Annotated in this window: 49 protein-coding genes and 2 tRNA genes; 18 read left to right on the top strand and 33 right to left on the bottom strand. The window is 71.0% G+C overall.

Annotation, left to right across the window (positions count from 1 at the left end; translation table 11 throughout):
- Positions 1-328 precede the first annotated feature (328 nt).
- The 8 genes from def to ABZ906_RS25885 form a co-directional block, all read right to left on the bottom strand.
- Positions 329-979, bottom strand: coding sequence for a peptide deformylase (gene def / locus ABZ906_RS25920; RefSeq protein WP_361181597.1), 651 nt, complete (start codon positions 977-979; stop codon positions 329-331).
- Positions 980-1042: 63 nt separating this feature from the next.
- Complete coding sequence (locus ABZ906_RS25915; protein WP_361181599.1) at positions 1043-2023, bottom strand: hypothetical protein; 981 nt, start codon at positions 2021-2023, stop codon at positions 1043-1045.
- A gap of 103 nt (positions 2024-2126) precedes the next feature.
- Positions 2127-3476 (bottom strand): HD domain-containing protein, encoded by a 1350-nt coding sequence (locus tag ABZ906_RS25910; RefSeq protein WP_361386379.1) that lies wholly within the window; start codon positions 3474-3476, stop codon positions 2127-2129.
- Entirely contained in the window at positions 3473-4816 is a 1344-nt protein-coding gene (locus ABZ906_RS25905) for an HD-GYP domain-containing protein (protein ID WP_361386376.1), read from the bottom strand. Before ABZ906_RS25905 ends, ABZ906_RS25910 begins: the two co-directional genes overlap by 4 nt.
- Before the next feature lie 161 nt (positions 4817-4977).
- Positions 4978-5322 carry a mycothiol system anti-sigma-R factor gene (gene rsrA / locus ABZ906_RS25900; RefSeq protein ID WP_361181603.1) on the bottom strand — a complete coding sequence of 115 codons (345 nt, stop codon included), beginning with the start codon at positions 5320-5322 and terminating at the stop codon, positions 4978-4980.
- Positions 5319-5999 carry a sigma-70 family RNA polymerase sigma factor gene (locus ABZ906_RS25895; RefSeq protein WP_361181605.1) on the bottom strand — a complete coding sequence of 227 codons (681 nt, stop codon included), beginning with the start codon at positions 5997-5999 and terminating at the stop codon, positions 5319-5321. The genes rsrA and ABZ906_RS25895 overlap by 4 nt, the downstream gene beginning before the upstream one ends.
- 221 nt (positions 6000-6220) lie before the next feature.
- Positions 6221-6898: an alpha/beta family hydrolase gene (locus ABZ906_RS25890; RefSeq protein WP_361386373.1), complete on the bottom strand. Its 678-nt coding sequence runs from the start codon at positions 6896-6898 to the stop codon at positions 6221-6223.
- Position 6899: 1 nt separating this feature from the next.
- Positions 6900-7715: an SOS response-associated peptidase gene (locus ABZ906_RS25885; RefSeq protein ID WP_361386370.1), complete on the bottom strand. Its 816-nt coding sequence runs from the start codon at positions 7713-7715 to the stop codon at positions 6900-6902.
- Between the two features lie 61 nt (positions 7716-7776).
- Between ABZ906_RS25885 and ABZ906_RS25880 the strand changes: the two genes are divergently transcribed.
- From ABZ906_RS25880 to ABZ906_RS25865, 4 genes are all read left to right on the top strand, one after another.
- Positions 7777-8499 carry a M50 family metallopeptidase gene (locus ABZ906_RS25880; RefSeq protein ID WP_361182458.1) on the top strand — a complete coding sequence of 241 codons (723 nt, stop codon included), beginning with the start codon at positions 7777-7779 and terminating at the stop codon, positions 8497-8499.
- Positions 8500-8555: 56 nt separating this feature from the next.
- Positions 8556-9872 (top strand): 3-phosphoshikimate 1-carboxyvinyltransferase, encoded by a 1317-nt coding sequence (gene aroA / locus ABZ906_RS25875; protein ID WP_361386367.1) that lies wholly within the window; start codon positions 8556-8558, stop codon positions 9870-9872.
- A 16-nt stretch (positions 9873-9888) separates the two neighbouring features.
- Positions 9889-10902 (top strand): ribosome small subunit-dependent GTPase A, encoded by a 1014-nt coding sequence (gene rsgA, locus ABZ906_RS25870; protein ID WP_361386364.1) that lies wholly within the window; start codon positions 9889-9891, stop codon positions 10900-10902.
- A 119-nt stretch (positions 10903-11021) separates the two neighbouring features.
- Positions 11022-11345: a multidrug efflux SMR transporter gene (locus ABZ906_RS25865; RefSeq protein ID WP_190082031.1), complete on the top strand. Its 324-nt coding sequence runs from the start codon at positions 11022-11024 to the stop codon at positions 11343-11345.
- A 22-nt stretch (positions 11346-11367) separates the two neighbouring features.
- Here ABZ906_RS25865 and ABZ906_RS25860 read toward each other — a convergent pair whose 3' ends face one another.
- On the bottom strand, positions 11368-11973 hold the full coding sequence (locus ABZ906_RS25860; RefSeq protein ID WP_361181615.1) for a TetR/AcrR family transcriptional regulator: 606 nt from the start codon (positions 11971-11973) through the stop codon (positions 11368-11370).
- Positions 11974-12135: 162 nt separating this feature from the next.
- Between ABZ906_RS25860 and hisN the strand changes: the two genes are divergently transcribed.
- Together hisN and ABZ906_RS25850 are read left to right on the top strand one after the other, a co-directional pair.
- On the top strand, positions 12136-12936 hold the full coding sequence (hisN, locus tag ABZ906_RS25855) for a histidinol-phosphatase (protein WP_361181617.1): 801 nt from the start codon (positions 12136-12138) through the stop codon (positions 12934-12936).
- Positions 12937-13093: 157 nt separating this feature from the next.
- Positions 13094-13492 carry a CBS domain-containing protein gene (locus ABZ906_RS25850; RefSeq protein WP_361181619.1) on the top strand — a complete coding sequence of 133 codons (399 nt, stop codon included), beginning with the start codon at positions 13094-13096 and terminating at the stop codon, positions 13490-13492.
- Positions 13493-13564: 72 nt separating this feature from the next.
- Here ABZ906_RS25850 and ABZ906_RS25845 read toward each other — a convergent pair whose 3' ends face one another.
- Positions 13565-15034, bottom strand: coding sequence for a catalase (locus ABZ906_RS25845; protein ID WP_361181621.1), 1470 nt, complete (start codon positions 15032-15034; stop codon positions 13565-13567).
- A 164-nt stretch (positions 15035-15198) separates the two neighbouring features.
- On the opposite strand from ABZ906_RS25845, the gene ABZ906_RS25840 reads away from it, so the two are divergent.
- The 4 genes from ABZ906_RS25840 to ABZ906_RS25825 all read left to right on the top strand — a co-directional run bounded on the left by ABZ906_RS25840 (position 15199) and on the right by ABZ906_RS25825 (position 18643).
- Positions 15199-15615: a Fur family transcriptional regulator gene (locus tag ABZ906_RS25840; RefSeq protein WP_361181623.1), complete on the top strand. Its 417-nt coding sequence runs from the start codon at positions 15199-15201 to the stop codon at positions 15613-15615.
- Between the two features lie 177 nt (positions 15616-15792).
- A complete protein-coding gene (locus tag ABZ906_RS25835) occupies positions 15793-16599 on the top strand; it encodes an ABC transporter ATP-binding protein (RefSeq protein ID WP_361386362.1) in 807 nt (268 codons plus the stop codon).
- A complete protein-coding gene (locus ABZ906_RS25830; protein ID WP_361386359.1) occupies positions 16596-17471 on the top strand; it encodes an ABC transporter permease in 876 nt (291 codons plus the stop codon). The genes ABZ906_RS25835 and ABZ906_RS25830 overlap by 4 nt, the downstream gene beginning before the upstream one ends.
- A gap of 26 nt (positions 17472-17497) precedes the next feature.
- Positions 17498-18643 carry an ABC transporter substrate-binding protein gene (locus ABZ906_RS25825; RefSeq protein WP_361386802.1) on the top strand — a complete coding sequence of 382 codons (1146 nt, stop codon included), beginning with the start codon at positions 17498-17500 and terminating at the stop codon, positions 18641-18643.
- Between the two features lie 58 nt (positions 18644-18701).
- Here the strand turns inward: ABZ906_RS25825 and ABZ906_RS25820 are convergent.
- The 4 genes from ABZ906_RS25820 to ABZ906_RS25805 all read right to left on the bottom strand — a co-directional run bounded on the left by ABZ906_RS25820 (position 18702) and on the right by ABZ906_RS25805 (position 24103).
- Positions 18702-18775: transfer RNA gene (locus ABZ906_RS25820), tRNA-Met, on the bottom strand.
- A gap of 182 nt (positions 18776-18957) precedes the next feature.
- Entirely contained in the window at positions 18958-20838 is a 1881-nt protein-coding gene (locus ABZ906_RS25815; protein WP_361386356.1) for a sel1 repeat family protein, read from the bottom strand.
- A gap of 219 nt (positions 20839-21057) precedes the next feature.
- Positions 21058-21131, bottom strand: a tRNA-Met gene (locus tag ABZ906_RS25810).
- Between the two features lie 50 nt (positions 21132-21181).
- On the bottom strand, positions 21182-24103 hold the full coding sequence (locus tag ABZ906_RS25805) for a UPF0182 family protein (protein ID WP_361182461.1): 2922 nt from the start codon (positions 24101-24103) through the stop codon (positions 21182-21184).
- A 146-nt stretch (positions 24104-24249) separates the two neighbouring features.
- Between ABZ906_RS25805 and ABZ906_RS25800 the strand changes: the two genes are divergently transcribed.
- Positions 24250-24792: a PPA1309 family protein gene (locus ABZ906_RS25800; protein WP_361386353.1), complete on the top strand. Its 543-nt coding sequence runs from the start codon at positions 24250-24252 to the stop codon at positions 24790-24792.
- A 61-nt stretch (positions 24793-24853) separates the two neighbouring features.
- Here the strand turns inward: ABZ906_RS25800 and ABZ906_RS25795 are convergent, their stop codons facing one another.
- The 4 genes from ABZ906_RS25795 to ABZ906_RS25780 form a co-directional block, all read right to left on the bottom strand.
- Positions 24854-25942, bottom strand: coding sequence for a PDZ domain-containing protein (locus tag ABZ906_RS25795; protein WP_361181633.1), 1089 nt, complete (start codon positions 25940-25942; stop codon positions 24854-24856).
- A 93-nt stretch (positions 25943-26035) separates the two neighbouring features.
- Positions 26036-26206: a hypothetical protein gene (locus ABZ906_RS25790; protein WP_361181635.1), complete on the bottom strand. Its 171-nt coding sequence runs from the start codon at positions 26204-26206 to the stop codon at positions 26036-26038.
- Positions 26207-26346: 140 nt separating this feature from the next.
- Complete coding sequence (locus tag ABZ906_RS25785) at positions 26347-26811, bottom strand: molybdenum cofactor biosynthesis protein MoaE (protein WP_361181637.1); 465 nt, start codon at positions 26809-26811, stop codon at positions 26347-26349.
- Between the two features lie 119 nt (positions 26812-26930).
- Positions 26931-28043 carry an SDR family oxidoreductase gene (locus ABZ906_RS25780; protein ID WP_361181639.1) on the bottom strand — a complete coding sequence of 371 codons (1113 nt, stop codon included), beginning with the start codon at positions 28041-28043 and terminating at the stop codon, positions 26931-26933.
- 191 nt (positions 28044-28234) lie between these two features.
- Here ABZ906_RS25780 and ABZ906_RS25775 point away from each other — a divergent pair, with 191 nt between their 5' ends.
- Positions 28235-29686 carry a zinc-dependent metalloprotease gene (locus ABZ906_RS25775; RefSeq protein ID WP_361386350.1) on the top strand — a complete coding sequence of 484 codons (1452 nt, stop codon included), beginning with the start codon at positions 28235-28237 and terminating at the stop codon, positions 29684-29686.
- Entirely contained in the window at positions 29683-30207 is a 525-nt protein-coding gene (locus ABZ906_RS25770; protein ID WP_361386347.1) for an NUDIX hydrolase, read from the top strand. The genes ABZ906_RS25775 and ABZ906_RS25770 overlap by 4 nt, the downstream gene beginning before the upstream one ends.
- Positions 30208-30305: 98 nt before the next feature.
- Here the strand turns inward: ABZ906_RS25770 and ABZ906_RS25765 are convergent, their stop codons facing one another.
- The 4 genes from ABZ906_RS25765 to ABZ906_RS25750 all read right to left on the bottom strand — a co-directional run bounded on the left by ABZ906_RS25765 (position 30306) and on the right by ABZ906_RS25750 (position 34160).
- Entirely contained in the window at positions 30306-31061 is a 756-nt protein-coding gene (locus ABZ906_RS25765) for an AIM24 family protein (protein ID WP_361386345.1), read from the bottom strand.
- A 16-nt stretch (positions 31062-31077) separates the two neighbouring features.
- Positions 31078-31758 (bottom strand): AIM24 family protein, encoded by a 681-nt coding sequence (locus tag ABZ906_RS25760; RefSeq protein WP_361181647.1) that lies wholly within the window; start codon positions 31756-31758, stop codon positions 31078-31080.
- A gap of 11 nt (positions 31759-31769) precedes the next feature.
- Positions 31770-33446 carry a TerD family protein gene (locus tag ABZ906_RS25755; protein WP_361386342.1) on the bottom strand — a complete coding sequence of 559 codons (1677 nt, stop codon included), beginning with the start codon at positions 33444-33446 and terminating at the stop codon, positions 31770-31772.
- Between the two features lie 117 nt (positions 33447-33563).
- The gene (locus tag ABZ906_RS25750; protein WP_361181651.1) at positions 33564-34160 is read right to left on the bottom strand and encodes a M48 family metallopeptidase; all 597 of its coding nucleotides are present in this window, start codon (positions 34158-34160) and stop codon (positions 33564-33566) included.
- A gap of 207 nt (positions 34161-34367) precedes the next feature.
- Between ABZ906_RS25750 and ABZ906_RS25745 the strand changes: the two genes are divergently transcribed.
- The gene (locus ABZ906_RS25745) at positions 34368-35570 is read left to right on the top strand and encodes a ThiF family adenylyltransferase (protein WP_361386339.1); all 1203 of its coding nucleotides are present in this window, start codon (positions 34368-34370) and stop codon (positions 35568-35570) included.
- A 41-nt stretch (positions 35571-35611) separates the two neighbouring features.
- Complete coding sequence (locus ABZ906_RS25740; RefSeq protein ID WP_361386336.1) at positions 35612-36988, top strand: AarF/ABC1/UbiB kinase family protein; 1377 nt, start codon at positions 35612-35614, stop codon at positions 36986-36988.
- Positions 36989-37004: 16 nt separating this feature from the next.
- Here ABZ906_RS25740 and ABZ906_RS25735 read toward each other — a convergent pair whose 3' ends face one another.
- From ABZ906_RS25735 to ABZ906_RS25715, 5 genes are all read right to left on the bottom strand, one after another.
- On the bottom strand, positions 37005-37196 hold the full coding sequence (locus ABZ906_RS25735) for a hypothetical protein (RefSeq protein WP_361181657.1): 192 nt from the start codon (positions 37194-37196) through the stop codon (positions 37005-37007).
- 117 nt (positions 37197-37313) lie between these two features.
- On the bottom strand, positions 37314-37637 hold the full coding sequence (locus ABZ906_RS25730) for a hypothetical protein (protein ID WP_361181659.1): 324 nt from the start codon (positions 37635-37637) through the stop codon (positions 37314-37316).
- Positions 37634-38005: a WhiB family transcriptional regulator gene (locus ABZ906_RS25725; protein WP_361181661.1), complete on the bottom strand. Its 372-nt coding sequence runs from the start codon at positions 38003-38005 to the stop codon at positions 37634-37636. The genes ABZ906_RS25730 and ABZ906_RS25725 overlap by 4 nt, the downstream gene beginning before the upstream one ends.
- 167 nt (positions 38006-38172) lie before the next feature.
- The gene (locus tag ABZ906_RS25720) at positions 38173-38565 is read right to left on the bottom strand and encodes a hypothetical protein (protein WP_361181663.1); all 393 of its coding nucleotides are present in this window, start codon (positions 38563-38565) and stop codon (positions 38173-38175) included.
- A gap of 167 nt (positions 38566-38732) precedes the next feature.
- Positions 38733-41009 (bottom strand): ATP-dependent DNA helicase UvrD2, encoded by a 2277-nt coding sequence (locus ABZ906_RS25715; protein ID WP_361386800.1) that lies wholly within the window; start codon positions 41007-41009, stop codon positions 38733-38735.
- A gap of 87 nt (positions 41010-41096) precedes the next feature.
- Between ABZ906_RS25715 and ABZ906_RS25710 the strand changes: the two genes are divergently transcribed.
- Positions 41097-41351: a glutaredoxin domain-containing protein gene (locus ABZ906_RS25710; RefSeq protein ID WP_361181665.1), complete on the top strand. Its 255-nt coding sequence runs from the start codon at positions 41097-41099 to the stop codon at positions 41349-41351.
- Positions 41352-41437: 86 nt separating this feature from the next.
- On the opposite strand, the gene nudC is transcribed toward ABZ906_RS25710, so the two are convergent.
- The 6 genes from nudC to ABZ906_RS25680 all read right to left on the bottom strand — a co-directional run bounded on the left by nudC (position 41438) and on the right by ABZ906_RS25680 (position 52853).
- Positions 41438-42385 carry an NAD(+) diphosphatase gene (gene nudC / locus ABZ906_RS25705; protein ID WP_361181667.1) on the bottom strand — a complete coding sequence of 316 codons (948 nt, stop codon included), beginning with the start codon at positions 42383-42385 and terminating at the stop codon, positions 41438-41440.
- A gap of 58 nt (positions 42386-42443) precedes the next feature.
- The gene (locus ABZ906_RS25700) at positions 42444-43865 is read right to left on the bottom strand and encodes a dipeptidase (RefSeq protein ID WP_361386333.1); all 1422 of its coding nucleotides are present in this window, start codon (positions 43863-43865) and stop codon (positions 42444-42446) included.
- Between the two features lie 10 nt (positions 43866-43875).
- On the bottom strand, positions 43876-47487 hold the full coding sequence (locus ABZ906_RS25695; RefSeq protein ID WP_361386330.1) for a UvrD-helicase domain-containing protein: 3612 nt from the start codon (positions 47485-47487) through the stop codon (positions 43876-43878).
- Positions 47488-47624: 137 nt separating this feature from the next.
- Complete coding sequence (locus ABZ906_RS25690) at positions 47625-48323, bottom strand: hypothetical protein (RefSeq protein ID WP_361181673.1); 699 nt, start codon at positions 48321-48323, stop codon at positions 47625-47627.
- Between the two features lie 166 nt (positions 48324-48489).
- On the bottom strand, positions 48490-51948 hold the full coding sequence (locus ABZ906_RS25685) for a UvrD-helicase domain-containing protein (RefSeq protein ID WP_361386797.1): 3459 nt from the start codon (positions 51946-51948) through the stop codon (positions 48490-48492).
- 431 nt (positions 51949-52379) lie between these two features.
- On the bottom strand, positions 52380-52853 hold the full coding sequence (locus tag ABZ906_RS25680) for an MGMT family protein (RefSeq protein WP_361386327.1): 474 nt from the start codon (positions 52851-52853) through the stop codon (positions 52380-52382).
- 161 nt (positions 52854-53014) lie between these two features.
- On the opposite strand from ABZ906_RS25680, the gene ABZ906_RS25675 reads away from it, so the two are divergent.
- Positions 53015-55927: a lysylphosphatidylglycerol synthase transmembrane domain-containing protein gene (locus ABZ906_RS25675; protein WP_361386324.1), complete on the top strand. Its 2913-nt coding sequence runs from the start codon at positions 53015-53017 to the stop codon at positions 55925-55927.
- 130 nt (positions 55928-56057) lie between these two features.
- On the top strand, positions 56058-57611 hold the full coding sequence (locus tag ABZ906_RS25670) for an alpha/beta hydrolase (RefSeq protein WP_361181679.1): 1554 nt from the start codon (positions 56058-56060) through the stop codon (positions 57609-57611).
- The last annotated feature ends 60 nt before the right edge of the window (positions 57612-57671 follow it).

The raw sequence follows: 57671 nt of genomic DNA, 5'->3' as shown, positions 1-57671 counted from the left end.
AGCCGCCTGAGGACGCACGCCCCTCCCGCCGTACCGGGCGCGCGCCGTTGCGTATCCCCGCGCTTTCCATTCAGCACCACAACTGACCGTTCAGGGAACAGATTTGCGCCATTCACTACCCCCCAACGCCGAAAAAATCCCCCTACGTGACTGATTATGGATCACCAGAAGCCTGTTTTGCTCGCACAACTGACCGGTCAATGCGAACGGCCCCCGGACGGGAGGGAGTTCCCGACCGGGGGCCGCAGGTGGCTCGCGGTGCGCGCGTGCCAGAGGTGACTCAGGCGTCCGGCGCTACGTCAGTGCAGTCGTGGGGCGCGGCGACGGTTCAGTCGTTGGGCACGACGGGGTAGCGCGGAGTGCCCTCTTCCATCTGCCGCAGCGCGTCCTTGCGGTCGCGCTTGGAGAGGCGGTCGATGTAGAGGTAGCCGTACAGGTGGTCCGTCTCGTGCTGGAGGCAGCGCGAGAAGTAGCCGGTGCCCCGCACCTTGATCGGGTTGCCCTTCTCGTCCTGCCCGGTCACCTCGGCGTAGTCCGGGCGGGCCAGCTCGGCGTAGGCCGTGGGCACGGAGAGGCAGCCCTCGTTCGAGTCGTCGAGGCGGCGCCGCTCCGCGGGCAGGTCGCGCACCACGGGGTTGCAGACCGCGCCGACGTGCCGCTTGCCCTCGTCGTCCATGCAGTCGTAGACGAAGACCTTCAGGTCGACGCCGATCTGGTTGGCGGCAAGGCCCACGCCCTCGGCGGTCCGCTGGCTGGCGAACATGTCGGCGACGAGCTGCTCGAGGTCGGCGTCGAAGGCGGTGACGTCCTTGCACTCCTTGTGCAGCACGGGGTTGCCGACGACCGTGATGGGCCGGGACGTGCCGCGCTCGCGCCAGGCCGTCTCCCGCTCCTCGCAGTCCTCCGTGTCGATGACGAAGCCCTCGTCGTCCACGGGGAGGACCCCGCCCGAGGCCTGCTGCTCAGTGTCCTGCGCCATTGTCCGACGTACGCCTTCCTGGGAAACCACAAGAGATGTGCCGGTACAGCCTACGGCCAGGAGTCAGCAGACCTCTTCCAGATCCCGCCAGTCACGGGAGTCCGGGCTGTCCGCGACCCAGCCGTCGAGCAGCCCGCGCACCAGTGCGGCGGGGGCCGCGATGCCGCACTCGCGCTCGGGCACCCACAGGGCGCCGGGGCTGCGGTGACCGAGCGGTCCGGGGTGGCCGGGCTCGCTGTGGTCGTGCGGGTCCAGGTGCTCGCCGTCGCCCTCGTCGCTCGGCATGCGGCTCTCGGAGCACATGCGGCACAGCAGCCGCACGGACGACGACCAGTCCTCGGCCGCGAAGCCCGCGTCCGCCGCGAGTCTCTCCAGGGCGTTCCGGTCGTCCTCGGTGGCGGCCTCCAGAAGAACCACCCAGGTCGGAACCGGTGAGGGCGCCCACAGCTCGATCTCGTCGAAGACGGGATACGAGTCCCCGGCCCCGGTCGTCCGCTCGCCGTGCGGGACGCCGTCGTGCAGCACGACCTCGCCCCAGCGGCGCCCGGAGGAGGGCAGCGGGATGGAGAGCACCTCGATACGGGCGGGGTCGAGCCTGCGCCCCCACACGACCTCGGCCTCGCCCTCGGGCGAGAGCCGCACGGCGGCGCTGCCCAGGTCCATGCCCGTCGGCTCCCCCGAGGCGGCGACCCCGCCCGGCACCTTCAGGCCGTACGCCTGCCAGGCGCGCCTGGCCAGCGGCCAGTCCTGCAACGCGGTGGCCGCGATGCCCACGTTCCACCAGTCGGGGGCGCCGGCCGACCGGTCGAGCAGCGCGACGGCCCGCAGGCCCGCGGCCCGTGCCTGCTCCCAGTCGTGCCGGAACTTGTGGAGCAGCGCGAGGTTGAACCAGGACTCCGAGAGCCACGGCTCGAGATCCGCCGCGCGGGTCAGTAGTGCGCCCGCGTCCTCGTACCGCCCGTCGCCGATCAGCGTGAAGGCGCGGTCGGTGGCCTGCCGCCATGAGGCGGAGGGCCGGTGCCGTCCCTTGCCGAAGATCCTCACGATTCCTGCCTGCCGGTACTTGAGTTCCTGCGTTCCGATGTGGCCTGAGGGCCCTCTTCGCATCCAACCACGTACGGTCGGACGGCCGCTCATTACCCATGGGTTACCCAACCGGCGGCAAGCTATGACCGCCCCGTGAAAGCACCCGGGCCAGGGCTTCGACGACTTCGGGCTGGTAGTCGCGTCCGGTGGCAAGACGCAGCCGCTCCAGGGCGTTGAGAGGGCCTCCGGGACCTTCTGTCCTGGCCATCTCGTCGTACGCGTTGGCCGTCCGCACGATACGGGCGGTGAGCGGCTGCTCGCGGTACGGGTCCGCCTGCCGCTCCACGACCACGGCGACGGCGCCGTTCACCCCCGTCTGCCGCACGACGGCGCCCCCGAGCAGCGCGATCCGCCGCTGTTCCGCGTCCGGCAGGGCGGCGGTGGCGCCCGCGGGCACCGGGTCGACGAGGGAGAGCTGCCCGATGTCGTGCATCAGCGCCGCGTACTCCAGGACGGCGAGGTCGGGCGCGGAGAGACCAAGCTCACGCCCCACGGCCCTGCTCAGCGCGGCGACCCGGCGGGCATGGCCCTGCGGGGTGTACCCGGCGATCTCGGTGGACCGGGCGAGCGAGGCGATGGTCTGCCGGTAGGTGGTGCGCACCGCGGCGTACCGCCCGAACGACAGCTGGGTCAGGAGCAGCGGCAGGCTGAACACCGGCAGCGCCCAGAGCCCCGCCACGGCGACCGCGAGCGCCATGACGGCCCCCGTGGCGCACACGGCGGACCCGATGCCCGGCATGGCCCGCAGCTCGTCGCGCAGGAGCGGCCCGAAGGGCCAGCGGGTGCGGGCGTACGCCATGGCGGCGGCGAGCACGGCGTCGCAGAGGGCGGTCAGGACGAGCAGCGCGACGATGACGACGGCGAAGCCCGGCCCCTGTCCCGCCCACTCCCCCAACTTTCCCGCGTTGTAGAGCGGTTGGAAGCACGCGGCGGCGAAGCCCACCGTCAGCACGCGCCGCGCCAGGTGCGAGAGGGCGGGCCCTCGGCCGAGCGCCACGTGCGGCACGGCCCCGACGAGCGCGGCGGCGACCACGACGGCGATCACCTGGAACACGCCGTGGTGCGTGGGCCGCCCTCCGACCTCCCCGAGCAGCGCGTAGGCCAGCGCCCCCGCGGCCCCGAGCGGCGCGGGCTCCCGCTCGCTGCCCCCGGCCCCCCACCGGGCCAGCTCCCCCACGGCGACAAGCCCCCCAAAGGCGAGCGCGACCCCGCCTTCGTCGAGCCCGTGCCAGAGGGTCCAGCAGAGGGCGAACAGGGTGAGAGTCCCGGCGGCGCCGTAGACGAGGATGCTTACGGTTGCGGGCAGGCGCTCCGCACGGCGATTGGGGCCTCCCCTGCTCGAGCGAAGCCGAGAGCTTGGGGAAGTGTGGGCACGACCCTCAACGCCGGGTTCCGGCAGAGCGGCGCTCATCGCGTCCCCGCCCCGGGGGCAGCGGGAACACCGGAGGCCCCCGGCCGGGGCCCGGGGACGACCTCCCCGGTGTCCGAGGTGACCGCCGGGTCCCACCCGTGCCGATCCAGCGCCCGCCGCAACGCGGCGACCATCGCGGGGTCGAACTGAGACCCCGCGCACCGCGACAGCTCGGCCAGCGCGGCAGCGACCGGCCGCCCCCTGCGATAGGACCTCGTGGACGTCATGGCGTCGAACGCGTCCGCGACGGCCACCACCCGCGCGAACTCCGGAATCTGCTGCCCCACGAGCCCGTAGGGATACCCGCTCCCGTCGATCCGCTCGTGGTGGTGCAGGATCGCCGCCCGCGCCTCCCCGAGGAAGCCGATGCCCCGCACCATCTCGTGGCCGTACTCGGGATGCAGCTCGATGACCCGCCGCTCCTCGGGGGTCAGCGGCCCGTCCTTGCGCAGCAGCCGGGTCGGCACGCCGAGTTTGCCGACGTCGTGCAGGATTCCGGCGAACCGCAGGCTCTCCACCCTCTCGTCCGCCATCTCCAGCTCCCGGGCGATCAGCACGGAGGCGTGCCCCACGCGCTCGCTGTGTCCGCGGGTGTACCGGTCCTTGATGTCGACGGCCTGCACGAGCGCCCTGATCGTTGCCTGGTGGGCGGCCCGCTCCCGGTGGTACTGGGCGAAGACCCAGCAGGAGACCCCCATCGGGAGCAGCACGAGGAGCGCGGCGAGCGGCCCGTACGGACTGCGCCAGAGGACCGCCATCATCAGGCCCGCGAGGCCGTGCACGGCGACCGGCGCGAACGACCGCGGGAAGAGCCCCCGCCAGGCGGTCCGCGGCGGGACGCGTTCCGCGGTGGCCAGGATGCCGCCGTCCAGGGCGGTCAGTACGGCGGAGAAGGCGACGACGGCCGCTCCGGCGGGCAGCAGCGCGTACGGGAAATCGGGCGCGGCCACCGCGTCGGGCCCGCCGAGCTCTCCGTACAGCCGGGCCGCTGTCCAGGCGGCCAGGGCGAGTTGGGCCGCGCGCCAGACCTTGCGCACCCACCGGGGGCGTCGCTCGACGGGGGTGAGCAGCGCCCCCGGCACCGCGACGAGCGCGGCGGCGGCCGGCGGCAGCAGGAAGACGGCGGCGAGCAGGACGGGGAAGAAGGTGCCGAGGCCGTTGGGTCCGCGGCGGCCGATGACCCGGCACCGCGAGGCCTGCTCGCACCCGGCGTAGAGCCCGGCGAGGAGCCCGAGCGCGGCCCACGGCGTGTGCGGGGCCAGCGCGGGCGCGGCGCAGGCGGCGCCGGCCAGGGTGACGCACAGGATGTAGGCGCGAGCCCACGGAGCGATGGACCGCATGGCACTGTCTCCTCCCCCGTGGCCCGTCCGGAGACTAGAACGGCTGCCGCCCGCTCCGAGCGCGCCCGGCGGAAATTGGCACGTACGAGTGAAGGTGAACAGAAAAAAGCAGGCCGTGACGGACTCCCGTCACGACCTGCTCACACTCAACTACCCGAGGATCAGGCTTCCTTGGCCCGCAGCCCCTTGGCCTGCACACCGCCCTCGGCGGCCACCGTCTCCACGGTCACGTCGTGCTCCGGCACGGCCTCGCCCGAGCGGATGAGGTCGATGCGGCCCATGACCTTGGCCCGCAGGTCGGTCGGCACGTCGTCCTGGCCGCAGCAGCGCTTCACCAGCTTCTTGACCGCCTGCTCCAGGCCGTACTTCTCCAGACACGGAGAGCACTCCTCGAAGTGCGTCTCGAACTTGGTGCAGTCGCTGTCCGGCATCTCGTGGTCCAGGAACTCGTACAGATGGTCCAGGACTTCACTGCAATCCGTCTCGTGCGGCTCTCCGCAGCTCATGAGCCTGAGCCTTTCGCTTCGTTCGACGACTCTGAGGCGGCGCCGGCGGGGACGAGGCCGCGGTCACGGGCATAGTCCTCGAGCATGCCGCGCAGTTGGCGACGGCCACGGTGCAACCGGGACATCACCGTACCGATGGGTGTCCCCATAATGTCCGCGATCTCCTTGTACGCAAAGCCCTCGACGTCGGCGAGATAGACGGCGATGCGGAATTCCTCGGGGATCGCCTGGAGCGCGGACTTCACGTCCGAGTCCGGCAGGTGGTCGAGGGCCTGCGACTCGGCCGAGCGCAGACCGGTGGACATGTGCGACTCGGCCCGTGCGAGCTGCCAGTCCTCGATCTCCTCGGCGGCGCTGCGCTGGGGCTCGCGCTGCTTCTTGCGGTACGAGTTGATGAACGTGTTGGTGAGGATGCGGTACAGCCACGCCTTGAGGTTGGTGCCCTCACGGAACTGGTGGAACGACGCGTACGCCTTGGCGTAGGTCTCCTGCACCAGGTCCTCCGCGTCCGCCGGATTGCGCGTCATGCGCAGCGCGGCCGAGTACATCTGGTCGAGGAAGCCCAGGGCGTCCCGCTCGAAGCGGGCCGTGCGCTCCGCCGACGTCTCGGCGCTTCCGTCGGGTCGCTCCGCCTGGCCTTGCTCGGCCCCTGCGTCGGTCCCAGTGACCGGACCCACCTCCTCCAAAGACGTGGCAGGACCGAAAGCAGTCCCACTCGAATCGGAGGATAGACGACGATCCGGTCCCGCCGCCGCCCGAATAGGGGCGGCCTTGGGCGCGCTCAGCACCGTCCATTCCAGGTCAGGGGCGCTGGAGCGAGCCGGGCAGATGGTCGAACCCATGCGGCTGACTTCCTCTCGTACCAACAGCGTTTAGCTTCTGTTCGGCACAACAGAGGTCATGCACCCAACATTCCCGTCCATCGGATGACGCCATCCGTGATGAGCGTCATGGCTTCCGCCTCCCCGATGTCGGCCCGTTTGGGAATAGCGAAGCCGTGATCGCCGTGGGGGACCTCCACGAGCTCGTACGTCCCTTCCGGGAACTCGGCGGGCTTCCCGAAGGGGTCGTTGCCGCCCTGTACGACGAGGGTCGGTACCCCGGCGCCGAGGAGTTCGTCCGCACGGGACTTCTCCGGCTTGCCCGGCGGGTGCAGGGGGAAGCTGAGGGCCAGTACGGCGGCAGCGCCCAGCTCGGTGGCGGTGCGGCAGGCGACGCGTGCCCCCGCGCTGCGGCCGCCCGCGATCACCGGGAGGCCGGGCTTCGTCAGTGCGGGCCACAGGCCGCGCCATCCCACGTCCAGGGTCTTCGGCGCGGGCGCCAGCTTCTTGCCCGCGACCCGCCAGGGCTGCTCCACCAGGGCGACGGTGACGCCGTGCGCGGGCAGGGCGGCGGCGATGGCCCGCAGGTCGCGGGCCTCGATGCCGCCGCCGGCTCCGTGGCTGACGGCCAGCACGAACCGTGCTCCGGCCTTGGGGGCGGGATGCCAGGTGATGCGCGCCTCACCGGCGTCGGTCTCGACGATCTCGCTCTGGGGCCGGCTCTGGGTCTCGTTCTGGGGCTCGCTCTTGGTCACGTCAGAAGAGTGTGCCTTCTTCGGGGCCGTCCAGCTCCTTCAGCAGCTCCGGGCCGTTGTTGCGGACGTTGCTGACGGCCGTCGACACCGGGAAGGCCCGCATGAGGCCGTGCGGCGGGGGCTCCAGGAGGGTCCGCAGGTCCTCGGGGTCGGTGCGCGAGGGGTCGAGCCAGGCGTCCCAGCGGTCCGGCGTCAGCATGAGGGGCATCCGCGGGTGGATGTCGTGCAGCGAGCGCGGCCCTTCCTCCGGGGCTACGGCCAGGGGCGCGGTCTCCGCCTCCGTGGTGATCACCGTGCACGTCACCCACCAGGCGAGGGGGTGCTCGTCCGGCAGGGTCTTGTCGCGCCAGAACTCGTACAGACCCGCCATCGCGAAAACCGAGCCGTCGGCGGGCGTCACGAAGTACGGCTGCTTGCGGGGGCGCTTCTTCTTGCCCTCGACCTCAAGGTCCCGCTCGCCCGTGCCGGTGACCCACTCGTAGTAGCCGTCGGCCGGGATGACGCAGCGGCGCGACGTGAAGGCGCGGCGGTACGAGGGCTTCTCGTGGACGGTCTCCGCGCGGGCGTTGATCATCCGGGCGCCGCCCTCGGGCGTCTTCGACCAGGACGGGACGAGGCCCCACTTGAGCGTGCGCAGCTGGCGAACCGGACGCGGGTCATCGGCGTCTTTCACCGGACGGTCCAGGACCGCGTAGACCTCCTTGGTCGGAGCCACGTTGAAATCGGGGGCCAGCGCCTCCTCCGGCTCCCACTTCTCGATCTCAAAGATTCCTGCGAGATCCTCGGGCCTACGACTCGATGCATACCGTCCGCACATACGTGCCAGACTGCCAGACCCCGTACGACCTGAGGAGCCGGTCCAGACAATGGCCCACGCAATGGAAGTCACCGCGAACGCCAGCCTGACCGACCTCTGGGACCGGGTATTCGGCACCCAGGCAGCCCCCGACGAGTGGCTGGTGATCATCACCGGTCTCGTCGCGCTCGCCGTCGTCGTCCCGCACGGCATCTGGCGGGTCGCCCGCAACGCCATCACCATCGCGCACGAGGGCGGCCACGGCCTGGTGGCCCTGCTCACCGGGCGCCGCCTCGACGGCATCCGGCTGCACTCCGACACCAGCGGCCTCACCGTCTCCCGCGGCAAGCCCACCGGCCTCGGCATGATCCTCACCGCGGCCTCGGGCTACACCGCGCCGCCCCTGCTCGGCCTCGGCGGCGCCGCGCTCCTGGCCGCCGGGCACATCACCGCGTTCCTGTGGCTCGCCACGGCGCTGCTCCTCGTGATGCTCGTCATGATCCGGAACGCGTACGGCGCCCTCACGATGATCATCACCGGCGGCACCTTCCTGCTCGTCTCCTGGCTGACCAGCTCGCAGGTGCAGGCGGCGTTCGCGTACGCGGTGGTGTGGTTCCTGCTCCTGGGAGGCGTGCGGCCCGCCTTCGAGCTGCAGTCCAAGCGCAGGCGCGGCGGTGCGGGCGACTCGGACGCGGACCAGCTCTCCCGGCTCACGCACGTCCCCGCGGGGATGTGGCTCTTCCTCTTCCACGCCGTCTCACTGTGCTCACTGATAGGCGGCGGACGCTGGCTGCTCGGCCTCTGACCCGGCCTCTGAGCAGCGCCGACTGCGCCGTCACCGTGAGCCACTAAAGTGTGGGCATGACCGTGAACCCAGCGCACGACACCCTCTGGCCAGCCCCGCACGCGAGCGGAGCCGTCGCCGCGACGGTCCATGTGCCCGGGTCCAAATCGGTCACCAACCGCGGTCTCGTCCTCGCCGCCCTCGCCGCCGAGCCCGGCTGGCTGCGCCGCCCGCTGCGCTCCCGCGACACCCTCCTGATGGCGGGCGCCCTGCGCGCGCTCGGCGTCGGCATCGAGGAGGGCGTGGGCCCCGACGGCTCCGGCGAGGCCTGGCGGATCATCCCCTCCGGCCTGCACGGCCCCGCCACGGTCGACGTCGGCAACGCCGGTACGGTCATGCGCTTCCTGCCCCCGGTCGCCGCCCTCGCCGACGGCCCGATCCGCTTCGACGGCGACCCCCGTTCGTACGAGCGTCCGCTGAACGGCGTGATCGACGCCCTGCGCGCGCTCGGCGCCCGCATCGACGACGACGGCCGCGGCGCGCTGCCGCTGACCGTGCACGGCGGCGGCGCCCTGGACGGCGGCCCGGTCGACATCGACGCCTCCTCGTCCTCCCAGTTCGTCAGCGCCCTGCTGCTCTCGGGCCCCCGCTTCAACCAGGGCGTCGAGGTCCGGCACACCGGCTCCGCCCTGCCCTCCATGCCGCACATCCGGATGACCGTCGACATGCTCCGCGCGGTCGGCGCCCAGGTGGACACCCCGGAGTCGGGCGGCGAGCCGAACGTGTGGCGGGTCACCCCCGGCGCCCTGCTCGGCCGCGATCTGACCGTCGAGCCCGACCTCTCGAACGCCCAGCCGTTCCTGGCCGCCGCCCTGGTCACCGGCGGCCGGGTGACGATCCCGGACTGGCCCGCGCACACCACGCAGCCCGGCGACAAGCTGCGGGAGATCTTCACCGAGATGGGCGGTTCCTGCGAACTGACCGCGCAGGGGCTCGTGTTCACCGGCTCCGGGTCGATCCACGGCATCGACGTGGACCTGAGCGAGGTCGGCGAGCTCACCCCCGGCATCGCGGCCGTCGCGGCCCTCGCCGACTCCCCCTCGACCCTGAGCGGCGTCGCCCACCTGCGGCTGCACGAGACGGACCGCCTCGCGGCCCTCACCAAGGAGATCAACGGCCTCGGCGGCGACGTCACCGAGACCGCCGACGGCCTGCACATCCGCCCGCGCCGCCTGCACGGCGGGATCTTCCACACGTACGACGACCACCGCATGGCCACGGCGGGCGCCGTCATCGGCCTCGCCGTGGAGGACGTACAGATCGAGAATGTCGCGACGACGGCGAAGACGCTGCCCGACTTCCCCGACCTCTGGACCGGAATGCTCGGGAACTGACGGGCGGAACCAGAACATGCGCCGCTACGGAAAGAACCCCGACGAGGACGACATCCGCGTCCGCCCCAACCGCAAGGGCAACCGCCCGCGCACGCACATCAGGCCCAAGCACGAGGACGCGTCGGACGGCATGGTCCTCACCGTCGACCGGGGCCGCCTGACCGTCCTGGTCGACGACCGGATCGTGATGGCCATGAAGGCCCGCGAACTGGGGCGCAAGGCCGCCGTGGTGGGCGACCGGGTCTCGCTCGTCGGGGATCTCTCCGGCAAGAAGGACACCCTCGCGCGCATCGTGCGCATCGCGCCGCGCACGTCCGTCCTGCGCCGCACCGCCGACGACGACGATCCGTACGAGCGGGTGGTCGTCGCCAACGCCGACCAGCTGGCCATCGTCACGGCCCTCGCCGACCCGGAGCCGCGCCCGCGCCTGATCGACCGCTGCATCGTGGCCGCGTTCGACGGCGGTCTCAAGCCGGTCCTCGTCCTGACCAAGTCCGACCTGGCATCGGCCGACAAGCTCCTGGAGACCTACTCCACGCTCGACGTTCCCTACGTCGTCACCAGCCGCGAGGAGTTCACGGACGGCGCCGAGCTCGCCCGCGTGCACGAGCTGCTCGACGGCAAGGTCACCGCGTTCGTCGGGCACTCCGGGGTGGGCAAGACGACGCTGGTCAACGCCCTGGTCCCGGAGGAGCGCCGGCGCACCACCGGGCACGTCAACGCCGTCACTGGCCGTGGCCGGCACACCACCACGTCGGCGCTCGCGCTGCCCCTGTCGGGCGACTCCGGCGGGTGGGTGGTCGACACGCCCGGCGTGCGCTCCTTCGGCCTGCACCACGTCGACCCGTCCCGCGTCATCCTCGCCTTCCCCGACCTGGTGCCGGGCACGGAGGACTGCCCGCGCGCGTGCAGCCACGACGAGCCGGACTGCGCGCTCGACGCCTGGGTGGAGGAGGGGCACGCGGACCCCGCGCGTCTTTACTCGCTGCGCAGGCTCCTGGCGACCCGCGAGCGACGCGAGGGCGACTGACCTCGTCGTTGTTTGCGCCGGGGCGTTGCGGCAAAGGCATAATCACACCAAGCCTGTGCCAAGCCCGTACCAAGCCAGGCGAAGCGGTCACCGGACGCAGAGATGCGGGAGGCAGAAACATGGCGTGGCTGCTTGTCATCGTCGCGGGGTTCCTGGAGACCGGTTTCGCGGTCTGTCTCAAGCTCTCGCACGGCTTCACCCGGCTCTGGCCGACGATCACCTTCGCGGCCTTCGCGCTCGGCAGCTTCGGCCTGCTCACGCTCGCGCTGCGCAAGCTCGACGTGGGTCCCGCGTACGCGGTCTGGACGGGCATCGGCGCCGCGGGCACCGCGATCTACGGCATGGTCTTCCTCGGCGACGTGGTCTCCACGCTCAAGATCGTCTCCATCACGCTGGTGATCGCCGGCGTCATCGGCCTCCAGCTGTCGGGCTCCGCCCACTGATCCTGAGGCGGCCGCGGCCCGCTCAGGCGTTGGTCCAGCGCCCCAGGACCCCGCGCACCAGCTCCACGGGATCCTCGCCCGCGGGCGAGGGCGCGACGACGTACGAAAGAGCCATCCGCACGGCGCTCTCGCAGGCCAGGGCCAGCTCCTCCGTGTCCTTGGGCCGCGCCCTGCCGTTCAGCGCGTTCACCGCCTTGTCCCGGACGAGGGCGAGCAGTTCGGCGGGCGACGGAACGCCCGCGTCCGCGCGCCGCTGCGCCGGTACGGGTGAAGCGGAGATCCCCGGCCTGGTCGGCGCGGGCAGGCGTTCGCTCCAGCAGCCGGTGAGCATGGCCCTGGCGAGTTCGTTGCCGCGCGCCGCGGCGATCGTCCACGCACTCACGGCGGCGAGCCGGTCCACCGGACCGCCCTCCACGGCCAACGCGTGCTCCACGCCGTGCAGATAGGCGTCGGTCTCGCGCCGGAGCAAGGCGCGCGCGAGGCCGTCCTTGCTGCCGAACTCGTTGTAGAGGGTCTGCCGGGACACTCCGGCGGTGGCCGCGACATCGACCATGCGGACTGCTGGCCACGGCCGGCGAGCCAACGCCGTGGCGGCCGCGTCCAGTAAGGATTCCCGTGCTGCAGGCATCGTCGCCTCCCGGGGCCGAAGCGGCTCTGCGGCCAGCGTTGACGTGCTCGGAGGCGGTGTCAATAGCTCCGGCGGGACCTCGCAAGGGATGCGTCATGTCCCGGAATGGCCCGGACATACGGCGCTGTGGCTCAGCCAGAACGAGATCGATACTGTTCACTCATGCCCGACTACCACGATGATCTGCGTCTTGCCCACGTCCTCGCGGACGCCGCCGACGCCGCGACGATGGACCGGTTCAAGGCTCTGGACCTCAAGGTCGAGACCAAGCCGGACATGACGCCGGTGAGCGAGGCGGACAAAACGGCCGAGGAGCTGATCCGGTCGAACCTGAAGCGGGGGCGGCCGCGCGACGCGATCCTCGGCGAGGAGTTCGGCGTCGAGGGCACGGGCCCGCGCCGCTGGGTGATCGACCCGATCGACGGCACCAAGAACTACGTACGCGGGGTGCCGGTCTGGGCCACGCTGATCTCCCTGATGGAGGCGGGCGAGGGCGGCTTCCAGCCGGTGGTGGGTGTCGTCTCGGCGCCCGCGCTGGGCCGCCGCTGGTGGGCCGCGAAGGGCGCCGGTGCCTACACCGGGCGCAGCCTGACCTCGGCGACCAGGATCCACGCCTCCAAGGTGTCGCGGCTCCAGGACGCCTCCTTCGCGTACTCCTCGCTCTCTGGCTGGGAGGAGCAGGGCCGCCTCGACGGATTCATGGACCTCACGCGCGCGGTCTGGCGCACCCGCGGTTACGGCGACTTCTGGCCGTACATGATGGTCGCCGAGGGATCGGTCGACATCTGCGCGGAGCCCGAGCTCTCGCTCTGGGACATGGCGGCGACCGCGATCATCGTGACCGAGGCGGGCGGCACCTTCACCGGCCTCGACGGCGCTCCGGGCCCGCACAGCGGCAACGCGGCCGCGTCGAACGGTCTGCTCCACGACGAGTTGCTCGGCTACCTCAACCAGCGCTACTGAGGCGCACGCACCCCGCGCGTCCCTGACGCGCACGCCCAGAACCGGCGGCACGCGCCCCCTTGTTGACGACCCGCATGGCTGCGACTCTGAGAGTCCCCCCACTTGTGAACTTGTGAATCGCTTCTCTTGCGGTCCACTCAGGAGGTGGCTCAAGCCCATGCTCGTCCGCGACGCCATGAGCACGATGGTCCTCACCATCGGTCCCGCCCACACACTGCGCCAGGCGGCCAGGCTGATGTCGACGCGCCGCGTCGGCGCGGCCGTCGTCCTCGACGCCGACACAAGCCTAGGCATTCTGACCGAGCGCGACGTCCTCATCTCGGTGGGCCTCGGCCAGAACCCCGACACCGAGACCGCAGGCACCCACACCACGACCGAAGTCGTCTTCGCCGCACCGTCCTGGACCCTGGAGGAGGCCGCGGACGCCATGTCGCACGGCGGCTTCCGGCACCTGATCGTGATGGACGGGAACGAACCGACCGGGATCGTCTCGGTCCGCGACATCATCCGCTGCTGGGCCCCGGGCAGGAACCGCGTGCCGACGCTCACCGTGTGAACGAAAGGCGGGCCGGGCCCCCGAAGGGACCCGGCCCGCCCGTCCTTCCCGGACGAGATCCGACCAGCGAGGTCAGCCGCGCAGGGCCTGGACCGCGGCCTCCAGACGCTTGCCGAAGTCACCGTCCGCCTGACGGAAGTTGTTGATCGCGCGCTCGGCGATGTCGTCGCGCGAGACACCCGCGATGTTGCCCGCGAGGTTCTCGATCAGACGGCTCTTCTCGTCCTCGGACATCTTGCGGTAGAGGTTGCCCGCCTGCACGAAGTCGTTGTCCTCGGCGTGCGAGGGAGCCTCGTGGTTGCCCGTGCCGCCGGTGACGGGGGTGGACACCCACAGCGGCCGGTCCGTCTGGAAGGGGCCGCCGAAGGAGTTCGGCTCGTAGTTCTTCGCGCCCTTGTGGCGGCCGTCGTACAGGAAGCCGTCACGCGAGTTGGTGCGCGCCTCGGTGGCGTGCGGGCGGTTCACCGGCAGGTGGTCGGCGTTGATGCCGACGCGGTAGCGGTGGGCGTCGCCGTACGCGAAGAGGCGGCCCTGGAGCATCTTGTCGGGGGACGGACCGATGCCGGGAACGAAGTGCGCGGGCGAGAAGATGCTCTGCTCGACCTCGGCGAAGATGTTCTCCGGGTTGCGGTTGAGCTCCAGCTTGCCGATCTCGATCGGCGGGTAGTCCTCGTGCGGCCACACCTTGGTGAGGTCGAACGGGTTGAAGCGGTAGGTCGCCGCGTCCGCCGCCGGCATGATCTGCACCTGCACGGTCCAGGACGGGAACTCGCCGCGCTCGATGGCCTCGCGCAGGTCGCGCTGGTGGGAGTCGGCGTCCTCACCGGCGAGCTTGGCCGCGTCGGCCGCCGTCAGGTTCTTGATGCCCTGGTCGGTCTTGAAGTGGTACTTGACCCAGAAGACCTCACCGGCCTCGTTGTTCCACTGGTAGGTGTGGGAGCCGTACCCGTTCATGTGGCGCAGCGTCGCCGGGATACCGCGGTCACCGAAGAGCCAGGTGACCTGGTGGGTCGACTCGGGGCTCAGGCCCCAGAAGTCCCACACGTTGTCGGCTTCCTGCGAGCCCGTGTACGGGTCGCGCTTCTGCGTGTGGATGAAGTCGGGGAACTTGATCGCGTCCTTGATGAAGAAGACGGGGGTGTTGTTCCCGACCAGGTCGTAGTTCCCCTCCTCCGTGTAGAACTTCAGCGCGAAGCCACGGGGGTCGCGCACGGCGTCGGCGGAGCCGAGGTTGCCGGCGACGGTGGAGAAGCGAAGGAAGGTCTCCGTCTGCTTGCCGACCTCGGAGAGGAACTTCGCCCGCGTCCACTGCGAGACGTCGCGGGTCAGCGTGAAGGTGCCGTACGCACCGGCGCCGCGGGCGTGGACGATGCGCTCCGGGATGCGCTCGCGGTTGAAGTGCGCGAGCTTCTCGAGCAGCGCCTGGTCCTGGACCAGGACCGGACCGCCGGCACCAGCGGTCTCGCTGTTCTGGTTGTCGGCGACCGGCGCGCCGGCCTCCGTGGTGAGCGGTCCCTGCGTCACGTGCGCCTCCTGCGTCATTTCCTGCAAGTCCTGTCCATAGGCGTTGCCCTTTGCTTCGGCCGATGCTCTTGCCCTTGGCCTCTGCCGAACTCGATCCTACGATGGACTTTGTCTAAGTCAAGTAAACATCCAAAGTCACACATGGTCGGGAGTTAGCCTCCCTGCCTGCTAGGCTGGTTTTCATGAGCGACCTGTTGGAACGACTGCGCGGACGCGGCTGGCGCATGACCGCGCAGCGACGCGTCGTGGCCGAGGTCCTCGACGGGGACCACGTCCACCTGACCGCGGACGAGGTGCACGCCCGCGCCGTGGACAAGCTCCCCGAGATCTCCAGGGCGACGGTCTACAACACCCTGGGCGAGCTGGTGACCATCGGCGAGGTCCTCGAAGTCTCGACGGACCGCAGGGCCAAGCGGTACGACCCGAACGCCCACCGCCCCCACCAGCACCTGGTGTGCGCGCAGTGCGGCACGATCCGCGACGTCCACCCCACGGGCAACCCCCTGACCAGCCTCCCCGACTCGGAACGCTTCGGCTTCACGATCGAGGGCGCGGACGTCACATACAGGGGCACGTGCCCCAGCTGCGCGGGGGCGTAGCACTCTCCCGCGGGCTTGTGGGCAGGCGTTCCGCAGGGCGGAACGGGTGGGCACAAACCACCAACGGTCCGCAGGCAAGGGCGAATCCAAGCCAGGGCACACCCTCTTCCGGAATCTGACGCCCCGTCATATGGTCGGCGGCGCCAAATATCCGCCTGCCCTCCGCAAGGAGACCCCGTGGGAGACCCGCACCCGAAACTAGAAGCCCACGCAGTAACAAGAACCTTCGGCCGCGGCACCAAGGCCGTGGACGCACTGGGCCCCGTAGACCTGACCGTCGCCCCCGGCGAGTTCACCTGCATAGTCGGCCCCTCAGGCTGCGGAAAATCAACACTCCTCCGCATAGCCGCAGGCTTACTGCGCCCCAGCAGGGGCAAGCTGGCCATCCGCACAGCCGCGCAGCGCCCCGCCGCGATGATCTTCCAGGACTACGGCATCTACGACTGGAAGACCGTCCAGGCGAACGTCCGCTTCGGCCTGGACATCCAGAAGACCCCCCGCCGCGAGGCGGACGCCCGGGCCAGGGACTGGCTCACCCGCCTTGGCCTCGCGGACTTCGCCGACGCCTACCCCGCCACCCTCTCCGGCGGCATGCGCCAACGCGTGGCCATCGCCCGCGCTCTGGCCGTGGAGCCCGAGATCCTTCTGATGGACGAGCCGTTCGCGGCCCTGGACGCCCAGCTCCGCACGATCCTCCAGGACGAACTCCTCGACCTCACGCAGACCACCCGCACCACCACCCTCTTCATCACCCACAGCCTCGAAGAGGCGATCGTGCTCGGCGACCGCGTGCTTGTCATGTCCGCACGGCCGGGCCGCATCATCGCCGAACACCGCCCGCCGTTCCCCAGGCCCCGCACCGGCGACGTACGCGCGACACCCGAGTTCACCGCCCTCAAGGGCGAGTTGTGGGACCTCCTGCGCGGCGAGGTGGTCGGCAGTAGAGACGGGCAGGGTTCGCAGGACGAGGCGGTCCCGGCATGACGACGGCCACCCCGCGCAAAACGGCGGCCCCCGACGACGGCCTGCTCGTCCGCGAGCCGGGCCCCCACGAGCTCCACCCCACCCGCACCCACCGCAGGCGTCGCACCCTGGAGATCGGCCTCGCCGTCGCCGTCCCCCTCGCCCTGATCCTCCTGTGGCAGCTGGCCGCCACTCAGGCCTGGATCGACGACCGCGTCTACCCCGCGCCGCAGACCATCCTGGAAGACGGCTGGCAGCGCGCGGCGGACGGCGACCTGTGGCCCGACGTATGGGCCACGCTCAAGCGCGTGCTCGCCGGCTACGCGATCGGCACGGTCACCGGCTATGCGCTCGGTCTCCTCATGGGCTCGCTCTCCCTCGTACGCGCCGCCCTCGAACCGCTCCTGGACGCGCTGTACGTCGTACCGAAACTGGCCCTGCTGCCCGTCTTCCTGAACATGTTCGGCCTCGGCGAAGGCCCGCAGATCGCGCTGGTGGCGGCCACCGTCTTCTTCTTCGTCTGGATCTCGACGATGGCCGCGGTGCTCGCCGTACCCTCCGGCCATCGCGACGCCGGCCAGGTCTTCGGCGCGTCGCCGTGGCAGATGTTCCGCCACGTCCTGCTGCCCGCCTCGCTGCCCGCCGTGCTCGTGGGCGCGCGGATCGCGGCGGGCGTCGCCGTCCTGGTGATCGTCGCCTCGGAGCAGATCGCCGCGTCGAACGGCCTGGGCCACCTGATCTTCGACTCCAGGGCGCTGTTCCAGAACGACGTGATGTTCGTCGGCATCGTCTGCGTCGCCGTGCTCGGCGTCGTCTTCTCCGAACTGGTGCGGATCGCGGGCCGGCTGCTCACTCCCTGGGCCCCGCGCGACCGCGGCAGAAGCCAGTCATGAACCATTCGTACGCGTACGGAGGCTCCATGCACACCCGCATCCGCATCCGCATGTTCACGCTGCTCGTGGCGGGCTCGCTGCTCGCCTCCGCGGGCTGCGCGAAGGAGGACGACACCGCTGACCCGGCCGCGCCCGCGAAGCCCCGTACGGTCAAGGCCGTCGCGGGCTGCGGCAAGGGCAGTTGGACGGACCCGTCCGACCTCGCCGAGGACCGCAAGCCCGCCCGCTGCGACAAGGGCGCCCCGGCCCCGCGCCCCCTGCCCGAGGAACGCAGCCTCACCATCGCCACCGGCACGCTGAGCGCCGAGTATGTCGCGCCTCTCCAAATGGCCGTGCAGAAGGGCGAGTTCAAGAAGGAGGGCCTGAACGTCCACCTCAAGGTCCTTCCGACGCCCGATGCCCTCCCCCTCCTCGCCAAGGGAGACATCGACGCCCAGTGGGCCGCCCCCGAGGCCGCCGTGATGAACGGCATCACCAGCGGCTTTACCATCAAGTGGGCGGCCGGGAACTTCTCCCCCGACCCCCGATCCAAGAGCGGCCTGTGGGTGAAGCTGAAGAAGGGCGAGAGCGCGGACCATGTCCCGATGGCGGGCCGCAAGCTCGGCACCATGATCGGCAAGGGCTCGGTCATCTCGTATCCCATGGGCACGACCCTGAAGAAGCACGGCGGCGGCCTCGACAAGATCCAGTTCCAGCAGCTGGGGTCGGCGGACGTCCTGACCGCCCTCCAGAACGGCGGCACCGACTCCGCCTGGCTGCTCGACCCGGTCTGGCGCAAGGTCGACGGCGACAAGCGGTACGCCTTCCTCGGCGGCCAGCCCAAGGGCGAGCCGCTCGGCGGCCTTCTGTTCGGCCCCAATCTCCTGGCCAAGGACCCGGACGCGGGCGTCGCGCTGCTGCGGGCGTACATCAGGACCGTGAACACGTACTTCGCCGGTGACTACAAGGCGGACAAGGCCTTCGTCTCCGATCTCGCAAAGCTCCTCAAGACCGACGAGGCGGTACTGAAGTCGACTCCGTCCCTGCGCATGGACTGGGAGATCCGGTCGGGGACCACGGACCGGCTCCAGGCGGCGTACAAGGCGGCGGGCGTCGCCGAGGGCGACAAGGTCCCGGAGGACGAGGCGGTGGACCGCAAGCTGTACGAGGAGGCGGTGGGCCACAAGCGGTAGCTGCCCCTGAACGCACCAGAGGCCGGGAAGCTGATGCTTCCCGGCCTCTGGCCTTTAGTAGCGGGGACAGGATTTGAACCTGCGACCTCTGGGTTATGAGCCCAGCGAGCTACCGAGCTGCTCCACCCCGCGCCGTTGTGCTGTAACCGTACGCCAAGGGCGACGACCAGCGCAAATCCGTTCCGTACCGCCGCTGTGGGCAGGCGTTCCGCAGGGCGGAACGGGTGGGCACAGCCCACCCACGGCCCGCACCCGCCCCACGACAGCGAGCCGCACCAAGCGCAGGCGCAGGCCCGCAAAGGCACCGGCAGAGGCTACGCAGTCAGCTCCTGCTGAAGCGCCTCCCGCAACCGCGCCCCCCGCTCGGAAACCTCAGCCGGCCCAAGCTCCACGGCACGGGACGCCCACCGCTGCCCCTCCACCAGCTGCCCGCGCCGTGCGTAAAGCAGCGCAAGCCGAAGCGCGGCCCGCCCGTGCCCCGCGTCCGCGGCCCGGGTCCACCACAGCGCGGCCTCGGGCTCACTGCCCTCACGCGCAAGCAGCAGCCCCAGGTTGAACGCCCCGTTCCGGCTCCCCGCGTCCGCCGCGAGGCGGTACCACCGCGCCGCCTCGACGACATCCCCGCGCCCCGCGGCCAGCATCCCGACCCGCACCTGCGCACGCCGATGCCCCTGCTGGGCAGCCCGCTCGTACCACTCCTCGCACTCGGTCTTCTCCGCGGCGGGCTCCCCGAGCGCGGGCGGCCCCGCGGCGGACCGCCGCGCGTCGAGCACCGTGCCGAGGCGGTACGCCGCCTCCGCGCTGCCGCCGCCCGCCGCGCACCGCAGATGCCGCTCGGCCTCCTGCTCGTCGCCGTCCCGCAGCCGCGCGGTACCGACCTGGAGCGCGGCCTCGGTGTGCCCGGCGGCCGCCGCACGCTCGTACCAGGGCAGGGCGGAGTCCTCGTCGTCACGCGACGCGTACAGAATCCCGAGGTTGAAGGCCGCGTCCACGCTGCCCGCCTCGGCGGCCTTGGAGAACCACGGCTCGGCGCCCGCCGCGTCGCCGCCCTGGAGCAGCAGTACGGCAAGGGCGTTGGCGGCCTCGCGGTGACCGGCGTACGCGGCGCGCCGGTACCACTGGTCGGCCTGTACGGTCCGCCCCTGCTCGGCGCAGAGCAGGCCGAGGTTGTACGCGCCGTTCACGTCCCCCGCGTCCATGGCGGCCCTGTACCACCGCTCGGCGGTCTGGGTCTCGCCGCGCTCGGCGTGCAGCGCGCCCAGGGCGTTCGCGGCGTTCCCGTCGCCGTCCTGGGCCGCTTTCAGCCACCAGACGGCGGCGCTCTCCTCGTCGCCCGCGTCACGCAGCAGGAAGCCGAGGGCGCAGGCTGCGCGCGCCTCGCCGTCCTTCGCGGAGTTCAGGTACCAGCGCCCCGCCTCCTTGAGCTCGCCGCGCTGCTCCAGGATCGCGCCGAGGTGCAGCGCGGCCCGCCGGTGGCCGCGCGCGGCGGCCTGGCGGTACCACTGCTCGGCCTCGGCGGACGCGGAACGCGCTCCTTTGGCGCCGCCCTTCGTACCGGCCTTCGCGCCGGGCTGTGCGCCGGACTGCGCCCCGGACTTCGCGCCGCCCTTCGCGCCGGACTTGGCATCGGCCTTCTCGGCCGTGGCACGCCGGTCCAGGGCGCGGGCGATCCGGTACGCGGCCTCGCGGTGGCCCCGCTCGGCCGAGGCCCGCATCCAGCGCTCGGCTCCGACGTCACCGCGGTGTTCGAGAAGATCGGCGAGGGCGTACGCGCCCAGGGCGTGGCCCTGCTCGGCGGACTGCCGCAGCCAGTACTCCGCGGCGGGCTCGTCGCCGCGCTCGCGGTGATGGCGCCCCAGCGCGTGCGCGGCCGCGGCGGAACCGGCGACGGCGGCGACCCGCCACCATCCGGCGGCCTCGTCGGCGTACCCGCGCTGGTGCAGGAGGACTCCGAGGTTGTTGGCGGCGGCGCGGTCACCCTCGGCGGTCGCCGCGCGCAGCAGAGATTCGGCCCCGTCGAGATCGCCGCGGCGCAGCAGAAGGCTTCCGAGGACGCTCATCGCGTCGACGTCTCCGGCCTCGGCGGCCAGCCGATGGCGCATCTCCTCGGCGGCCGCCCCGGGATCCTCCCGGTCGGCCGGCTGCACAAACCGCCCTGTCTCCAACAGAGTTGCCTTGTCCCCCATAACGTCCATCGTCGCACCACCTGCAACCTGGGTACACCTGGTATACCGCAGCCAGTGAGGTCACTTCAGCGTTTTGTCGACATGCCCACAGAGAGATAAGTCAAACACAGATTTCCCAACTCCCCCCGTGCGGAGCACGGTTCGCACAGACCAGCGCACGGCCCCGACGACCCCACGCGCACATGACGAAGGCCCGGATCCGATAAGGATCCGGGCCTTCGTCGTGAGTAGCGGGGACAGGATTTGAACCTGCGACCTCTGGGTTATGAGCCCAGCGAGCTACCGAGCTGCTCCACCCCGCGCCGTTGTGATGCAACCGTACCACGGCGCGGGGATGGTGTTTCGCAGCTGGTCAGCCGCCCGTCTTGTCGCCGTTCTTGTCCGCGTCTCCGTTCTTGCCGCCCTTCTTGTCGGCGTCCTCCGCCGCCTTGGCCTGGGCGTCCTCGGCCCGCTGCAGGGACTCCTCGAGCTTCTCCTGCGCCTTGCCGTAGGCCTCCCAGTCGCCGTCCTTCAGGGCCTGCTGCCCGTCCTCGAACGCCGTCTGGGCGTCGTCGAGGGCTGCCTGCACCGTCGGGTCGCTCGACTTGGGCGGATCGGCCGGCTCGTCCGTGTCGTCGGCCGGTGGCTTCGTGGTCCCGTCGGCACCGAAGACCTGGTTGAGGCCGTCGCTCAGGGAGTCCGCGAACGCGGTCTCCGTGCCGTACGACACCGCCACCTTCTTCAGGAGCGGATACGCCGACTTGCGTCCCTGTACGTACACGGGCTCGACATAGAGGAACCCGTCGTCCAGTGGCACGGTCAGCAGATTTCCGTAGAGGACGTCGGAGTCGGCGCCCTTCATGTCGCGTACGAAGTTACCGACCTCGGTCATCGAGTTCAGCTTGTTCTGGACCTGTTCCGGGCCGTCCACGTCGCCCGTGACTCTCAGCAGCTTCATCTTGCCGAAGTTCTCACTCGTGGCGTCGGCGTCGACCGTCATGAAGGCGCGTAGGTTCGGGCGCCCGCTGGGGGTGAACGTCGTCGTCAGGGAGAACTGCTGCTGCGTCTGACCCGGGGTCTTCATGGACAGGTAGTACGGCGGGACCGCGCTGTTGTCCTTCTTCGTCGGGTCGTTCGGCACCTGCCAGGCGTCACTCGCGTTGTAGAACTGGCCGGCGTCCGTGACGTGGTAGAGCGTCAGGAGCTCGCGCTGCACCTTGAACATGTCCTGGGGGTAGCGCAGGTGGTCCATCAGGGCCTTGGGGATCTCACCCTTGTCCTTGACGGTGTCCGGGAACGCCTTCTTCCAGGTCTTCAGGACCGGGTCCTTGTCGTCCCAGGTGTAGAGCTTGACCTCTCCGGTGTACGCGTCGACGGTCGCCTTCACCGAGTTGCGGATGTAGTTGACCTGGTTCTGCTGGGCCACCACCGCGCGCTGGTCGTCGGACTCCGAAAGGGAGTCGGCCGTCGTGTCGCCGAGCGTGGTCCGCGACGCGTACGGATAGCCGTTGCTGGTCGTGTAGGCGTCGACGACCCACTGGATCCTGCCGTTGACCACCGTCGGATACGTGTCGCCGTCGATGGTCAGCCACGGCGCCACCGACTCGACGCGCTCCTTCGGAGTGCGGTTGTAGAGGATCCGCGACCCGTCGCCGATCGCGCCCGAGTACAGCATCTGCGGCTCTCCGAAGGAGACCGCGTAGGCGGCGCGGTTGATCGGGTTGGAGAGGTTGACCCCGCTGTCGCCCTTGTAGCTGTAGGTCTTCTGGCCTCCGCCGTCCTCTTCGTAGTCGAGCTCCTTCTGGGGCCCGCCCACGATCGAGTACTGGGTGGTCTTCTCGCCGTAGTAGATCCGCTGCTCGTACTCGCCGAGCTTGCCCTTGGTGGGCAGGCCGGACTCCGTGAAGTCCGGGGCGCCCTTGGAGCCCTTCTTGGTCTCCGTGCCCTTGGCGGTGACCATGCCGTACCCGTGGGTGTAGGCGAAGTGGTCGTTGATCCAGTTGCGCTTGTCGAGCTTGTCGAGGCTCAGCTCACGCAGACCGACGATGGTGTCCTGGCCGTTGTAACGGTCCACGTCCAGGGTCTTCGGGAAGCGGTAGTACTCGCGCTCCTGCTCCAGCTGCTGGAACGTCGGCGAGACGATGTTCGGGTCGTTGAGCCGGTAGTTGGCCGCCGAGTCCGCGTTGTCACGCTTCTTCTTGGCGTCCTCGTCGGCCTTGCCCGCGCCCGTGTAGTCCTCGGCCTTCACGCCATTGATGCCGTACGCGTTGCGTGTGGCCTCGATGTTCTTCTCGATGTACGGCGCTTCCTTGGCCTGCTCGTTCGGCGAGACCTGGAACTTCTGCACGATCGCGGGGTACAGACCGCCGATGAGGATGGCGGAGAGGACCATCAGGCCGAAGCCGATGACCGGCAGCTGCCAGGTGCGCCGCCACAGCGTCCCGAAGAAGAGCAGGGCGCAGATGACGGCGATGCAGAACAGGATGGTCTTCGCGGGCAGGTACGCGTTCGCGTCCACGTAGCGAAGGCCCGTCCAGTCGCCCGTCGCCTTGAAGTCACTGGACTTCACGGCCAGGCCGTACCGGTCGAGCCAGTACGCCACGGCCTTGAGCGTCACGAAGACGCCGAGCAGCACCGACAGATGCCCCGTGGACGCCGCCGTGGCGCGCGCGCCGGGGCTGGTGACGCGCAGCCCGCCGTACAGGTAGTGGGTGAGGGCCGCGGCGATCAGGGAGAGCACCGTGGCCGCGAAGCCGAAGCCGAGCAGGAAGCGGTACCAGGGAAGGTCGAACGCGAAGAACGACACGTCCAGCTTGAACTGCGGGTCCTTCTGGCCGAAGGAGACGCCGTTCACCCACAGGAGCCACGTGCGCCACTGGCCCGCGGCCGACGCGCCCGCGATCAGGCCGACGAGCGTGGCGATGCCGAGCAGCAGCCACTTCTTGTACGGCGCGATGCTCATGCGGTACCGGTCGAGGCTCTGCTGCTCCATCGACATGGCACTCAGCGGCGGGCGCAGCCGGTGCGCCAGCCAGATGTTCAGTCCGACCGCGGCCGCCATCAGGAGGCCGAAGACGAAGAACAGGCCGATCTTGGTCCACAGTGTCGTCGTGAAGACCGACGAATAGTTGACCGAGCGGTACCAGAGCCAGTCCGTCCAGAACCCCGCGAACATGACGAACACCATGGCGAGTACAGCCAGGATGCCCAGTGTCATGAGCAGGGTCCGGACACGACGGGACGGTCGGCCCACTCTGATCCGTGGCCCCGTCGGGCCTCCGCCGCGGTCCGGCATCTGGAAAGCCAAGGTGCGCACCTCGAAGTTCGATGTTGATTCTGTTGATCCGTCAGGGCCCTGTGATCGTGGACCTCTACCTATGCAACTTACTCACGCTTTACTCGGTTCCCGTTTCTCGGGACTAACGAGGCAGGATTGTGACCATGTCCAACACTCCCATGGCAGCGAGCCCCCTCACCCGTGCCGTGCTCGAGATCGATGAGTACGCGTCCGGCCTCGGCTGGGACCAGCCCGCGCGCCTCTTCGCGCTCGTCGACACGGCGCGACTGCGTACCCAAGAACCCGGCCTCGCCACCCAGCTCGGCCTCGACAACTCCCCCGAAGAACCCGGTCTGACCCCCATCGAGCAGGAGGAGATCCCGGCGGGCAAGCCGCTGGACGAGTTCCTCGGCACCATCGCCTGGCCGGACGCCGTGGCGGGCTGCGCCCTCACGGTGGAGCGCCTGATGCTTCCGCCGTCGGCGGAGACGTCCGTGCCCGACGGTCTCGGCGAGGCCCAGCTCGCGAAGTGGGTGGCCGAGCACCCCGACCGCCAGGAGGTCCGCATGACGGTCGCGGTGCTCCGTGACGGTGCGCGCGAATCGGCGCTGCGGCTGCGCGAGAAGGACTCGCCGACCGAGGTCCTCACCGGGGCCGACCTGGTTCCGGGGCTCGCGGAGGCGCTGTCGGCCACGTTCGCCGACTGACCGTTCCCGTACTCGTACGCGGGTGGGGTCGCCCCCCCCGCCCGCGTACTCTCGTCCGCCGCTACTTCTTCACCGTGCACTGCGGCAGGTCCGCGGTGCGGCCCTTGCGGATGTCGTTGAGGGCGTCGACCGCGTCGTCGATGTTGTCCACCTTGACCAGCGTGAGGCCGTCCGGGACGTCCTTGGCGGCGGTGGAGCAGTTGTCCTTCGGCGTCAGGAAGTACTCGGCGCCCTTGGCGCGCGCGCCGACCGTCTTCATTCCGATGCCGCCGATCGGGCCGACCTTCCCGTCGACCTCGATGGTGCCGGTGCCTGCCACGAAATTGCCGCCGGTCAGGTCGCCGGGGGTCAGCTTGTCCACGATGCCGAGCGCGAACATCAGTCCGGCGCTGGGACCGCCGACGTCGGCGAGCTTGATGTCGATGGTGAACGGGAACGTGTGATCGGTGCCCGCCTCGATGCCGACGACCGCGCGGCCGTCCTGCGCCTTCTCCGTGGTGATCTTGAGGTCCTCCGTCCGGGTCGGCTCCTTGCCCGCCTTCTCGGCGGCGGCCGCCTCCTTGACGGGCACCACACTGAAGACGACGTCCTGGCCCGGCTTGTGCTTGGTGACCAGCTCGGAGACGTCCGTCATCTCCTTCACGGGCTTGCCGTCGACCGTCTTGATGACGTCGCCCGCGTGGAGCTTGCCCTCGGCGGGGCTGTCCTTGAAGACGGTGGAGACGACGACCTGGGACTTCACCGGAAGGTCCAGTTCCCGCAACGCCGCGACCTTGGCGGCCTCCTGGGACTGGCTGAACTCCTCGGCGTTCTCCTGGCTCGACTGCTGCTCGGTCTTGCCGTTCGGGTAGAGGGTCTCGTGCGGCACGACGATGTTGTCGTGGGCCAGCCAGCCGTACACGGCCTCAGCGATGTTCATGTTGTAGTCGGCGCTGGTGACCCTGACCGTCGTCATGTTGAGGTGACCGGACGTCGGATAGGTCTTGTGGCCGGAGATCTGCAGCACCGGCTCGCCGCCGTGGTCGCCGAGGGTGTTCACCGTGGGGCCCGGGGACATCACCGAGTACGGCACTTTGATGAGGACTCCGGCGCAGAGCAGCGCGATGAGCATCAGGGTGGAGGCGAGCATCGTCGCGGTGCGGCGTGGCATGGAACGACAGTACGGGACCTGCCTGTCAGTGCACCGCTGGGGCCAGTCCGTACGGGGGCTGCGGGCCTTTCGGCGGCCGCGGACCCCGTGGGCTCATGTGCCGGAGTGGGACTTCTCCATCGCCTCGCGGAAGGCCGCGTAGCCGTGGAGCTCGTTGTTGTCCCCGGTCTTGCCCGACCTGCGGTTACGCGCCGCCCAGGCGGCCCAGAGACCTCCACCGACAGCTGCCGCGAACGGAATCAGCAACCAGGCGAGTGACGCCATGTCGACCTCCCGACCCCTTGAGCGACCACAACTGACAGATCAGCAGATTAACCATCCGCTCCGTCAACGCTTACGCCAGGGGTCGGGTTACGCAACTGGAGCCTCTTGGGCCAACCGGCTCCACGCGCGCGAGCAGTGGATCAGCAGGCGCCGACCCACTCCTCTTGACCGTCCGAGAAGCGCTGGTGCTTCCAGATCGGCACCTCGTGCTTGAGGTCGTCGATGAGCTTGCGGCAGGCGGCGAAGGCTTCCGCGCGGTGCGGGCAGGAGACGGCCACGACGACCGCGAGGTCGCCCACCGCGAGGTCGCCGACGCGGTGGACGGCGGCCAGGGCGCGGACCGGGAATTCGGCGACGACCTTCTCGGCCACCCGGCGCATCTCGGCCTCGGCCGTCGGGTGGGTCGAATAGCCGAGCTCGTCGACGTCCGCTCCGCCGTCGTGATTGCGCACGGTCCCCACGAAGAGTGCCGTTCCCCCCGCCGCGTCGTCGCCGACGGCCCGGAAGACCTCGTCCAGGGAGAGCGGTGCGTCACGGATCGCCAGGAGCCGGATGGGGTCCCGGGCGGCCTGCTCGCCGGGGTGGTCGTTCGTGGTGCGTGCCATGCGGCCATGGTGCCGCACGGCACGGACATCACGGAATAGCGCTTTCGCCCGGCACGCGCGCGTACCGCGTTGGAGCTCTCTACAGGTCCGCACAGGTCCCCGCGGGTCCGCGGGAAGGATCAGATACGGCGCCGCGCCTTCCGGGCGCGTCGCACCACCGCGGCGGCGCCCAGCAGCGCGACCGTCGCACCCGCGGCGCCCGCGGCCGTCGCGTCCTTGCGCCCGAGCCGGCGTCCCGCCACGGTCCGGCGCCCCGCGACCTCCTCGAGGAGCTCCGAGAGAACCTCCTCGTTGGTCCACTGCGGCCGCCATCCGGCGTCGTGCAGCCTGCTGACGCTGACCACCCACGGGTACATCGTGTACGCGAGGTCACCGGCCGGAGACGGAGTGAGACCGATCCGGTGCAGCCGGGCCGCCGCGCCGAGGGCCACCGTCGAGGGCAGCTCCATCCGCCGGATCTCGCTGAGCTCCTCGACCTCTTCCTGCTCGAGCCATCCGTCGCAGCCGACGGCCAGCTCCCCGTCGACCTTCTCCAGGACGGCGTACTCCAGGGCGCTGCACAGATCCTCGACGTGGCAGAACTGCCAGGCCGGACGCGAGCCGGCCACCACGAGCAGCCGGGGCGACTCGAAGTACCGCGTGAGCGCGGTATCCGTGCCGCCGACCAGGACGGCGGGCCGCACCACGGTGACGTTCAGACCGGGGTGGGCGCGCGGTGCGCGCCGGGCGAGTCGCTCGACCTCCAGAAGGTCGCCGACGCCGGTCGCCTCCGCGGTCGCGCGCAATTCGGCGTCTTCGGAGAGGGGCAGTTCGTTGTCCGACAGCGCTCCGTAGACCATCGCCGACGTGCAGAGCACGACGCGGTGGACACCGGCCGCCGCGGCGGCGGTCAGCACGGTCTGCGTACCGCGTACGTTGTACGCGGTACGGGCCGCGGCATCGGTCTCCAGGTCGAGATCGAGCGCGAGGTGGACCACGACGTCCGCGCCCCGCAGCTTCTCGGCGATGGCCGGATCCCGCACGTCCAGGATGTGCCACTGCGCATCGGCGCACTCGCCGCGCCGCTCGTCGATGGCGACGACCTGCTTGATCTCCTCGGACGCGGCCAGGCGCTCGACAAGGAGCGCGCCCACGCCGGACGCGGCGCCGGTGACGGCGACCACGGGCCCGCGCACGGGGGCCGGGGTAGAAAGGTTTCGCGCTGCGCGAACCTGTGGATCTGGGGAACTCACCAGGCGTCTCCAGCGGTTGTCTTCAGTAGATACGCGAATGACGCGTACGTACCAGGTGGCATCCATCCTGCCGCAGGCCATGAGTCGGCGAAGCACTGAGGCCCGATCCCGTCACGGTGTCTACGCTGGGTGGTGTTGTAAGGCAGCCGCCGCCGGAACAGTACCGGCGGCCTGACGAGCCGAGGAATCCCGTGAGTGACACCCCATTCGGATTCGGCCTTCCGCCGGAGGAGCCGGAGAACGGCGACGAGGGCAAGAAGAAGGACAGCCCCGGAGGGGGACAGGGTGCGGGCGGCCCTGGGAACCCGTTCGGCTTCGGCGGCCTGCCCGGCGCTGGCGGGCCGGGCGGCGACAATCCGTTCGCAGCGATGTTCGGCTCGATGAACCCGAACGACCTGGGCGCGGCCTTCCAGCAGCTGGGCCAGATGCTCTCGTACGAGGGCGGCCCGGTGAACTGGGACATGGCCAAGGACATCGCCCGCCAGACGGTCTCCCAGGGGACGTCGGACGGCACCAAGGACGCCAGCGTCGGCCCCGCGGAGCGCGGCGCGGTCGAGGAGGCCGTGCGCCTGGCCGACCTGTGGCTCGACGACGCGACGTCGCTGCCGTCCGGCTCGGGCGTGGCCGTGGCCTGGAGCCGCGCCGAGTGGGTCGAGGCGACCCTTCCGGTGTGGAAGGAGCTGGTCGACCCGGTCGCCGAGCGCGTCGGCCTGGCCATGGGTGACGTGCTGCCCGAGGAGATGCAGGCCATGGCGGGCCCGCTGATCGGGATGATGCGCTCCATGGGCGGCGCCATGTTCGGCCAGCAGATCGGCCAGGCCGTGGGCGTGCTCGCGGGCGAGGTCGTCGGCTCCACCGACATCGGCCTGCCGCTCGGCCCGTCCGGCAAGGCCGCCCTCCTCCCGGTGAACGTGGAGGCCTTCGGCAAGGACCTGGGCGTCCCCCAGGAAGAAGTCCGGCTGTATCTGGCGCTGCGCGAGGCCGCCCACCAGCGGCTCTTCGCCCACGTGCCGTGGCTGCGCTCGCATCTGTTCGGCGCGGTCGAGGGCTATGCGCGCGGCATCAAGGTCGACACGGCCAAGCTGGAGGACGTGGTCGGCCAGCTCGACCCGCAGAATCCCGAGCAGCTTCAGGAAGCACTCCAGCAGGGCATGTTCCAGCCGGAGGACACCCCCGAGCAGAAGGCCGCTCTGGCCCGCCTGGAGACGGCTCTCGCGCTCGTCGAGGGCTGGGTGGACGCGGTCGTGCACGCGGCGGCCAAGCCCCGCCTGTCGTCCGCAGACGCCCTGCGCGAGACGCTGCGTCGCCGCCGTGCGACGGGCGGCCCCGCGGAGCAGACCTTCGCCACGCTCATCGGCCTGGAGCTGCGTCCGCGCCGGCTGCGGGACGCCTCGCGCCTGTGGGCCTCGCTCACGGACGCGCGCGGCGTGGACGGCCGGGACGGCCTGTGGGCGCACCCGGACATGCTGCCGACGGCCTCGGACCTGGACGACCCCGACGGCTTCGTGCACCACGAGCAGCTGGACTTCTCCGAGCTCGACAAGATGCTCGGCGAGGCGGCGGGCGGCGGCACCGCGAAGCCGGACCTCAAGAAGGACGACGCCGGCGACAAGGACGACGAAGAGGGCGACGACGGCAAGTGAATCTGTACGACGACGCCGTCCTCGTGCTGAAGGGCTACGAGGACCAGGAAGACCTGCGTCAGTACTACCTCGACCACCTCGCGGCCCATCCGGACGACGGCATGTGGAAGGCCTGCACGGATGGTCACGTGACGGCGAGTGCGCTGGTCATCGACCCGGAGCGCGGGCGCGTGCTGCTCACCCTGCACAAGAAGCTGCGGATGTGGCTCCAGATGGGCGGCCATTGCGAGCCCGGCGACCCGACGCTGGCCGCGGCGGCGCTGCGTGAGGCCACCGAGGAGTCCGGGGTGCCGGGCCTGACCCTTCTCGCGGGCGGTCCCGTCCGCCTGGACCGCCACCCGATCCCGGGGCCCTGCACCCAGCACCTCGACGTGCAGTACGCCGCGCTGGCCCCTTCCGGAGCGACCGAAGCGATCAGCGACGAGTCCCTGGACCTGCGCTGGTTCGCCTACGACGAGGTGGCGGATGTCGCCGACACGTCGGTGGTACGCCTGGTCGAGGCGACAAGGGCGCGGCTGTAGGACGGGCCCCTGAAAGGGGCGCGGGGAACTGCGCGACCAGCCACAACCGGCCCGCAGATTCCCCGCGCCCCTTCTGGTTCATCCCGCCCGGAGAGGGTTCAGCTCCAGACGTTCCCCTGGTTCTGCCCCCGGGCGCCCTGCTGGCCCATGCCGTACTGCGCCCTGGCGCCCTGCCCGATGACCGCGTTCTGCGGCGGCAGCATCTCGCTGGGCTGGACGATGGCGTAGCCCTGGCCCATGAAGCTGAGCTCCCAGCCCTCACCGGTGTTGCCGCGGCGCCGCCACACGCCCGACGAGTGCGTCTGGGCCTGCATCTGGACCCGCAGTCCGTTGGTCCAGGCGACGATCGCGTCGGCGTCGGCGTTCACGTACCGGTCCGGCGTGACCTGGAGCATCAGCGGCTGGCCCGAGGTCATCAGGGCGACCTTGCCGCGGCCCGTGATGTTGAGCTGGTACTTGCCGGAGCCGGAGATGCCGTACTGGCTGTCCACGGCGATGACCTGGTGGGTCAGCGACGAGTCGAGCGCGAGGACATAGCTGCTGTCCACGGTCAGACCGTCCTGGTCCACGTCCACCACGTGGATGTACTGGGCGAGGTTCGCGAGATAGACCGTGCCCTGGCCGTGGCAGCGCATCAGGTCCAGGCCCTCGCCGGTGTGCGCGCGGGCCCGCTGGTTGCCCTGGCTCTGGTACTCCGCGTCGAACTCCATGAGCCCCTGGTAGGCGACCATGGCGCCCTTGCGGGCCAGGATGTCGTCGTGGCCCTCGAGGGCGATCCGCAGCAGCTGCGGGTTCTGGACGGTGTAGCGCTCCTGAGTCTGCTGCTCGGTGTGCGCGAAAAGTGGGCTCTGCATGGTGTGTTGCTCCCCCTCAGCCCCGGGCTCGGAGACGGTCGGTGCTGTCCTCGCTGGGCTGTACGACGACGATGCCCTCTCCGGAGAAGCCCATCTGGTAGGCCTCGCCGCTGCCGCGCCCGATGAGCGAACCGGCCTTGAAGCTGCGCTTGCCCTTCACCTTGAGGTTCGGGGACCAGGCGATCAGGGCGTCCGGGTCGACGTAGGTCTCGTCCTCGCCGCGGCCGCAGTCGACGACGATCGGGGTGCCGCGGGAGGTCAGCGCCACCCATCCCTGGCCGGAGATCTTGACGTTCCACAGGCCCTGGCCCGCGAACTTGGCCATGCCCTTGACGCGCTCCACGCCCCACTGGAGGGACGTGTCGAAGGCCAGGAGGTTCGTGCCGTTCACCGAGAGCGAGTCGCCCGCGAGGTTGATGACGACGACATCGGCTCCGTAGTCGGCGAGATAGAGCAGGCCGTCTCCGGAGCACTTCATCAGAGGTGCGCCCTCGCCGGTCATCCACTCCCGCGCGACCTGGCGGACGGCGGGCGGATTGGGCTCGTACTGCACGAAGCCTTCGTAGGCGACCATCGAGCCCACGCGCGCGAGGAGGTCGTTTCCGGTCTGCATCGCCACCTTGAGCATGTGGTGGCCGTGGTTCTCCATGCGGGCGGCGACAGGCGCCGGGGCAAAGCCCGCGAGTTGCTGATTCATGACGGGCTCCCTCAGACCTCGAACGGCTGGACGATGATGAAGTTTCCGGGCGCGCCCCGGAACTGGAGGTTCACGCTCTCCCCCGTGGAACCGGCGTACGCGTTGCTGCGCAGCCGCACCTGGCTGGAGACGATCGCCTGGGCCGCCGCCGACCACGCGACCACGGCGTGGCAGTCAGCGAACGTCGTCGGCGTGACGGGCAGGACGACGGGCACGCCGTGCGTCTTGACGATGACCGTGCCGGTGCCCTGGAACTGCATCACGAAGAGCGCGCCACCGGGGATGCCGTGGCCCTCGATCCTGCGCACCTCGTGCTGGAGCGACTCGTCGAAGGCGAGGACGTTCTCCGCGGAGACACAGATCGCGTCGCCCTGGAGCTCGATGGGGTGCAGGTGGGTGGCTTCCTCGGCGAGGAAGACCTGACCGCGGCCGGAGCAGCGCATCAGCTGCATCTCCTGGCCGGTCGCGTTGCCCACGACGCGGCCCGCGAAGCCCGCGCCCTTGTAGCTGAATTCGACCTTGCCCTGGTAGAGCACCATGCTGCCCTGCCGGGCGAGTACGGCCTGCTCGCTGACGCCGAGGTCGACGCGGACCAGCTTCTCGTTCTGCTGCGTCCAGCGCTGCCCGGTGGGTGCCTCGCGGTACTTCTGGAGGGCGGCGGACACACCGGCGCCCTGCGGGGCTGCTCCTTGCGGGGCGGCGCCCTGCGGGGCCGCGGGCTGACCGGGGAACTGGCCGGGGGGCTGCTGGCCGTAGCCGGGGGGCATCGGAGCGCCGGGCTGCTGGCCGTAACCGGGCGGCGGGGGCGCCGACTGGCCGGGCACCTGGGCGTAGTGCGGCTTCGGCTGCCCGTAGGGCTCGGGCGGCGGGGGCGGGATCGTGCCGCCCGGCGGCTGGTTCATCGGGGCCACGATGGTCTGCGCCGCGTGCACGGAGGGGTCGACCGGGGCCGGGGCAGGCGGCGGAGCGGCACCCTGCGGCGGCGCGAAGTTCTGGGCCGGAGCAGGGGTGGGCGCGGGGGCCGGAGCGGGCGCGGGTGCCGGAGCCGGGGTCTGCGCGGGGCCCGCCGGGGCGCCGAACGCGGGCGGCGCGGCGGCCTGGGCCGGCGGCGCGAAGGACGGGGCGCCGGTGGCCGGGGGTGCCTGCGGTGCGGGCTCCTCCTCGGCGACCTCGCCGCCGAAGTTCCTCAGGAGCGCGTCGAGACCGCCGTCGAAGCCCTGGCCGATCGCGGCGAACCGCCAGACGTCCTTCATGTAGAAGTCGCCCAGCATCACGGCACGCTCCGTGGAGAACTCCGCGCCGTTGAAGGAGTAGCGGGCGACTTCCTCGCCGCCCGCGACGATCCGGATGTACCCGGGGGCGACCTGCGACATCTGTCCGGCGCCGTCGATCGTCGCGGTGAACGACAACTTCTGGATCTTCGCCGGGATGCGGTCGAGCGTGACCCGGAAGGACTCCGTGTCACCGGCCTGCGCGCCCAGGAGCTGGATGGACTCCTCTGGCGACTTCGGCTGGTTGAAGAAGATGAAGTAACTGTCGTCCGAGAGGCGCTCGTCCGCGTCCAGGCCGAAGCAACTGATGTCGAAGCTCAGTCCGGGGGCGGAGATCTGCACGCCTACGTACAGATCGGTGCCCGCGGTGAGGTCACTGATCTTGGCCTTGTGGCCGCGTTGGAATTCCCTGGCCATACGTAACGACCGTCCCCCATCCCGAATGTAAATGCGTCGCGCCAGGCTAACCGCAAAGTCCGACAGCGGACCAAGCCGGTACAGAGCCGGTACACAACCTCCGAGAACGGCGGAAGTTCACTCGTCGCGAGCGGCGGGCAGATGGGGCAGCCGGTCGGCCGCGACCACCCCTTCGAGATAACCGCGGGCCCGCTCCGTGCGGGGGTAGGCCTCGAGGAGCCGCCAGAAGTCGGACCCGTGTCCGGGCACGAGGAGATGCGCGAGTTCGTGGACGAGGACGTAGTCCACGACGTACTCGGGCATGCCCTGTAGCCGGTGCGAAAGCCGGATGCTGCCCTCCGAGGGGGTGCACGATCCCCACCGGGTGTTCTGGTTCGTGACCCAGCGAACGGACGTGGGCCTGGCCCGGCCGTCGAAGTACTGCTCGGAGAGGCGCTCGGCCCGCTCGGAGAGCTCTGCGTCGCCCAGGACCCGCTTGCTCTCCTGGGCCGCGAGCTTGTCGAGCATGACGTTGACCCAGCGCTGTTCCTCGGCCTCGGACATGCGGGCGGGGATGAGCACGACGGTGCGATCGCCCTCTCGGTACGCGGAGACCGTTCTGCGGCGGCGGGCGCTTCGTCTGACCTCGACCGCGCTCACCCCGGAGCCGGGTGGCGGCGGGCTGGTCATGCTGCGCTGTGGGTTTCCGGCGCGGTGCAGTGGGTCGGCGGGCACGCCCCGACGTTACCCGCTGGGTGTGGGGGAAGTCCCGCCTCCGGGACGGTTCGGCGGGGTATCGCTCCCCGTGCGATCGATTAGTACGACGAATACCCCATGCCTGTGGACAACGCTCGGCGGCCTTCGACCGGGACGGGCATCCTGGCTGTCGACCGGCGATGCGGGCGGGGACGGGCAGCGCCGGATGACCACGGGGGGACGACCATGCATCCGATGTTGAAGCCGGCGCTGCGGCGCGGCTGGCGCGATCTGAACACCATCCAGTTCGGCGTGGCGCCCGCTCACGCCCTGACGCTCGGACCAGTGGATACGGCGACGGGCAGCTTTCTCCAGCTTCTGGACGGGACACGCGGGCTGCCGCTGCTGCGCGAGGAGGGCAAGCGGATGGGCCTGCCCGACGGTCACGTGGACAAGCTCGTGCGGCGGCTTTCCGCGGCCGGTCTCCTCGACGACGCGACGGGCGGCGGCGCGGCGGCCGACGCGCTGCGCAAGCGGGATCTGGCCATGGACCGGCTGCGCCCGGATCTGGCTTCCCTGTCGGTCGTGACCGCCGGGCCCGGCGAGGGGATGCGGAAGCTGGCGGCGCGCCGCGCGATGCGGGTGAGGGTCCGGGGCGCGGGACGGGTGGGTGCGGTGGTGGCCTCGGTTCTGTCCGGGGCGGGAGTCGGGCAGGTGGACGTGATGGAGGGAGGAGTCGTCGAGCCCCGGGACGTGGCGCCGGGCGGCCTGCCCACCGACGCGATCGGCAGCCGCAGGGACGCGGCGGCGCGACAGGCGGTGCGGCAGTGGGCCCCGGACCGTCCGCCCCGCCGGGTCCGGAGGGCAGCGGGGGCGGCGGGAGACGCGGGGGCGACGGGGGTAGGGGGAGAAGCGGGAGCGGTGGGAGAAGGGGAGCCTGCGCTCTCCCTCGTGATCATCGCCCCGCGGGACGGGCTCGACGCACACGCCCCCGACCCGCTGACCGCCGAGCCGCTCGTCGCGTCGGGGACACCGCATCTTTATGCCGGGGTGATCGAGGGAACCGGAGTGGTGGGGCCGCTCGTCCTCCCGGGGGCGACGGCCTGCGCGGGCTGTATCGCGCTCGGGCGTGCGGAGCGGGATCCCACCTGGCCGCGCATGCTGGCGCAGTGGCGTTCGGGACGCGCGCGTCATGTCACCGCGTGCGACCTGGCCCTTTCGACCACCGTTGCCGGCCTTGCCGCGGCGCATGCCCTGGCCTTTCTGGACGGGCTTGACGGGGCGGCGCCGGCGAGCGCGGGAGTCCGCTGGGAGGCGTCCGTGCCGGGACTCGACTGGCATGCACGGCCGGTGCCACCGCATCTCGCGTGCCCGTGCGGGGCGGGTGTGGTGGATAAGGGGGAACACCCCGCCGGGGACAAAGAGCCGCACGACACAATGGTCGGGTAACCGCCTGTTGAGGCGTGGCTGTCTGGGACTTGGAGGGGCGCATGTCTGATCTTCCCCGGAAGGCGGTAACCCGTACCGCCAAACTGGCCGCGCTGCCACTCGGCTTCGCCGGGCGGGCGACCTGGGGGCTCGGCAAGCGGATCGGGGGCAAGTCGGCGGAGATCGTGGGCCGTGAGCTGCAGCAGCGCACTGCGGATCAGCTGTTCAAGGTGCTCGGCGAGCTCAAGGGCGGAGCCATGAAGTTCGGCCAGGCCCTGTCGGTCTTCGAGTCGGCGCTTCCCGAAGAGGTCGCCGGGCCCTATCGCGCCGCGCTGACGAAGCTGCAGGAAGCGGCGCCGCCGATGCCGACCCGCACCGTGCACGCCGTCCTTGCCGAGCGGCTCGGCGACGACTGGCGCGAGCTGTTCCTGGAGTTCGAGGACAAGCCTGCCGCAGCGGCGTCGATCGGCCAGGTCCACCGGGCGGTGTGGGCGGACGGGCGCGAGGTCGCGGTCAAGGTGCAGTATCCGGGGGCGGGCGAGGCACTGCTCTCCGACCTGAACCAGCTCAGCCGGTTCGCCCGGCTCCTGGGGCCGCTGGTTCCGGGGATGGACATCAAGCCGCTCATCGCGGAGCTGCGCGACCGGGTCTCCGAGGAACTCGACTACAGCCTGGAGGCCGAGGCGCAGCACGCGCACGCCGAGGAGTTCGCGGACGATCCGGATGTCCTGGTGCCGGACGTGGTGCACCAGGGCGAGCAGGTCCTGGTGACCGAGTGGGTCGACGGGATACCGCTGTCGGACGTGATCGCCGACGGCACCCAGGAGCAGCGGGACCGGGCGGGACAGCTCCTTGCCCGTTTCCTCTTCTCGGGACCGGCGCGCACCGGACTGCTGCACGCCGACCCGCATCCGGGCAACTTCCGGCTGCTGCCCGACGAGAAGGGCGGCCTCCGGCTCGGGGTCCTCGACTTCGGCACGGTGGACCGGCTGCCCGGCGGACTGCCCCCGACCATCGGCCGCTCCCTGCGGATGACGCTCGACGGCGAGGCCGACGCGGTCTACGCGATGTTGTGCGAGGAGGGCTTCGTCCAGGATTCCGTGGAGCTCGACCCGGACGCGGTCCTCGACTATCTGCTGCCGATCATCGAGCCCATGCTGGTGGAGGAGTTCACCTTCACCCGCGGCTGGATACGCGGGCAGGCGGCGCGGGTGGCCGATCCCCGCTCCCCCGCCTACCAATTGGGCAAGCGGCTGAACCTCCCGCCGTCGTATCTGCTGATCCACCGTGTGACGTTGAGCACGATCGGGGTGCTGTGTCAGCTCGGGGCGACGGTCCGGATGCGGGACGAACTCGAGGAGTGGCTGCCGGGCTTCGTGGAGGAGGAGCCGCAGGAGCAGGAAGAGCAGGAGGCGGACGACCCGGCGGCCGGCGCCTGAGAAGCGTGGCCCGCCCTCACCACCAGGGTGAGTCGAGCCGCCCCTCGATGGCCCTGAGGTTCTCGCGGGCGCAGGTGTCGCAGAAGTAGCGATGGGCGCCGTTCTCCACGGAGCAGGTCCAGGTGAGCGGCGCGCCTTCGGCCACCGTGCCGCAGCGGGAGCACACGAGATTCCCGGCGTCAGCGGGCTGGGGATTCTGCTGGTCCACCCGACGACCCTATCGCCGCGCGCGGAGGTTCGCCCGGCACAACGCACCGCGGGGGCCGGTCCGTTCGGACCGGCCCCCGCGGGCTTCGTGGTGTGCCTCAGGCAGTGCGTCGGTTCGTCACTGCATGACGGCCAAGGCGAGCGCGCGCTTGGCGCGCAGCGACGCGCGCTCGGCGCGGCGCTGCATCCGGCGAGCCGCCATCAGGCGGGCGGCCGGACGCTGAGCCTCGGCTTCCAGCATGCGTTCGTGCATATGCGCACGCGCCAGGGCTTCTGGGATGAGTTGCATTTCGCGGGTCCTGTTCTGGCGCGAGTCGTTCGCGCCGGTGGTGGAGAAGTCCGGGGTGGCGGAGCCTGCGGGCTCGGCGGTGGCTGCCTTCATCGGGGCCTGCTTCTTGGGGTCGTGCGTCAGGGGGCGATCGATCGTTCCGATGGCGTTCATGCGGCAACAACCGGGTTCTTGCGCGGACGGCCACGCGGCCGCTTGCGGGCGACGACGACACCCTGGACGAAGAGCTCGCCGCCCCAGACGCCCCACGGCTCACGCCGCTCCTTGGCGCCGGCGAGGCAGGCCTCCATCAGCGGGCAGGTACGGCAGAGGGACTTGGCGTACTCGACGTCGGCCGGCGACTCGGCGAAGAAAACCTCGGGGTCGTAGGCGCGGCAGGGGACGGGTACGCCGAGGTTCTCGATGGCGTCGTCGAGCGCGGTGAGCGCGGTGAGGGGAGTCAAGGTCGGGTCCTCCGTGGGAGCGGGCGGGGAGAGAGTCTCTGAAGGCGGTACGGACGGGGCGTGCGCTTCGAGTTGCACGGTGGTGTTTTCCTCGTCTGGTCGTGCCGGCCTGGGTCGGCCGGTTGGCGGCTGGTACCGGGTCTTGCTCGGCCCCTTCACTCCGTCATCCCGTTTTCGGGAAAACAAAAGGGCCGCGGATCCCGGGTGGGGTTCCGCGGCCCTGAAGGCGCCGGTCTGATCGAGGATCAGACTGGATCACTCCAGGGTTCGAGCCCACGGAAGGCCCACATCGTGTGGTGGTGCTGCGTCTGCTGCTGGGTCGTGCGCTTCTTGGCTCCGGCACCGGCGGCGGCAAAGGCATAGGCCTGCGCCTGTGCCGTCACTACTGCTGCCGGTGCCTTGGTCGCTCGCTCGCTGCCTTCATTGACCTCGCGCATCGGAAGACCGTTGAGAGCGGTGCGGGCGATGCGAGGGAGGGTCAGCGGCAGGACAGAGGACTCCGGACGGACGGCGGCGGCAGCAGCGATGCCTCCGGACAGACCGGTGCCCTCGTTCGAGAAGCCGAGCAGGCAGGAAGCGACGGCCGAGCGATCGGTCATTTTGGCGGTGCTGACGAAGCTGTCGTTGATGCTGATCACTGGAATCGCCTCCTCTCGGCGTCTATGGGATCGGCCGGAACCGATCCTGCGGGCGGACTATTAAGTACAGCACGAGGCGAGGGCTTCGGAGAAGCCGCCGTTCCCGTGCTTAAGAACCTATGGGTCTTCCTTGCGCATGCGCAAACTATTTTTTCGACGAGTTTGAATCAGTTGCCATCGGCGCCCCTTACACGGTCCTCACCTGCACAAATGGCGAGGACATCAGATCCGTAGCGATTGAGCTTGCGCACGCCGACGCCAGGGATCCGGGCCAGCTCCCCCTCCTCGTCGGGTGCGGCCTCCGCGATGGCGATCAAAGTCTTGTCCGTGAACACGCAGTACGCGGGCTGTCCCAGCTCCTTCGCCTGGCCCGAACGCCACTCCCGCAGCCGTTCGTAGATCCCCTCGTCCATGTCGGACGGGCAGTCCTCGCACCGCATGAGTTTCATTTCGCCCGCGTCGGTCAGGGACCGCCCGCAGACCCGGCACCGGGCCGGGGACTTGCTCGTCCGCCTGCGGCCCCTGGGTCCGCCGCTCTCCTCGCCGCCGCTGCCGAAGCCGCGCTCGATGCCGCCGGGCCCGCCGCCCGCCGCGCGCGCCGCGGAGCCCGCCCCCGAACCGGGGCGAAGCCCGTCCAGGAAGCGGCTGGGGCGGCGCCCCGCGCGACCGCCCGGAGAGCGGGAGAGCGCCCACGAGAGGGAGAGCCGGACACGGGCCCGGGTGACCCCCACGTACAGGAGGCGGCGCTCCTCCTCGATCTGCTCGTCGGTCTTGGCGTACGTGATCGGCATCATGCCCTCGGCGAGGCCGACCAGGAAGACGGCGTCCCACTCCAGGCCCTTGGCCGCGTGCAGCGAGGCGAGGGTGACGCCCTCGACGGTCGGGGCGTGCTGGGCGTTCGCGCGCTCGTCGAGCTCCCCCACCAGGTCGGCGAGCGTCGCCCCCGGCTTGGCCCGCTCGAAGTCCTCGGCGAGGCGCACCAGGGCCGCCAGGGACTCCCAGCGGTCACGGGCGGCGCCGGAGCCGGCGGGCGGCTCCGTCGTCCACCCCTTCGTCGAAAGGACGGCACGCACCTGCGAGGGCAGGTCCACGACGTCGTCGAGCAGGGAGTCGTTGCCCCCGAAGCGGGCCGCGCCGCGCAGGGCCGCGCCCGCCTCACGGACCTCGGTGCGCTCGAAGAACCGCTCGGCGCCCCGCAGCTGGTAGGGCACACCGGCGTCGGCGAGGGCCTGTTCGTAGATCTCGGACTGGGAGTTCGTGCGGAAGAGGATCGCGATCTCGCTGGCCGGGACGCCGTCGGCGATGAGGGCGCGGATGCGGCGGGCGGCGCCTTCGGCCTCGGCGGGCTCGTCCGCGTACTCCATGTAGACCGGTTCGGCTCCGGCGTCGCGCTGGGAGATCAGTTCGAGCCGGTGGTCGGCGGCGCGTCCGCGGGCCTGGGAGAGCAGGCCGTTGGCGAGGTGGACGACCTGGGGCGTGGAGCGGTAGTCCCGGACGAGCTTGACGACCGTCGCTCCGGGGTGGCGGGTGCGGAAGTTCAGCAGGTGGTCGGGGGTCGCGCCGGTGAAGGAGTAGATCGTCTGGCTGGCGTCGCCGACGACGCAGAGGCTGTCGCGGTCGCCGAGCCAGAGCTCCAGGAGGCGCTGCTGGAGCGGGCTGACGTCCTGATATTCGTCGACCACGAAGTGCTGGTACTGGGCGCGGACCTGGTCGGCGATGTCGTGGCGGTCCTGGAGGATGCCGACGGCCAGGAGCAGGACGTCCTCGAAGTCGATGACGGAGCGGTCGCGCTTGAGGTCTTCGTACGCGCCGTAGATCTGGGCGATCTCCGCCGCGTCCCGGGGGATCAGGCGGCCCGACTTCGCGGCGGCGGCCGCATAGTCGGCGGGGACGGTCTGGGTGACCTTGGACCACTCGATCTCGCTGGTCACGTCACGCAGTTCATTGCGGTCCAGGCGGATGCGGGAGGCGGCCGCCGCGTCCGCGACGAGTTTGATCTTGCGGTCGACGATCCTCGGCAGCTGGCCACCGACTGCTTTCGGCCAGAAGAACTGGAGCTGGCGCAGGGCGGCGGAGTGGAACGTACGCGCCTGGACCCCGGAGGCGCCGAGCTGGCGCAGGCGGCCGCGCATCTCGCCCGCCGCGCGGTTGGTGAACGTGACGGCGAGCACGCTGGCGGGCTGGAGGATTCCGGCCCGCACGCCATAGGCGATCCGGTGCGTGATCGCCCGTGTCTTGCCCGTCCCCGCGCCCGCCAGGACACACACCGGCCCGTGCAGGGCGGTGGCCACCTCGCGCTGCTCGGGGTCGAGCCCGGCGAGCACCGCGTCGGCAGAGTCCGGAACCTGCGGGAAGAGGGTGGAGTGCGTTGCTGCTGTCACCCCGCCATGCTGCCAGGTCGCCGGAGGCGCATGAGCCGGTTGTCCACAGGGATGCCCCCGCAGTCGTACTAATGCGGGAATGGTGGCCGCATCACGTACGTTCAGGTCATTGCGATGACGCACCCCGAGCAACAAAGGAGCGCGAGACACATGCCGGGCACTGTGACGATGTACAGCACCACGTGGTGCGGCTACTGCCGCCGGCTCAAGGGCCAGATGGACCGCGAGGGCATCACGTACAACGAGATCAACATTGAGCACGACCCGGATTCCGCGGCTTTTGTGGAGAAGGCGAACGGCGGGAACCAGACGGTTCCGACACTGCTGGTCATCTCCGACGCGGGCACCGAGTCCGTGATGACGAACCCGAGCCTCGCCCAGGTGAAGCAGGCCATCGCCGCCTGAGTCTCCCGCTCCGCACAGAAGACCCCCGCACCTCACGGTGCGGGGGTCTTCTCGCGTACGCGTGCGTTACGGCGCGCGGCGGGGACTCAGCCGACGCTGCCCGGCTTCGGCAGCGGCTTTCCGTACCAGAGTTCGATCAGCCGGGCCGCGATCGAGATCCCGTAGGGCGGCAGAACCTCCCCGGACTCGAACGCCGCCCGCAGGTCCTCCCGGGAGAACCAGCGAGCCTCCTCGATCTCCTCGCCGTCGACGTTGATCTCCGAAGAGGTCGCCGACGCCATGAAGCCCAGCATGAGACTGGAGGGGAACGGCCAGGGCTGGCTGGCGACGTACTCGACGTCACCGACCACGACACCGGCCTCCTCCCAGACCTCGCGGCGCACGGACTGCTCGATGGACTCGCCGGGCTCCACGAAGCCCGCGAGGGTCGAGAAACGGCCCTCGGGCCAGTGCACCTGGCGGCCGAGCAGGATGCGGTCCTCGTCGTCCGTGACCGCCATGATCACTGCCGGGTCCGTACGCGGGTAGTGCTCGGCGCCGCACGCCTGGCAGCGGCGGATGTGGCCGGCCGCCGCGATGACGGTGCGCTCGCCGCAGCGCGAGCAGAAGCGGTGCAGGCGCTGCCAGTTCTCCAGGGCCACGGCGTGCACCATCAGGCCCGCGTCGCGGGGCGACAGGAGGAGGCCCGCCTCGCGCAGGCCCGCCGGGCGCGCCTGCTGGTCCATGCGGCCGGGCAGGGAGTCCTTCTGCAGCGCGAAGTAGCTGACGCCGTCGTCGTCCGTGCCCAGGAAGTAGCGGTGGGCTTCGGTGAGGGGCGCTTCGAAGGTCGGCGTCATCACCAGTTCGGTGGTGCCTTCGGGCGTCTCGTCGATGAGCACCTGGCCGCCGGAGACCACGAAGACCCGTGTCGTGGGGTGGCTCCAGGCGGCGGCGAGCCAGGCCTCGTCGAGGCGGTGGTGGGCTGCGCGATCGATGCCGCTCGGTGCGGTGAGCGAGACGGGACGGTCAGCGGTGCGGTCGGTCCAGGTGGTCACAGGTGCTTCCAACTCCCCCGATGGAATGGGTGGTGCGGCAAGGTCGTCAAGGCGCGGCTCAGTGTGCACCGCGCCAGTGCTCGGCGAGATCGCCCCACAGGTAGGCCGTCGTCTCGACGCCCTTGAGGAGCAGATCGAGCTCGACCTTCTCGTTCGGTGCGTGCCAGCCGTCGGACGGCACGGAGATGCCCAGGAAGAGCACGGGGGCGGCGAGTACATCCTGGAGGTCGGCCGCCGGTCCCGAACCGCCCTCGCGGGTGAAGCGGATCGGCTGCTCGAAGGCCTTGCCCATCGCCCGTACGACGGACTGCAGGGCGGGGTGGTCGAGCGGCGTCAGACACGGGCGGGTGGCGGCGCCGAAGGTGATCGTGTGGCTGATTCCGTTCGGCAGCTGCTCGCCGACCCAGGTGCGCACGGCCTCTTCGACGCGGTCCGGGTCCTGGCCCGCGACGAGCCGGAAGGAGAGCTTCAGGAAGGCGGACGACGGGACGATCGTCTTGCCGCCCGGTCCTTGATAGCCGCCTCCGATGCCGTTGACCTCGGCGGTGGGGCGGGCCCAGATGCGCTCCAGGGTGGTGTGGCCCGCTTCTCCGTGGGTCGCGTGCGACTTGGCGGTGCGCAGCCAGCTCTCCTCGTCGAAGGGCAGCTCGGCGAAGAGTTCGCGCTCCCGGTCGGTGAGTTCGGTGATGCCTTCGTAGAAGCCCGGGACGGCCACGCGCGCGTGCTCGTCGTGCAGCGCGGCGACGAGGCGCGCGGCGGCGGTCGCGGGGTTCGGCACGGCGCCGCCGAAGGAACCGGAGTGGATGTCCTGGTCGGGTCCACGCAGCTCGATCTCGCAGTCGGCCAGGCCGCGCATGCCGGTGCAGACCGTGGGGGTGTCCTCCGACCACATGCCGGTGTCCGAGACGATCACCGCGTCCGCCGCGATGCGCTCCTTGTGCTCCTCGATCAGCGCGCGGAAGTGCGGGGAGCCCGACTCCTCCTCGCCCTCGACGAGGAGCTTCAGGTTCACCGCGGGGGCGCTGCGGCCGGTGGCGGCGAGGTGGGCGCGGACGCCGAGTGTGTGGAAGAACACCTGGCCCTTGTCGTCGGCGGCACCGCGCGCGTAGAGGCGGTTGCCCTGGACGACGGGCTCGAAGGGTTCGGTGTGCCAGCCGTCCTCGCGGGCCGCAGGCTGCACGTCGTGGTGGCCGTAGACGAGGACCGTGGGGGCCTGCGGGTCGCCGGAGGGCCACTCGGCGAAGACGGCGGGAGCGCCCGCCGTCTCCCACACCTCGACGGTCGGGAAGCCGGTCTCCTTGAGCTGGGCGGCGAGCCAGTCCGCGCTGCGCCGTACGTCGTCCGCGTGGTCCGGCTGCGCCGATACGGACGGGATGCGCAGCCACTCGGCGAGATCGTCGAGGAAGGCGGCACGGTGGGTCTGGATGAACGTACGGACGGCGCTGCCGCCACTGACGTCGCTGTCAACGGACTGGCTCATGGTCACGAGCCTAGCCGCCCTCGAGAGCCGATTCGTCCGGTGGTTCGTCACCCGGCTGCCCGCCCGGTTCCTCCAGGAGGATCCGCTCCAGTTCGGCCCGGCCCGGCAGGTGCGCGGGGCGCGAGGTCTCACCGCTGCGCACGTACAGGAACGCGGCCTTCACGGACTCCGGGGGCACGTCGTGCAGCTCGGCCCAGGCCAGGCGGTAGACGGCGAGCTGGAGGGGGTCCGCGGTGCGGGTGCGGCTGGTCTTCCAGTCGACGATCTCGTACGTCACGTCGTCGCCGTCGACCTCCTTGTAGACCGCGTCGATCCGGCCGCGGATCACGCGGCCCGCGAGGGTCAGCTGGAAGGGCACCTCAACGCGGTGGGGGGCCCGGTGGGCGTACTCGGTGCGCTCGAAGGCTTCCTTGAGGGCGTCCAGATCGCGTTCGTCGGCGATCTCGGCCTCGCCGGGGCCGCCGCCCGGCAGGTCCTCGGGGGCCAGCAGCGGGAGGCGCAGCTCTTCGAAGCGGGTCTCGATCCAGGCGTGGAAGCGGGTGCCCCGGCGGGCCGCGGGCTGCGGCGGGCGCGGCATGGGGCGCGCGAGCTCCTGCGCGAAGCCTTCCGGGTCGTCGGCCAGACGCAGTACTTCGGACGCGGTGAGCGATGCCGGTACGGGGACGTCCCTGATCGCTTCCCTGGCGCGCAGGAGTTCGCCGGTGAGGGCGTCCAGGTCGCGGTCCCAGGAGGCGAGCGTGCGGGCCTCTTCGGGGGTGAGACGGGCCTCCTCCGGGGCTGCCTCGGGGCCGGGGGCTGCCTCCGGGCCGGGGTCGGCAGCGGGGTCGGCGGGGTGCGGGCGGGCGGTCACGGAGGGCGGGGCGGCGGCCTGGTGCGGGATCGCCGGACGGGCCGCTGTCCAGGAGTCCCAGTCACCGGTGTCGGCGTCGGCGTCGGGCGGCTCGGCCTCTCCGTAGGGCGGCTCTTCGTAGGGCGGCTCTTCGTCCTCCGGAGGGGGCGGCCAGTCCGGGTCCTCGGACGGTGGCGCGTCGTCGTACGCCGAAGGGTGGGGCTCCGCGTGCGAGCGGGCGACGGCCGGTGCCCCCTGGTTCGTCTCCCCCGTCAGCTGGCCCGTCTCCCCCGTCAGGCCGTCCAGATGCGAGAGGACCGTCTGCGCGGCGGCCCGGCGGCGGGCCAGGGACCTGTCGTCGAGCGGCAGCGGCCACGCGTGCTCGGCGGCGGCCTCCGCGAGGGCGGGGTTCTCCTCGTCCTCCTCCGGCTCGTCGGCCCAGGCCTCGATCTCCCCGTAACCCAGCACGCAGTGGTCGTACAGCGCGCGCAGGAAGTCCGACGGGCCGCGCGGCTTCTTCTGCGAGGGCCCCCACCAGTGGCCGGAGCCCAGGAGCAGCGAGCGGGGCCGGGTGAAGGTCACATAGCCGAGGCGGAGCTCCTCGGTGCGCTGGTGCTCCTTCATGTCCTCGTGGAACGCCTTCATGGACCGGGAGTCCCACGCCTCGATGTCGGGCAGGGTCGACGCGTCCCCGCGCAGCGCGTGCGGCACGACCTTGCCCTGTGCCGTCCACTTCTCGCGGCCCTGGGTGCTGGGGAACGTGCCGGTGACGAGGCCGGGGACGGCGACGACGTCCCACTCCAGGCCCTTGGACTTGTGGGCCGTGAGCACCTTGACCGTGTTCTCGCCGCCGGGCAGGGCGTTGTCGAGGCCCTTCTCGTACTGCGCGGCCGTCCGCAGGAAGGCGAGGAAGGCCAGCAGGCTCGCTCCGCCGTCGTTCGCGGCGAAGGACGCGGCGACGTCCAGGAAATTCGAGAGCGTCTCGCGGCGGCGGGCCGCCAGGGCGTGCGGCGACGCGGACAGCTCGACCTCGAGGCCCGTGACGGCGAGCACGCGGTGCAGCACGTCCATCAGGGGGTCGGCCAGCGAGCGGCGCAGATCGCGCAGTTCGGCGGCCAGGCGCGCGAACCGCACCCTCGCCTCGGGCGAGAAGGGCAGCCCGTCGTCCTCCGTCTCCTCGTCGAGGGGCGTCTCCAGGAATGTGTCGAGCGCGTCCGCGAGCGATATCACCTCGGCGGGATCGACCCCCTCGACGGCTTCGGCGAGCCGCCGGTCCGGGTCGTCCGGGGTCGCGTGCCCGTGCCGTACGAGAAGGCGTGCGCGGCGGCCGAGGAGGGCGAGGTCGCGCGGGCCGATACGCCAGCGCGGGCCGGTCAGGAGGCGCACCAGGGAGGCGTTCGCGCCGGGGTCCTGGAGCACCTCGCAGACGGCGACGAGGTCGGCGACCTCCGGGAGGTGCAGGAGCCCGGCGAGGCCGACCACCTCCACGGGGACGTCGCGGGCGACAAGGGCGCCCTGGATCTGCGCGAAGTCCGTGGCCGTGCGGCACAGGACCGCGATCTCGCCGGGTGCCTTGCCGGTGCGCACGAGATGCGCGATGGAGTCGGCGAGCCAGTCGATCTCCTCGCTGTGCGTGCGCAGGAGGGCGCAGCGCACCATGCCGTCGCGTTCGGCGCCGGGTGCGGGCCGCAGGGCCTCCACGCCCGCGTGCATCGCGCGCAGCGGCTCCGCGAGGCCGTTCGCGAGGTCGAGGAGGCGGCCGCCGCTGCGGCGGTTCTCGCTGAGCGCGTGGCGGGCTGCCGGGCGCCCGTCGGCGTACGCGAAGTGCTCGGGGAAGTCGTCGAGGTTCGCCACGGAGGCTCCGCGCCAGCCGTAGATCGCCTGGCAGGGGTCGCCGACCGCCGTCACCGGGTGGCCCGTGCCGCCTCCGAAGAGGCCCGCCAGGAGGATGCGCTGGGCCACCGACGTGTCTTGGTACTCGTCGAGCAGGACGACGCGGAACTCCTCGCGCAGGATCTCGCCGACCTCCGCGCGGGTGCGGGCCAGCGTCGCCGAGAGGGCGATCTGGTCGCCGAAGTCCAGGAGGTCGCGGGAGCGCTTCGCCTCCCTGTAGCGGACGACGAGCTCGGCCAGTTCGAGCCGGGCCGCCGCCGTGTCCGGCACCTTGCGCAGATCGGCGTTGGAGAGCTTGGCGCCCTCCAGGGCGTGCAGCAGTTCGGTGTCGTACGCGCGGAGCTTCTCGGGCCGTACGAGGTGTTCGGCGAGCTCGCCGTCGAGCGCGAGGAGGTCGCTGACGAGGTCGGGGAAGGAGCGCGTGAGCGCGGGATACGGGCCCGGCGCCTCGCGCAGGACGCGCGCGGCGAGCTGGAAGCGGGTGGCGTCCGCGAGCAGCCGGGCGGTGGGTTCGAGCCCTATGCGCAGCCCGTGGTCGGTCAGGAGGCGGCCCGCGAAGGCGTGATACGTGGAGATGACCGGCTCGCCCGGCGGGTGGTCCGGGTCAAGCGCCTCGGGGTCGGTGACCCCGGCCTTGATCAACGCCTGGCGCACCCGCTCGGCCAGCTCGCCCGCCGCCTTGTTCGTGAACGTCAGGCCGAGGACCTGCTCGGGGGCGACCTGGCCGGTGCCGACCAGCCAGACCACGCGGGCCGCCATCACCGTCGTCTTGCCCGACCCGGCTCCGGCCACGATCACCTGCGGGGCGGGCGGCGCGGTGATGCAGGCCGTCTGCTCCGGGGTGAACGGGATGCCGAGGAGCTCTTTGAGCTGCTCGGGGTCGGTGATACGAGGTGCCACGTCAGAGAGGCTAGCGGCGGCCACTGACAATCGGGGCGTACCCGCCTTTCAGTGACCGCCGTCGCTCAGAGCGTCAGGACGTCAGAGCGTCAGGACGTCGGAGCGTCAGGGCGCCAGGACGTCGGAGGTTCCGGACGTCAGGACTTCATGAGCTCTTCGAGGTCCACGACCTCGTCCGGCGCCGGAGCCTTGATCGCGACCGACTTGCCGTAGTCGGAGAAGTACATCGTGCCCGGGTCCGACTTGTCCTCCGTGACGACCTTGAGGAAGTACGGCTTGCCCTCGGCCGCGACGTAGAAGGTGGTCTTCTTGCCCGACTCGCTCTTCGTGAGCACGGCCGCCTTCTTGCCGTCGACGTCGGCGTCGTCCTCGCGCTTGAGCTTCTTGAGGTCCTTGGACTGGAACATGGCGTCCGCGTCGCAGACGCCCGTGCCCTGGCTGTTCGGCGTCTTCACCCACTTGTCCTCGAAGCGCGAGGTCTGGCCGCCGCTGCCGCCCATCGCGTTCTTCCAGTAGGCCGCGTCGCCCTTCATGTACTGGGTCTCGCCGGACACGAGGAACTCGGCGGTGCCGCCCGCCCCGCCGTCCATCTTCCCCTCGCAGTCACCGGACTTGGCGACGGAGAAGTCGACCTTGATCGGCTTGCCTTCCTGCTTGCCCTCGCCGGTCACCTTGAAGGAGCCCGCGCCCTTGGACGCGTCGGCCGCCTTCTTGGCGATCTTGTCGGCGCTCATCCCCTCGAAGGGGTCCTTCTCCTCGCTGGAGCATCCCGTGATGCCGACGAAGGCGGCGGCACAGGCGACTGCCGCGACCATGAGCTTCCGGTTGGCTGCCATGTCTGTATCTCCTCGGGAAGGTGCACGATCGGAGGGTCGCTGGTGCACAAATCAGCTTTACCGAGACTTTAGATGGCCTGTGAGGCTGCTATGAACGCGAGCGCCGCGACGTGAGGTTGGCCACCAACCGCACTGGTGCCGCCCCCGTCACCCGACCACCCGTCACTCACTCCACCACCTGCCTGCCCTCGGGCCGGGCGCTGCACGAGGCGCGGAAGGCGCAGTGCGTGCAGTGCTGGCCCGTGGTGGGCGAGAAGCGTTCGTCGAGGACCTTCCCGGCCGCGGTGGCCAGGAGGTCGCCGACCCACTCCCCGGCGAGCGGCTCCTGGGCCTGCACCTTGGGGAGGGCGTCGCCGCCGTCCTTCTTGGCGGCGCCCTGGCGCAGTTGCACCAGTTCCGCGCCGCCCGCTTCGGGACGTACGCCTTCGAAGGCGTCGTCGACCGCGCCCTCGCGCAGTGCGAGCTGGTAGACGGCGAGCTGGGGGTGGCGGGCCACTTCCGCGGCGGTGGGGGCCTGCTTTCCGGTCTTGAAGTCGACTACGTAGGCACGGCCTTGCGCGTCCTGTTCGACGCGGTCCATGGAGCCGCGCACGCGTACTTCGTAGGGGCCCGCTTCGAGGGTCACGTCGAAGTCGTGCTCGCTGCTGACGGGGGTGCGGGTCGCGCGGTCCATCACATGCCACTGGAGGAAGCGTTCGAGCGCCACGCGCGCGTGCTCCTTCTCCTGCGACGACTTCCAGGGGGCGTCGAAGGCCAGCGCGTCCCAGACCGAGTCGAGGCGCTCCATGAGGACGGCGAGGTCGGCGGGTGTCCTGCCGGACGCGACCTCGTCGGCCAGGACGTGCACCACGTTGCCGAAGCCCTGGGCGGCGGTCGCGGGGGCGTCCGCCTTCACCTCGCGGCCCAGGAACCATTGCAGGGAGCAGGTGTTTGCGAGCTGGTCCAGGGCGCTTCCGGAGAGGACGACGGGCTTGTCGCGGTCCCGCAGGGGCACTTCGCTCGCCGTCGGCTCGTACATGCCCCACCAGCGGTACGGGTGCGCGGACGGCACCAGGGGGCGCCCGTCGGCGTCGCTCAGCGCGGCGAGCTTGGCCAGGCGCAGGGCGGCGGCCTCGCGCAGGGGCTCCGAGACCCGCGGGTCGACGGTGGTGGAGCGCAGCTCGGCGACGAGCGCGGAGACGGCCAGGGGGCGGCGCGGGCGGCCCGTGACGTCCTTGGGCTCCACGCCGAGTTCGGTGAGGAAGCGGGAAGGCTGGTCGCCGTCGTCCGCGGGCGCCTTGACGGCGGTGACGACGAGGCGTTCACGCGCGCGCGTGGCGGCCACGTAGAACAACCGGCGCTCTTCGGAGAGGAGCGCTCCGGGGGTGAGGGGCTCGGCGAGGCCGTCGCTTCCGATGCGGTCGGCCTCCAGGAGGGAGCCGCGGCGGCGCAGGTCGGGCCAGAGGCCTTCCTGTACCCCGGCGACCACCACGAGCCGCCACTCCAGGCCCTTGGACCGGTGCGCCGTCATCAGGCGTACGGCGTCGGGTCGTACGGCCCTGCGGTTGAGGGTGTCCGCGGCGATGTCCTGCGCCTCGGTCTCCTCCAGGAAGTTGAGGGCGCCGCGCCCTCCGGTGCGTTCTTCCGCGCGGGAGGCGTACGCGAACAGGGCGCAGACCGCGTCGAGATCGCGGTCCGCGTTGCGCCCCGCGGCGCCGCCGCGGCGTGCGGTCCGCTCCAGGCGGCGCGGCCACGGTGTGCCGTCCCACAGCTCCCAGAGCGCCTCCTCAGCGGTGCCGCCGCCCGCGAGGCGTTCACGGGCCTTGCGGAGGAGCGCGCCGAGCCGCTGGGCGCCGCGCGCGTACGCGGGGTCGTGCGCGACGAGCCGCTCCGGTTCGGCGAGCGCTCTGGCCAGCAGTTCGTCGGAGGGCGGCGGCAGGTGGTTCCCCGCGGCCCGCTCCTCCGCACGAAGGGCCCGCCCGAGCCGCCGGAGATCGGCGGCGTCCATCCCGGCGAGGGGCGACGCAAGGAGGTCGAGCGCGGTCTCGGTGTCGAGCCATACGGGGGCCACGGCGCCGGGCCCGCCGCCGTGCGGGCCGGGGGCAGTTGAGGGCGCGGGTCCGTCGTGTTGCGGGCCGGGGGCAGCCGAAGACTCGGGTCCGTCGCCCTGCGGGACGGAGTCAGCCGAAGGCTCGGGGTCGGCGTCGGTGCCGGGCGCAGCTTCGGGCTCGTCCCCCGCCTCGGGACCCGCCCCGAACTCCCCCCGAAGCCCGCGGCCCCCCGCAGGCTCGGACACCACCGATGTCGCCACCGCCCGCAGCGCCGTCAGCAGTGGTGTTACCGCCGGCTCGTGGCGCAGGGCGATGTCGTCGCCGTCTATGTCCAGGGGGACGCCCGCCGCGGTGAGGCTGCGGCGGAACGCGGGGATCGTGTGGGCTCCGGCGCGGACCAGGACCGCCATCTCGCCCCAGGGGACGCCGTCCTCCAGGTGCGCGCGGCGCAGGATGTCCGCGATGTTGTCCAGTTCCGCGCCGGACGTCGGATACGTGTACGCATCGACGCGACCGCCGTCACGGACGGCGGAGAGCTCCCGGTGGGCCCGTACCTTCTCGGCGGGCAGCCTGGTCAGCGGCATGCGCCGGGTGAGCAGGCGCGTGGCGGCGAGGAGACCGGAGCCCGATCTGCGGGACGTGGTCAGGACCTCGACCGGCGCCTCGGTGCCGTCCGCGCGCGGGAAGCGGGAAGGGAACTCCAAGATGCCGTTCACGTCGGCGCCCCGGAAGGTGTAGATCGACTGGTCCGGGTCGCCGAACGCGACCAGGGAGCGCCCGCCCCCGGCAAGGGCGTGCAGCAGCCGTACCTGCGCCGGGTCCGTGTCCTGGTACTCGTCCACGAACACCGCGTCGTACTGCGCGCCCAGCGCTCGCGCGACCTCGGGACGCCGCGCGAGCAGCACCGCGCGGTGCACCAGTTCCGCGTAGTCGAGCACGCCCTGCATGTCGAGCACGTCCAGGTACTCCGCGAGGAACGCCGCCGCAGCGCCCCAGTCCGGGCGCCCCGCACGCCGGGCGAAGGCATCCAGGGCGTCGGGGCCAAGGCCCAGCTCACGGCTGCGGGCCAGCACCGCGCGCACCTCGTCGGCGAAGCCCCGCGTCGTCAGGCAGGCCCGCAGCTCGTCCGGCCAGCGCACCCGGGAACGCCCCTCCCCCGCCAGGTCGATCTGCCCCGCGAGCAGCTCCCGTACGGCCACGTCCTGCTCGGGACCCGAGAGGAGCCGCAGCGGCTCGACGAACAGATCGGCGTCCTGGTGGGCGCGGATGAGGGCGTAACAGAAGGAGTGGAAGGTCGTGGCCTGCGGGGCGTTGGCCGCGCCTATGCGCAGCGCCATGCGGTCGCGCAGTTCCACCGCGGCCTTGCGGCTGAAGGTGAGGACGAGGACCCGCTCCGGCTCCGTGCCCTTCGCGATCCGCGCGGCGACGGACTCCACGAGGGTCGTCGTCTTGCCCGTGCCGGGCCCCGCCAGGACGAGCAGGGGCCCTCCGGGGTGGTCAACCACCGCACGCTGCCGTGCGTCAAGACGAGGGGGATCCACGTGCACCGGCGGAGTGCGCACCAGCCGATAGGCACCCCGGGCCCCCTGTCGCACCTGGGGGTGCGACGGGTGCCGGGTGTGCCGGGCGGAAGAAGTGGAGCTCACGTGGGTCGCCGGTCCTGGTGGGTGTACGTGGTGAAAAACGGCTGCGCGATGGCTGTGGATGACACGCGCGGTGCGAGGTGGGCTGAGGTGCGGGGGTGAGACACGAGATGGGATACGGGGCGGAATACGGGGCGGGCTACGAGCCGGGATACGGGGTGAGGAAAATGCGTGCTGTCGACGCTACGCCAGCGGGCGCGCGGGACGTGCCGCTTCCCTCGTACGAGCCGACCGGTGCGCGGGGCGTGCCGCTTCCCCCGTACGAGCCGACCGGTGCGCGGGACATCCGGCGTCCCCCGTACGGGCCAGACAGCCTGCGGAACGTCCGGCGTCCCCCGTACGGGCCACCGGCCCCCCGCGACGCCGCGCGATGCCCGAAGCTGTCAGGTGTGAGCCCCCGGAGCCTGCCGGAGAGCGGCACCGCCGCTTCCCGACGCGCCGCCACGAGCCGTGCCGCCGCCACGAGCCGCGCCGCCACCCGCCGTCCCGCCGCCCTCGGGCGCACCGGCGCCGTCCCAGCGCGCCCGCCGCATGTCCAGGCGCGGCACATGGCCCTCGGCCGCACGGCTCGCCTCGCGCAGCGGTGTGCCCTCCGCGCGGTAGTGGCCAAGGGCCCGCAGTTCGTGGCCCGGCAGCAGCCGGCCGTCCGCGCGGACCACGCGCCACCACGGAACCGCGTCTCCGTAGAGGGCCATGACCCGGCCGACCTGCCGGGGGCCGCCCTCCTCGAGCCACTCCGCGACATCGCCGTACGTCATCACCCGCCCCGGAGGGATCAGCTCCGCGACGTCGAAGACCCGCTCGGCGTACTCCGGGTACGCCGAGAGCCCCTGCTCCGCTCCGCTCTCCTCGCTCATCCGGACCATCCTGCCGTACGGCACCGACACCGTGACCGGCCCGCGACAGAGTGTGCGGTAAGAGACAAACTGGAACTCGGTGAACACAATGCGGCCCCGCATTGCACCCTGATGCCCCCCTCTGTCGGTGGGACATGCCACCATCGTGCGGGCGGTGACTGGTGATACGAGATCAAGAAGAGGCGACGGAGCAGCAGGATGTGTACCCCGATGAGACGGCGGGCACCCCTGCGGCCGAGGCGCACCCGGACACCGGTGGGCACTCCCTGACGAAGCACGAGAAGTTCGAGAAGCCCGGCAGGAGCGAGGACGGGCAGGCCGGGGCCGGACAAACCGGGGACGGGCAGGACGCGCACGACGCCTCCATGCGCGACTCCTCCGCGCACGCCGACCCCGTTTCCGCCCCAGCCCCCGCCCCCGCCCCCGAAGCCTGCGCAGAGGGCGAAAGCGAAGGCGCGCACGCCGACCGCGTCGCCGGTGACGAACCGCTGCTCGCCGCGCGCGTGCACCGCCCCTCGGACCTGATGCGGCTGCTCGTCGGCATCCTCGGGATCGTCGTGGTCCTCGCCATCGCCGCGTTCGCGCACGGCACGACGTCGGGGCTCGCCCAGGACATCGACAAGGGCACGGACCAGGCGCCCGACCTCCTGATCAAGTTCGCCGGCCTCACCGCGAGCATCGGCGTCCTGCTCGTCCCCGTCGCGTTCGCCATCGAGCGTCTCGTCAAACGGGACGGGCTGCGCATCGCCGACGGTGTCCTTGCGGCCGTTCTCGCGCACGGCGTGACGCTCGCCACCGACCTGTGGGTCGCCAAGGCCGCCCCTGACTCCATCCAGGAGGCGCTGACCAGGCCGTCTCCCGGCGATCTGCACGCGCTCACCGATCCCGTGCACGGCTATCTGGCGCCGGTCATCGCGTATATGACAGCGGTGGGGATGTCCCGCAGACCGCGCTGGCGCGTGGTGCTGTGGGTGGTGCTGCTGCTCGACGCCTTCACCATGCTGGTCACCGGCTACACGACGCCGTTCTCGATCATCCTGACGGTCCTGCTCGGCTGGAGCGTGGCCTACGGAACGCTCTACGCGGTCGGCTCGCCGAACGTCCGTCCCACCGGCCAGACGCTGCTCGCGGGCCTGCGGCACGTCGGCTTCCACCCGGTGAGCGCGTCCCGCGAGGACGCCCCCGACAGCGAGCACGGCGACCGCGGCCGCCGCTATTTCGTCACCCTTGAGGACGGCCCGCCCCTGGACGTCACGGTCATCGACCGCGAGCAGCAGGCGCAGGGCTTCTTCTACCGCGTGTGGCGCAGGCTCACCCTGCGCGGCATCACCCAGCGCCGCAGCCTTCAGTCGCTGCGCCAGGCCCTGGAGCAGGAGGCCCTTCTCGCGTACGCGGCCATCGCGGCCGGGGCCAACGCACCCAAGCTGATCGCCACCTCCGAGCTGGGTCCCGACGCGGTGATGCTCGTCTACGAGCACACGGGCGGCCGCACCCTCGATTCCCTGCCGGACGAGGTCATCACCGATGAACTGCTGTGCGACACCTGGCGGCAGGTGCAGGCGCTCCAGTCGCGCCGGATCGCGCACCGCAGGCTCACGGGGGACGCGATCTTGGTGGATCGTTCCGGCACGGTGATCCTGACCGACCTGCGCGGCGGTGAGATCGCCGCGGGCGACCTGGTCCTGCGCATGGACATCGCCCAGCTCCTGACCGCCTTCGGGCTGCGCGTGGGCGCCGAGCGCGCGGTCGCCACCGCCCTCGACGTGCTCGGCCCCGACACGGTCGCCGACTGTCTCCCGCTGCTCCAGCCCATCGCCCTGACCCGCTCGACGCGCGGGACCCTGCGCAAGCTGGCCAGGGAGCGGTCGCAGCGCGAGCGCGAGGCGGTCCTTGAGGCGTCCCACAAGGACAAGCTGGCCCGCGCGGCGGAGGCGGAGGCCAGCGCGGCGGCACAAGAGGCGGAGAAGGCCGACGGCGCCAAGGGCCCCGACCGCAAGACCGTACGCGCGGAGAAGCAGGCCGAGAAGCAGGCCATAGACGTCGCGCTCGAACAGGCCCGCGAGGAGGATCTGCTCACCCAGATCCGCCACCAGGTGCTGCTCATCAGGCCGCAGGCGCCCGTCGAGCCCGCCCAGCTGGAGCGGATCAGGCCGCGCACGCTGATCAGCTTCATCGCCGGTGCCATCGGCGCGTACTTCCTGCTCTCGCAGCTCACCCACGTCGACTTCAACACGATCGTCGCCGAGGCCGAGTGGGGCTGGGTCGCCGTGGCCGTGGCCTGTTCGGCGCTGAGCTACTTCGCTGCGGCGATGAGCCTGCTCGGCTTCGTGCCGGAGCGCGTGCCGTTCCTGCGGGCGGTGCAGGCGCAGGTCGCCGGGTCGTTCGTGAAGATCGTGGCCCCGGCAGCGGTGGGCGGCGTCGCGCTCAACACGCGCTTCCTGCAACGCTCCGGAGTGCGCTCCGGCCTCGCCGTGGCGAGCGTGGGGGCCTCGCAGCTGTTCGGGCTCGGCTCGCACATCATGCTGCTGATGATCTTCGGTTATGTGACCGGTACGGAGAAGACACCCTCCCTGTCGCCGTCCCGTACCGTCATCGCCGGTCTCCTCTCCGTCGCGGTGCTCGTGCTCGTGGTGACCGCGATCCCCTTCCTGCGGAAGTTCGTCGTCACGCGCGTGCGCTCGCTCTTCGCGGGCGTCGTGCCGCGCATGCTCGACGTGTTGCAGCGCCCGCAGAAGCTGCTCACCGGCATCGGCGGCATGCTGCTCCTGACGCTCATGTTCGTGCTCTGTCTCGACGCTTCGGTACGGGCCTTCAGCACCACGGAGATGAAGCCGCTGACCCTGGCCAGCGTCGCCGTGGTCTTCCTGGCGGGCAACGCGCTCGGCTCGGCGGCGCCCACCCCCGGCGGTATCGGGGCGGTCGAGGCGACGCTCACCCTCGGCCTCGTCGCGGTGGGCGTGCCCAAGGACGTGGCCGCGCCCGCCGTGCTTCTGTTCCGTCTCCTCACGCTGTGGCTGCCGGTGCTTCCGGGCTGGCTGTTCTTCAACCACCTGACGAGGAAGGGCCTTCTTTAGAGGAGAAGGGGGCCTTCTTTAAAGAAGGCGGCCTGTTCACGGAAGGGCGAGCAAGCCGCAGAAGGACGAGCAACCACGGAAGGGCGAGCAAGCCGTGCGCCCCGTCTGCGCCCCCCGCAGGATGGGGAGCATGCCCAACCACAAGGCGCGTGCCGCCGCCACCGTCGTCCTGCTGTCTGCGTCCCTCGCGGCCTGCGGCGGTGACGGTTCCAAGGCCCCCAAGGACTCCAAGGACTCGGACCTGTCGGCCCAGGAGCTCAGCTGGAAGGACTGCCCGGCGCCCGATGCCGCCGAAGGCGGCGGCGAGGCTCCCTCCCCGCTGCCCGGCGGCGCCGCATGGCAGTGCGCCACCATGAAGGCCCCCCTCGACTGGGACAAGCCCAAGGGCGACACCGTGGACATCGCCCTGATCCGCGCCGCGGCGAGCGGCGAGAAGGACCGGCGGATCGGCTCGCTCGTCTTCAACTTCGGCGGCCCCGGCGGCTCGGGCGTCACCACGCTGCCCGCCTTCGGACAGGACTACGCCAAGCTGCGCACCCGCTACGACCTGGTGAGCTTCGATCCCCGTGGCGTCGGCCGCAGCGCGGGCGTGAAGTGCGAGGACGACGAGAAGCTCGACGCGTACTTCCAGGAGGACGCCACGCCCGACGACGACGCCGAGCAGAAGAAGCTCGTCGCCAACGTGAAGGGCTTCAACGGAGCCTGCGAGAAGAACTCCGGCAAGGTGCTCCCCCATGTGCGCACCACCGACGCGGCCCGCGACATGGACCTGATGCGCCAGGTGCTCGGCGACGACAAGCTGCACTACTTCGGCATCTCGTACGGCACGGAACTCGGCGGCGTCTACGCGCACTTGTTCCCCAAGAAGGTGGGCCGTGCCGTCTTCGACGCGGTCGTCGACCCCACCGAGACGGCCGAACAGGGTTCGCTGGGCCAGGCCAAGGGCTTTCAGCTCGCGCTCGACAACTACGCAAAGGACTGCACCTCGAAGATCGAGGACTGCCCGGTCGGCGACACCGAGCAGGACGTCAAGAACAAGATCGCAGGGCTTCTGAAGAAGCTGGACTCCAAGCCGCTGCCGGCCAGCGGCCCGCGCAAGCTGACGCAGACCGCCGCCACGAACGGCATCGCGCAGGCGCTGTACTCCCAGGACTTCTGGCCGTATCTCACCGAAGGGCTCGACCAGGCGTACGACGGCGACGGCAAGCTCCTGATGACGCTCTCCGACTCCATGAACGGCCGCAACGAGGACGGCACGTACAGCAACTTGCAGGCCGCCAACATCTCCGTCAACTGCGCGGACGACAAGGCGCGCTACACGCCGGAGTACGTCGAGAAGAAGCTCCCCGAATTCCGTTCGGCGTCACCGCTGTTCGGCGACTACCTGGCGTGGGGCATGGTCGGCTGCACCGACTGGGCGGTGGACGGCGCCGCCGAACACCCGGACGTCAGCGCACCGGAAGCGCCGCCCGTCGTCGTGATCGGCAATACGGGCGACCCTGCCACTCCGTACGAGGGCGCGAAGAAGATGGCGGAGGCGCTCGGCAAGGGCGTCGGCGTCGAGCTGACGTACAAGGGCCAGGGGCACGGGGCGTACGACAGCAAGAACAAGTGCGTGCGGAACGCGGTCAACGGCTATCTCCTGGACGGCAAGGTGCCCGAGGAGGGCACTGTCTGCTCCTGACGCGACAAGGCCGTGCCCCTCCGGAATCCGCCCCCCGAAGGCCCACGAAGGCCTACGAAA

Source organism: Streptomyces sp. NPDC046925 (genome assembly GCF_040644915.1).
Lineage (GTDB): Bacteria > Actinomycetota > Actinomycetes > Streptomycetales > Streptomycetaceae > Streptomyces.
This window is presented reverse-complemented; position numbering and strand designations above follow the sequence as displayed.

Coding starts and splice junctions, on each gene's coding strand:
- ABZ906_RS25865 (WP_190082031.1), top strand. CDS start 11,022: ATGGCGTGGCTGCTTGTCATCGTCGCGGGGTTCCTGGAGACCGGTTTC.
- ABZ906_RS25815 (WP_361386356.1), bottom strand. CDS start 20,838: ATGGACGTTATGGGGGACAAGGCAACTCTGTTGGAGACAGGGCGGTTT.
- ABZ906_RS25765 (WP_361386345.1), bottom strand. CDS start 31,061: ATGCAGAGCCCACTTTTCGCGCACACCGAGCAGCAGACTCAGGAGCGC.
- ABZ906_RS25690 (WP_361181673.1), bottom strand. CDS start 48,323: ATGGCAGCCAACCGGAAGCTCATGGTCGCGGCAGTCGCCTGTGCCGCC.
- ABZ906_RS25845 (WP_361181621.1), bottom strand. CDS start 15,034: ATGACGCAGGAGGCGCACGTGACGCAGGGACCGCTCACCACGGAGGCC.
- hisN (WP_361181617.1), top strand. CDS start 12,136: ATGCCCGACTACCACGATGATCTGCGTCTTGCCCACGTCCTCGCGGAC.
- ABZ906_RS25700 (WP_361386333.1), bottom strand. CDS start 43,865: ATGAGCCAGTCCGTTGACAGCGACGTCAGTGGCGGCAGCGCCGTCCGT.
- ABZ906_RS25905 (WP_361386376.1), bottom strand. CDS start 4,816: ATGCGGTCCATCGCTCCGTGGGCTCGCGCCTACATCCTGTGCGTCACC.
- ABZ906_RS25730 (WP_361181659.1), bottom strand. CDS start 37,637: ATGAACGCCATCGGAACGATCGATCGCCCCCTGACGCACGACCCCAAG.
- ABZ906_RS25830 (WP_361386359.1), top strand. CDS start 16,596: ATGACGACGGCCACCCCGCGCAAAACGGCGGCCCCCGACGACGGCCTG.
- ABZ906_RS25710 (WP_361181665.1), top strand. CDS start 41,097: ATGCCGGGCACTGTGACGATGTACAGCACCACGTGGTGCGGCTACTGC.
- ABZ906_RS25840 (WP_361181623.1), top strand. CDS start 15,199: ATGAGCGACCTGTTGGAACGACTGCGCGGACGCGGCTGGCGCATGACC.
- ABZ906_RS25860 (WP_361181615.1), bottom strand. CDS start 11,973: ATGCCTGCAGCACGGGAATCCTTACTGGACGCGGCCGCCACGGCGTTG.
- ABZ906_RS25680 (WP_361386327.1), bottom strand. CDS start 52,853: ATGAGCGAGGAGAGCGGAGCGGAGCAGGGGCTCTCGGCGTACCCGGAG.
- rsgA (WP_361386364.1), top strand. CDS start 9,889: ATGCGCCGCTACGGAAAGAACCCCGACGAGGACGACATCCGCGTCCGC.
- aroA (WP_361386367.1), top strand. CDS start 8,556: ATGACCGTGAACCCAGCGCACGACACCCTCTGGCCAGCCCCGCACGCG.
- ABZ906_RS25880 (WP_361182458.1), top strand. CDS start 7,777: ATGGAAGTCACCGCGAACGCCAGCCTGACCGACCTCTGGGACCGGGTA.
- ABZ906_RS25740 (WP_361386336.1), top strand. CDS start 35,612: ATGTCTGATCTTCCCCGGAAGGCGGTAACCCGTACCGCCAAACTGGCC.
- ABZ906_RS25850 (WP_361181619.1), top strand. CDS start 13,094: ATGCTCGTCCGCGACGCCATGAGCACGATGGTCCTCACCATCGGTCCC.
- ABZ906_RS25885 (WP_361386370.1), bottom strand. CDS start 7,715: ATGTGCGGACGGTATGCATCGAGTCGTAGGCCCGAGGATCTCGCAGGA.
- def (WP_361181597.1), bottom strand. CDS start 979: ATGGCGCAGGACACTGAGCAGCAGGCCTCGGGCGGGGTCCTCCCCGTG.
- ABZ906_RS25790 (WP_361181635.1), bottom strand. CDS start 26,206: ATGGCGTCACTCGCCTGGTTGCTGATTCCGTTCGCGGCAGCTGTCGGT.
- ABZ906_RS25785 (WP_361181637.1), bottom strand. CDS start 26,811: ATGGCACGCACCACGAACGACCACCCCGGCGAGCAGGCCGCCCGGGAC.
- ABZ906_RS25670 (WP_361181679.1), top strand. CDS start 56,058: ATGCCCAACCACAAGGCGCGTGCCGCCGCCACCGTCGTCCTGCTGTCT.
- ABZ906_RS25795 (WP_361181633.1), bottom strand. CDS start 25,942: ATGCCACGCCGCACCGCGACGATGCTCGCCTCCACCCTGATGCTCATC.
- ABZ906_RS25760 (WP_361181647.1), bottom strand. CDS start 31,758: ATGAATCAGCAACTCGCGGGCTTTGCCCCGGCGCCTGTCGCCGCCCGC.
- ABZ906_RS25755 (WP_361386342.1), bottom strand. CDS start 33,446: ATGGCCAGGGAATTCCAACGCGGCCACAAGGCCAAGATCAGTGACCTC.
- ABZ906_RS25800 (WP_361386353.1), top strand. CDS start 24,250: ATGTCCAACACTCCCATGGCAGCGAGCCCCCTCACCCGTGCCGTGCTC.
- ABZ906_RS25910 (WP_361386379.1), bottom strand. CDS start 3,476: ATGAGCGCCGCTCTGCCGGAACCCGGCGTTGAGGGTCGTGCCCACACT.
- ABZ906_RS25745 (WP_361386339.1), top strand. CDS start 34,368: ATGCATCCGATGTTGAAGCCGGCGCTGCGGCGCGGCTGGCGCGATCTG.
- ABZ906_RS25825 (WP_361386802.1), top strand. CDS start 17,498: ATGCACACCCGCATCCGCATCCGCATGTTCACGCTGCTCGTGGCGGGC.
- rsrA (WP_361181603.1), bottom strand. CDS start 5,322: ATGAGCTGCGGAGAGCCGCACGAGACGGATTGCAGTGAAGTCCTGGAC.
- ABZ906_RS25805 (WP_361182461.1), bottom strand. CDS start 24,103: ATGCCGGACCGCGGCGGAGGCCCGACGGGGCCACGGATCAGAGTGGGC.